Annotated in this window: 46 protein-coding genes, 1 tRNA gene and 2 pseudogenes (1 of these 49 running past the window's edge); 31 read left to right on the plus strand and 18 right to left on the minus strand. The window is 68.6% G+C overall.

Going from position 1 to position 56,954, the window contains the following annotated elements:
• Nucleotides 1–245 precede the first annotated feature (245 nt).
• From VRZ77_RS14765 to VRZ77_RS14775, 3 genes and pseudogenes are all read right to left on the minus strand, one after another.
• Nucleotides 246–428 (minus strand): annotated as a pseudogene (locus VRZ77_RS14765) (IS3 family transposase); the annotation flags it as partial.
• Nucleotides 429–735: 307 nt separating this feature from the next.
• Nucleotides 736–810: transfer RNA gene (locus VRZ77_RS14770), tRNA-Gly, on the minus strand.
• 140 nt (nt 811–950) lie between these two features.
• A complete protein-coding gene (locus tag VRZ77_RS14775; RefSeq protein ID WP_414593402.1) occupies nt 951–1,991 on the minus strand; it encodes a threonine aldolase family protein in 1,041 nt (346 codons plus the stop codon).
• A 564-nt stretch (nt 1,992–2,555) separates the two neighbouring features.
• On the opposite strand from VRZ77_RS14775, the gene VRZ77_RS14780 reads away from it, so the two are divergent.
• The 4 genes from VRZ77_RS14780 (at nt 2,556) to treY (ending at nt 9,203) form a co-directional block, all read left to right on the plus strand.
• Nucleotides 2,556–2,759 carry a hypothetical protein gene (locus tag VRZ77_RS14780; RefSeq protein WP_414593403.1) on the plus strand — a complete coding sequence of 68 codons (204 nt, stop codon included), beginning with the start codon at nt 2,556–2,558 and terminating at the stop codon, nt 2,757–2,759.
• Nucleotides 2,760–2,857: 98 nt separating this feature from the next.
• The gene (gene glgX, locus VRZ77_RS14785) at nt 2,858–4,921 is read left to right on the plus strand and encodes a glycogen debranching protein GlgX (RefSeq protein ID WP_414593404.1); all 2,064 of its coding nucleotides are present in this window, start codon (nt 2,858–2,860) and stop codon (nt 4,919–4,921) included.
• Nucleotides 4,918–6,714 carry a malto-oligosyltrehalose trehalohydrolase gene (gene treZ, locus VRZ77_RS14790; RefSeq protein WP_414593405.1) on the plus strand — a complete coding sequence of 599 codons (1,797 nt, stop codon included), beginning with the start codon at nt 4,918–4,920 and terminating at the stop codon, nt 6,712–6,714. Before glgX ends, treZ begins: the two co-directional genes overlap by 4 nt.
• Nucleotides 6,711–9,203, plus strand: coding sequence for a malto-oligosyltrehalose synthase (gene treY, locus VRZ77_RS14795; RefSeq protein WP_414593406.1), 2,493 nt, complete (start codon nt 6,711–6,713; stop codon nt 9,201–9,203). The genes treZ and treY overlap by 4 nt, the downstream gene beginning before the upstream one ends.
• 47 nt (nt 9,204–9,250) lie before the next feature.
• On the opposite strand, the gene VRZ77_RS14800 is transcribed toward treY, so the two are convergent.
• Genes VRZ77_RS14800 through VRZ77_RS14810 form a run of 3 tightly spaced genes read right to left on the minus strand, consistent with a single transcriptional unit; the run spans nt 9,251 to nt 14,845 of the window.
• Complete coding sequence (locus VRZ77_RS14800; protein ID WP_414593407.1) at nt 9,251–12,571, minus strand: error-prone DNA polymerase; 3,321 nt, start codon at nt 12,569–12,571, stop codon at nt 9,251–9,253.
• Nucleotides 12,568–14,034, minus strand: coding sequence for a Y-family DNA polymerase (locus tag VRZ77_RS14805; RefSeq protein WP_414593408.1), 1,467 nt, complete (start codon nt 14,032–14,034; stop codon nt 12,568–12,570). Before VRZ77_RS14805 ends, VRZ77_RS14800 begins: the two co-directional genes overlap by 4 nt.
• Complete coding sequence (locus VRZ77_RS14810; protein WP_414593409.1) at nt 14,006–14,845, minus strand: ImuA family protein; 840 nt, start codon at nt 14,843–14,845, stop codon at nt 14,006–14,008. Before VRZ77_RS14810 ends, VRZ77_RS14805 begins: the two co-directional genes overlap by 29 nt.
• 283 nt (nt 14,846–15,128) lie before the next feature.
• On the opposite strand from VRZ77_RS14810, the gene ssuD reads away from it, so the two are divergent.
• The 3 genes from ssuD to VRZ77_RS14825 all read left to right on the plus strand — a co-directional run bounded on the left by ssuD (nt 15,129) and on the right by VRZ77_RS14825 (nt 19,869).
• A complete protein-coding gene (ssuD, locus tag VRZ77_RS14815; RefSeq protein WP_414593410.1) occupies nt 15,129–16,316 on the plus strand; it encodes an FMNH2-dependent alkanesulfonate monooxygenase in 1,188 nt (395 codons plus the stop codon).
• 758 nt (nt 16,317–17,074) lie between these two features.
• Nucleotides 17,075–19,261, plus strand: a complete 2,187-nt coding sequence (locus VRZ77_RS14820) for a TonB-dependent hemoglobin/transferrin/lactoferrin family receptor (RefSeq protein ID WP_414593411.1) — start codon at nt 17,075–17,077, stop codon at nt 19,259–19,261.
• A gap of 23 nt (nt 19,262–19,284) precedes the next feature.
• Nucleotides 19,285–19,869, plus strand: a complete 585-nt coding sequence (locus tag VRZ77_RS14825) for a biliverdin-producing heme oxygenase (protein WP_414593412.1) — start codon at nt 19,285–19,287, stop codon at nt 19,867–19,869.
• Nucleotides 19,870–19,955: 86 nt separating this feature from the next.
• On the opposite strand, the gene VRZ77_RS14830 is transcribed toward VRZ77_RS14825, so the two are convergent.
• The 4 genes from VRZ77_RS14830 to VRZ77_RS14845 form a co-directional block, all read right to left on the minus strand.
• Entirely contained in the window at nt 19,956–20,717 is a 762-nt protein-coding gene (locus VRZ77_RS14830) for a heme ABC transporter ATP-binding protein (protein ID WP_414593413.1), read from the minus strand.
• A 5-nt stretch (nt 20,718–20,722) separates the two neighbouring features.
• A complete protein-coding gene (locus VRZ77_RS14835; RefSeq protein ID WP_414593414.1) occupies nt 20,723–21,820 on the minus strand; it encodes a FecCD family ABC transporter permease in 1,098 nt (365 codons plus the stop codon).
• Between the two features lie 4 nt (nt 21,821–21,824).
• Nucleotides 21,825–22,781 carry a heme/hemin ABC transporter substrate-binding protein gene (locus tag VRZ77_RS14840; RefSeq protein WP_414593415.1) on the minus strand — a complete coding sequence of 319 codons (957 nt, stop codon included), beginning with the start codon at nt 22,779–22,781 and terminating at the stop codon, nt 21,825–21,827.
• 210 nt (nt 22,782–22,991) lie between these two features.
• Complete coding sequence (locus VRZ77_RS14845; protein ID WP_414593416.1) at nt 22,992–23,888, minus strand: LysR family transcriptional regulator; 897 nt, start codon at nt 23,886–23,888, stop codon at nt 22,992–22,994.
• A 132-nt stretch (nt 23,889–24,020) separates the two neighbouring features.
• On the opposite strand from VRZ77_RS14845, the gene VRZ77_RS14850 reads away from it, so the two are divergent.
• Nucleotides 24,021–25,034 carry an MBL fold metallo-hydrolase gene (locus VRZ77_RS14850; RefSeq protein WP_414593417.1) on the plus strand — a complete coding sequence of 338 codons (1,014 nt, stop codon included), beginning with the start codon at nt 24,021–24,023 and terminating at the stop codon, nt 25,032–25,034.
• A 331-nt stretch (nt 25,035–25,365) separates the two neighbouring features.
• Here VRZ77_RS14850 and VRZ77_RS14855 read toward each other — a convergent pair whose 3' ends face one another.
• Nucleotides 25,366–27,012 carry a rhodanese-like domain-containing protein gene (locus VRZ77_RS14855; RefSeq protein ID WP_414593418.1) on the minus strand — a complete coding sequence of 549 codons (1,647 nt, stop codon included), beginning with the start codon at nt 27,010–27,012 and terminating at the stop codon, nt 25,366–25,368.
• Nucleotides 27,013–27,212: 200 nt separating this feature from the next.
• Here VRZ77_RS14855 and VRZ77_RS14860 point away from each other — a divergent pair, with 200 nt between their 5' ends.
• From VRZ77_RS14860 to VRZ77_RS14920, 13 genes are all read left to right on the plus strand, one after another.
• A complete protein-coding gene (locus VRZ77_RS14860; RefSeq protein WP_414593419.1) occupies nt 27,213–28,040 on the plus strand; it encodes a transporter substrate-binding domain-containing protein in 828 nt (275 codons plus the stop codon).
• Nucleotides 28,031–28,585, plus strand: a complete 555-nt coding sequence (locus VRZ77_RS14865) for an SCO family protein (protein WP_414593420.1) — start codon at nt 28,031–28,033, stop codon at nt 28,583–28,585. Before VRZ77_RS14860 ends, VRZ77_RS14865 begins: the two co-directional genes overlap by 10 nt.
• Before the next feature lie 122 nt (nt 28,586–28,707).
• Complete coding sequence (locus tag VRZ77_RS14870) at nt 28,708–29,733, plus strand: cytochrome-c peroxidase (RefSeq protein ID WP_414593421.1); 1,026 nt, start codon at nt 28,708–28,710, stop codon at nt 29,731–29,733.
• 99 nt (nt 29,734–29,832) lie between these two features.
• Nucleotides 29,833–31,176, plus strand: a complete 1,344-nt coding sequence (locus VRZ77_RS14875; protein WP_414593422.1) for an LLM class flavin-dependent oxidoreductase — start codon at nt 29,833–29,835, stop codon at nt 31,174–31,176.
• Nucleotides 31,176–32,561, plus strand: coding sequence for an FAD/NAD(P)-binding protein (locus tag VRZ77_RS14880; RefSeq protein ID WP_414593423.1), 1,386 nt, complete (start codon nt 31,176–31,178; stop codon nt 32,559–32,561). Before VRZ77_RS14875 ends, VRZ77_RS14880 begins: the two co-directional genes overlap by 1 nt.
• Entirely contained in the window at nt 32,558–33,415 is an 858-nt protein-coding gene (locus VRZ77_RS14885) for an NADPH-dependent oxidoreductase (protein WP_414593424.1), read from the plus strand. Before VRZ77_RS14880 ends, VRZ77_RS14885 begins: the two co-directional genes overlap by 4 nt.
• 62 nt (nt 33,416–33,477) lie before the next feature.
• Nucleotides 33,478–33,927 (plus strand): Lrp/AsnC family transcriptional regulator, encoded by a 450-nt coding sequence (locus VRZ77_RS14890; RefSeq protein ID WP_414593425.1) that lies wholly within the window; start codon nt 33,478–33,480, stop codon nt 33,925–33,927.
• 182 nt (nt 33,928–34,109) lie between these two features.
• Entirely contained in the window at nt 34,110–35,201 is a 1,092-nt protein-coding gene (locus tag VRZ77_RS14895; protein WP_414593426.1) for an ABC transporter substrate-binding protein, read from the plus strand.
• A gap of 79 nt (nt 35,202–35,280) precedes the next feature.
• Nucleotides 35,281–36,129 (plus strand): ABC transporter permease, encoded by an 849-nt coding sequence (locus VRZ77_RS14900; protein ID WP_414593427.1) that lies wholly within the window; start codon nt 35,281–35,283, stop codon nt 36,127–36,129.
• Nucleotides 36,130–36,162: 33 nt separating this feature from the next.
• Nucleotides 36,163–37,248 (plus strand): ABC transporter substrate-binding protein, encoded by a 1,086-nt coding sequence (locus tag VRZ77_RS14905; RefSeq protein WP_414593428.1) that lies wholly within the window; start codon nt 36,163–36,165, stop codon nt 37,246–37,248.
• 14 nt (nt 37,249–37,262) lie between these two features.
• Nucleotides 37,263–38,339: an ABC transporter substrate-binding protein gene (locus VRZ77_RS14910; RefSeq protein ID WP_414593429.1), complete on the plus strand. Its 1,077-nt coding sequence runs from the start codon at nt 37,263–37,265 to the stop codon at nt 38,337–38,339.
• Nucleotides 38,340–38,390: 51 nt separating this feature from the next.
• Nucleotides 38,391–39,167: an ABC transporter ATP-binding protein gene (locus tag VRZ77_RS14915; RefSeq protein WP_414593430.1), complete on the plus strand. Its 777-nt coding sequence runs from the start codon at nt 38,391–38,393 to the stop codon at nt 39,165–39,167.
• Nucleotides 39,164–39,634, plus strand: coding sequence for a tetratricopeptide repeat protein (locus VRZ77_RS14920; protein ID WP_414593431.1), 471 nt, complete (start codon nt 39,164–39,166; stop codon nt 39,632–39,634). Before VRZ77_RS14915 ends, VRZ77_RS14920 begins: the two co-directional genes overlap by 4 nt.
• A gap of 132 nt (nt 39,635–39,766) precedes the next feature.
• On the opposite strand, the gene VRZ77_RS14925 is transcribed toward VRZ77_RS14920, so the two are convergent.
• From VRZ77_RS14925 to VRZ77_RS14935, 3 genes are all read right to left on the minus strand, one after another.
• Nucleotides 39,767–40,531 (minus strand): SDR family NAD(P)-dependent oxidoreductase, encoded by a 765-nt coding sequence (locus tag VRZ77_RS14925; protein WP_414593432.1) that lies wholly within the window; start codon nt 40,529–40,531, stop codon nt 39,767–39,769.
• A 165-nt stretch (nt 40,532–40,696) separates the two neighbouring features.
• Nucleotides 40,697–42,289, minus strand: a complete 1,593-nt coding sequence (locus VRZ77_RS14930) for a rhodanese-like domain-containing protein (protein WP_414593433.1) — start codon at nt 42,287–42,289, stop codon at nt 40,697–40,699.
• A 65-nt stretch (nt 42,290–42,354) separates the two neighbouring features.
• A complete protein-coding gene (locus VRZ77_RS14935) occupies nt 42,355–43,335 on the minus strand; it encodes a Bug family tripartite tricarboxylate transporter substrate binding protein (protein ID WP_414593434.1) in 981 nt (326 codons plus the stop codon).
• 98 nt (nt 43,336–43,433) lie between these two features.
• Here VRZ77_RS14935 and VRZ77_RS14940 point away from each other — a divergent pair, with 98 nt between their 5' ends.
• Both VRZ77_RS14940 and VRZ77_RS14945 read left to right on the plus strand, forming a co-directional pair.
• A complete protein-coding gene (locus VRZ77_RS14940; RefSeq protein ID WP_414593435.1) occupies nt 43,434–43,898 on the plus strand; it encodes a tripartite tricarboxylate transporter TctB family protein in 465 nt (154 codons plus the stop codon).
• Nucleotides 43,898–45,397 carry a tripartite tricarboxylate transporter permease gene (locus tag VRZ77_RS14945; protein ID WP_414593436.1) on the plus strand — a complete coding sequence of 500 codons (1,500 nt, stop codon included), beginning with the start codon at nt 43,898–43,900 and terminating at the stop codon, nt 45,395–45,397. The genes VRZ77_RS14940 and VRZ77_RS14945 overlap by 1 nt, the downstream gene beginning before the upstream one ends.
• Nucleotides 45,398–45,406: 9 nt before the next feature.
• On the opposite strand, the gene VRZ77_RS14950 is transcribed toward VRZ77_RS14945, so the two are convergent.
• Entirely contained in the window at nt 45,407–45,970 is a 564-nt protein-coding gene (locus VRZ77_RS14950) for a TetR/AcrR family transcriptional regulator (protein ID WP_414593437.1), read from the minus strand.
• A 145-nt stretch (nt 45,971–46,115) separates the two neighbouring features.
• Between VRZ77_RS14950 and VRZ77_RS14955 the strand changes: the two are divergent.
• Nucleotides 46,116–46,395 (plus strand): annotated as a pseudogene (locus VRZ77_RS14955) (hypothetical protein); the annotation flags it as partial.
• Between the two features lie 71 nt (nt 46,396–46,466).
• Here the strand turns inward: VRZ77_RS14955 and VRZ77_RS14960 are convergent.
• Nucleotides 46,467–47,741 carry an MFS transporter gene (locus VRZ77_RS14960; protein WP_414593438.1) on the minus strand — a complete coding sequence of 425 codons (1,275 nt, stop codon included), beginning with the start codon at nt 47,739–47,741 and terminating at the stop codon, nt 46,467–46,469.
• A gap of 660 nt (nt 47,742–48,401) precedes the next feature.
• On the opposite strand from VRZ77_RS14960, the gene VRZ77_RS14965 reads away from it, so the two are divergent.
• The 4 genes from VRZ77_RS14965 to VRZ77_RS14980 are packed head-to-tail and all read left to right on the plus strand — an operon-like array spanning nt 48,402 to nt 53,135.
• On the plus strand, nt 48,402–49,271 hold the full coding sequence (locus VRZ77_RS14965) for a sugar ABC transporter substrate-binding protein (protein WP_414593439.1): 870 nt from the start codon (nt 48,402–48,404) through the stop codon (nt 49,269–49,271).
• Nucleotides 49,272–49,274: 3 nt separating this feature from the next.
• Complete coding sequence (locus VRZ77_RS14970) at nt 49,275–50,900, plus strand: sugar ABC transporter ATP-binding protein (RefSeq protein ID WP_414593440.1); 1,626 nt, start codon at nt 49,275–49,277, stop codon at nt 50,898–50,900.
• Complete coding sequence (locus VRZ77_RS14975; protein WP_414593441.1) at nt 50,897–51,880, plus strand: ABC transporter permease; 984 nt, start codon at nt 50,897–50,899, stop codon at nt 51,878–51,880. Before VRZ77_RS14970 ends, VRZ77_RS14975 begins: the two co-directional genes overlap by 4 nt.
• A 34-nt stretch (nt 51,881–51,914) precedes the next feature.
• Nucleotides 51,915–53,135: an acyl-CoA dehydrogenase family protein gene (locus VRZ77_RS14980; protein WP_414593442.1), complete on the plus strand. Its 1,221-nt coding sequence runs from the start codon at nt 51,915–51,917 to the stop codon at nt 53,133–53,135.
• A gap of 42 nt (nt 53,136–53,177) precedes the next feature.
• Here the strand turns inward: VRZ77_RS14980 and VRZ77_RS14985 are convergent, their stop codons facing one another.
• Both VRZ77_RS14985 and VRZ77_RS14990 read right to left on the minus strand, forming a co-directional pair.
• On the minus strand, nt 53,178–54,383 hold the full coding sequence (locus VRZ77_RS14985; protein WP_414593443.1) for a hypothetical protein: 1,206 nt from the start codon (nt 54,381–54,383) through the stop codon (nt 53,178–53,180).
• Nucleotides 54,384–54,451: 68 nt separating this feature from the next.
• Nucleotides 54,452–55,093, minus strand: a complete 642-nt coding sequence (locus VRZ77_RS14990; RefSeq protein WP_414593444.1) for a TetR family transcriptional regulator — start codon at nt 55,091–55,093, stop codon at nt 54,452–54,454.
• Between the two features lie 162 nt (nt 55,094–55,255).
• On the opposite strand from VRZ77_RS14990, the gene VRZ77_RS14995 reads away from it, so the two are divergent.
• The 3 genes from VRZ77_RS14995 to VRZ77_RS15005 all read left to right on the plus strand — a co-directional run.
• Nucleotides 55,256–55,816, plus strand: a complete 561-nt coding sequence (locus tag VRZ77_RS14995; RefSeq protein ID WP_414593445.1) for a flavin reductase family protein — start codon at nt 55,256–55,258, stop codon at nt 55,814–55,816.
• 6 nt (nt 55,817–55,822) lie between these two features.
• The gene (locus tag VRZ77_RS15000) at nt 55,823–56,593 is read left to right on the plus strand and encodes a sulfite exporter TauE/SafE family protein (RefSeq protein ID WP_414593446.1); all 771 of its coding nucleotides are present in this window, start codon (nt 55,823–55,825) and stop codon (nt 56,591–56,593) included.
• A 346-nt stretch (nt 56,594–56,939) separates the two neighbouring features.
• A protein-coding gene (locus VRZ77_RS15005) for an MBL fold metallo-hydrolase (RefSeq protein ID WP_414593447.1) crosses the window boundary here: on the plus strand, nt 56,940–56,954 show its start. It continues 1,320 nt past the right edge of the window; 15 of the gene's 1,335 nt are visible here — the first part of the coding sequence; its start codon is at nt 56,940–56,942; its stop codon lies beyond the right edge, outside the window.

A 56,954-nucleotide genomic window follows, 5' to 3' on the forward strand; every position in this document is an offset into this window, starting at 1 on the left:
GCAGGCTCATCATCATGTCGGTCATCGGTGGTTCCTCGGTCGGGTTGGTTCTCGCAACTCCGACCATACCGGCGTTCCGTCGATGGCCACCTTCTCCTCAGCTACACCACCCTACGGGACACGATCCAAAGCAGGGTAACACAATTTCTGAACGCGCCCGGCACGGCCTCATGGGCGCCAGTTGAGGGATACATCCTTGAGAGCAATGAACCGCCCCGGCTTCACCGGAGGCGATTTGGCTTAAGTCATGCCGCCATTGCTGTCTCATCGAGCATGGCGCTGTAGCGTGCCTCGGCTTCGGCCGGCGGGATGTTGCCGATAGGCTCCAGCAGCCAGAGATGGTTGAACCAGTCGACCCAGGTCAGCTTGGCAATCTCGACGGCCTCGAAGGATCGCCAAGGACCTCGGCGATGGATGACCTCAGCCTTGACTCCATGACGGGCGCCGGAAGCCCTCCTCCGGCCCTCAACCCGTCGCGGGATTCCGGTCCTACCTCTCACTCTCAGTGGGCGAAAGGACATCCCGTACGCGGGAGAGGTGGTCTGCCGAACAGCCGCACCGCTTGTCCGCGCTTTCGCTGACCGGTCGCGGACAGGGCGGTCGCCTCCGCTGGAGCGCGCCACGGCTTTCCCTGCCGCGCTTACCGCCTGCTTACCGAAATGGCAATGCTGTTGCCGGTAAGCAGAAAACGCCCCGAAGGGCGTTTGCTAACTGTCTCATTTTATTGGGAAAATTTGGAGCGGGCGATGGGATTCGAACCCACGACCCCAACCTTGGCAAGGTTGTGCTCTACCCCTGAGCTACACCCGCACCGCTCCGTGTCCGGTCAGTGGCGGCCAGCGCCGCGCCCCGAACGAGGCGCTCTATGCCTCAGCCCGACGCGGATTGCAACGCCCTTTCGCATTCTTTCCCATCAGGCTGGGGACAAGTCGGTGCGCAGCGCACCATCGTCACGCCAGCTTCGCCATCGCCGCCAGCAGCCGGTCGACATCGGCCTCGGTGGTGGCAAACGAGGTCACCAGCCGCGCGATGCCTTGGCCCCAGCGGTCGGTGTAGAAGCGGAATCCTTCAGCCAGCAGGCCGGCGACCATCGGCGCCGGGAGCTGCACGAACAGGATGTTGGCGTCGACCGGGCCCTGCACCGTCGCGCCGGCCACGCCATCGAGGCCCCGCGCCAGGCGCTGCGCCATCGCGTTGGCGCGGCGCGCATTGGCGAGCCAGAGGTCGCCGTCCAGATAGGCCTCCATCTGGGCAGAGAGGTAGCGCATCTTGGAGGTGAGATGCCCGCCGCGCTTGCGGCGGAAGGCGAGTTCCGCCGCGCGGGCGGGGTCGAACAGCACCACGGCCTCGACCCCCAGCGCGCCGTTCTTGGTGGCGCCGAAGGACAATATGTCGACGCCGGCCTTCCAGGTCAGCTCCGCCGGGCTGGCGCCAAGCGCCGCGACGGCATTGGCGAAGCGCGAGCCATCCATGTGCAGCGCCAGCCCTGCCTCGCGGCAGGCGTCGCCGATGGCGCGGGTTTCCTCCAGCGAATAGAGCGCGCCGGATTCGGTCGCCTGGGTCATGCTCACGCAGGCCGGCTGCACGCTGTGCACATCGCCCTTGCCCAGCGTCGCGGCGCGGCGGAGCTGGGCCACGTCGAGCTTGCCGCCCGCACCCGCGACATGCACCAGCTTGGCGCCGCCGGTGTAGAATTCCGGCGCGCCGCATTCGTCATTCTCGATATGGCTGTCGGGGTGGCACAGCACCGCGCCCCAGGGCGGAGTGAGCACGGAAAGCGCCAGCACATTCGCCGCCGTGCCGGTCGAGACCAGGAACACCGAGACCTCGCGCTCGAACACTTCGCCGAGGCGCCGCGTCACCCGCGCGGAAATTTCGTCGCCGCCATAGGAGGGCAGAGCGCCGTCATTGCAGGCGACGAGCGCGGCGAGGATCTCGGGCGAGGCGCCGGCGGCGTTGTCGCTGGCGAAGCTGGGAAGGTGGTCGGTCAAGGCGGGCTCCTCGGTCGGGGCGTGGCGCGTGGCGTTGCTTAGACCATTTCCGCGACAGGTGGCCGATCTTTCGCGCGCGGCGAACGGGCCGTCGTTCGTGAAGAGCCTGCTCTAGCTGCCCAACATGCGGCATGGGCGTCGGGGCATGGAAAACCCGGCTCAATCGTCGAGCGGGCAGCGTGCGTCTCGTCCAGCAGGATCGTACCGACCGGCTTGCCGCGGATCACGCCAGCAAGGTCCATGCGCCGCATCAACCGTTCGACCATCCAACGAGCCACGTCGAAGCCCTCACGCCCCATATCTCGCAAGAAAGTGCGGATGGGCGAGGAGAAGTCGTGGTGTGGCGGGCCGTGACCGGGGGCCTGCCCTACTCACGCTGCCGGCGATCTCAGAGTGGCCTTCACGCCCCGCCCCTGCCCTTCCTGACCCCGGCAGGCGGACGGCGGGCCGAAGAATCTTACATGACGATTTTGCACGGGAACGAACCCTCCATCCCGCGCGTTGCGGTCTCAGATCAACAGGCGCGCCGAAAGCCGCCCGTGAGTGGTTCGGGAGTGTGTTGCCATGCATTCGATATCTAATCTGCTTCTGGATCTGGACATGGAACTGGAGAATTACACCTCGGCGATTTTCAAGGCCCGTAATCCTACTCTTCCCGAAGCCGACCGTGTGAGACTGATCGAGGCCGGAGAGAAGTCATGGAAGCGGCTGGAAGCCGCCCACCGGCTTCTCGCCATGAAGGCGCTCGATACGAGGGTGCCGACCTAACGCCGTCGGCCCCGCCTTTATTTCCCAGTGACGTTTATCGGCGCGCTCGTTCAGAGCCGACGGCGCGTTTTTGTTTTTGCCACAGGATGAATGAGTTCATGCGCCAGGTGCTTCCCGGTTCCGCATTTCCTCTGGGTGTGACGGTGGACGGGAAGGGGACGAATTTCGCCCTGTTCTCCGATAACGCGACCGGCGTCACGCTCTGCCTCTTCGACCGCTACGGCCAAACCGAACTTGAGCGCATTCCGCTTCACGAATGCACAAATGGCGTCTGGCACGGCTATCTGCCCGGCGTGGGCCGGGGGCAGGTCTATGGCTGGCGGGTTTCGGGCCCATGGGACCCCGAGGCCGGCCATCGATTCAATCATAACAAGCTGCTGCTCGATCCCTATGCCCGCATGCTGGTGGGCGATCTGGTGTGGGACGACGCGCTTTATGGCTACACCATCACCGGCGGCGCCGACGCCGACCTGACGATGGACGAGCGCGACAGCGCACCCTTCCTTCCCAAGGCGCGCGTGGTTGCCGGCATGCCCTATGCCTCGACCGCGCACCCCCGCGTCTCCTGGGCCAAGACCGTGATCTATGAAGGGCATGTGCGCGGCCTGACCATGCGGCACCCGCTGATTGCCGACAGCATTCGCGGCACCTTCACCGCGCTCGGCCAGCCGGAATTCATCGACCACCTGCTGCGCCTCGGCGTGACCGCGCTGGAACTGCTGCCGGTGCATGCCTTCGCGCAGGACCGGCATCTGGTGGATCGCGGGCTCTCCAATTACTGGGGCTACAACACGCTGTCCTTCTTCGCGCCGGAACCGCGCTATCTCGGCGAGGACGGGCTCGATGCCATCGGCGAGGCGGTCGACCGCCTGCATCAGGCGGGCATCGAGCTCATCCTCGATGTCGTCTACAACCATACCTGCGAGGGCAACCATCTCGGCCCGACCTTGTCCTTCCGGGGAATCGACAACGCCTCCTACTACCGGCTGCTGCCCGGCGCGCCGCGCTATTATGACGACATGACCGGGTGTGGAAACGCGGTGAATACCGACCATCCCCGCGTGCTGCAGATGGTCATGGACTCACTGCGCATGTGGGCCTCGGTCTACGGCATTGACGGCTTCCGCTTCGATCTCGCCACCACGCTGGGGCGCCGTCCCACCGGCTTCGATCCGGGCCACGCCTTTTTCAACGCCATTCTTCAGGATCCGACGCTCGGCGGGCTGAAGCTGATCGCCGAACCCTGGGATGTCGGGCCGGGCGGCTACCAGCTCGGCGCGTTTCCGCCGGGCTTCTCCGAATGGAACGGCGACTATCGCGACAAGGTGCGTGAGTTCTGGTGCGGCTCGGAAGGGCTGCTGCCGAGCTTTGCCACGCGCTTTGCCGCCTCGCAGGACATCTTCTCGGAAGGGCGCCGGCGGCCATGGTCGAGCGTGAACTTCATCACCGCCCATGACGGCTTCACCCTGCACGATCTCGTCACCTACAACGACAAGCACAACGAGGCCAATGGCGAGGACAATCGCGACGGCCACGACGACAATAAGAGCTGGAATTGCGGTGCCGAGGGCGAGACCGAGGATGAGGGAATCCGTTCCCTGCGGCGGCGCCAGAAGCGCAACCTGATCGCCACGCTGTTCCTCAGCCAGGGCGTGCCGATGCTGCTCGCGGGTGACGAGCGCTCCAACTCGCAAGGCGGCAACAACAACGCCTATTGCCAGGACAACGAGATCGGCTGGGTCGACTGGTCCGATGACGATTCCGAATTGCTGGACTTCGTCGCCCGCCTCGCGGAATTGCGCAAGAAGCACTCGTCGCTGTCGCGCCCGGAATTCCTGACCGGCGTGCGCAACGAGATGGGCCAGCCGGACGTCGCGTGGTTCTCCAATGGCGGGGAACGGATGAGCGAGGAGGACTGGAACAACCCCCACAGCAAATGCATCACCGTGCGCCTCGCCCCGGTGCTGCCCGAGGAGCCCTCGCTGCTGGTCATGCTCAACGCCTCGCATGTCGACGTCGATTTTGTCGCGCCGCCGGTGCAGAGCGGCGGCTGGGAGGCCATCCTTGCCACGGGCGACGATCTTGAAGGCGCACGGATCGGCAGCGGCGACACCTTCATGCTGCCGGCGCGCACGCTGCTGGTGTGGGAATGGCGCGCATGAGCCCTTCATGCCGCTTCGGGCCGCGCCTTGATGCTGCGGGTGCCGAGTTCCGCCTGTTCGCGCCGGATGCGCCGGCTGTCGAACTGATCGTCGAGGGCCGCGAGCCTCTCGCAATGGCGCGCGGTGAGGATGGCTTCTTCTGTGTAGGCGTGCCCGGAGTCGAGCCGGGTACGCATTATCGCTTTCGGGTCGGCGGCGTCGACGTTCCCGATCCCGCCTCCCGCCAGCAGGCGGAAGATGCCGATGGCTGGAGCGTGCTGGTTGCCGATCACGTCATGGCCCCGCCGCTTCCGGCTCCGCCGCGCCCCTGGCACGAGGCGGTGATCGCCGAGATCCATGTCGGCACCGCCACGCCGGAAGGCACCTTCCGGGCGCTGGTCGAGCGGCTGGACCATTATTGCGACGCCGGATTCACCGTGATCGAACTGATGCCGGTCGCTGATTTTCCCGGCCGCCGCAACTGGGGCTATGACGGCGTACTGCTCTACGCGCCGGACTGTGCCTATGGCACGCCGGACGATCTGCGCGCGCTGGTCGATGCCGCCCATGAGCGCGGCCTCGGGGTGATGCTCGATGTCGTCTACAATCATTTCGGCCCGAGCGGGAACTACCTGCCGCTCTACGCCAAGTCGTTCTTCCGCGAGGATATCGCCACGCCATGGGGCCCGGCGATCGATCTGGAAAGCGAGACGGTCCGCGCTTTCTTCACCGAAAACGCCGCCTACTGGCTCGCCGCATTCGGTTTTGACGGGCTGCGCTTCGATGCCGTGCATGCGCTGGCCACTGCTGGCGCCGAAACCTTCCTGCGCGAGATCGCGGCCGCCTGTCGCGCGGTGCGCCCCGATGCCTTCCTCGTGCTGGAGAACCACGACAACGTGGCCGGCTGGATGACCCGAGAGGACGGCCTCTACACCGCGCAGTGGAATGACGACTGGCATCATGTCTTCCATGTGCTGGGAACCGGCGAGCGCGCCGGCTATTACGCGCCCTATGCCGACGACGCGGTGGGCGGCGCGGCGCGGGCGCTGACCGAGGGCTTCGTCTTTCAGGGCGACCCCTATCCTGACGCACAAGGCGCGCCGCGCGGCACGCCCTGCACCGATCTGCCGCCCGATGCCTTCGTGAGCTTCGTCCAGAACCACGACCATATCGGCAACCGGCCGCTCGGTGATCGGCTGGCGGCGTCCCTTCCGCCCCAGCGGCTCGCCTTCCTGCGCTTCGTGCTGATGCTCTCGCCGCAGGTGCCGCTGCTGTTCATGGGCGAGGAGGCGCTGCTTGACACGCCCTTCCCGTTCTTCTGCGATTTCGAGGGGGAGCTTGCGGAGGCGGTCCGCACGGGCCGGCGCGCGGAATTCGGCGCGTTTTTCGACGCGCATGGCGAGGCCGCCTTCCCCGATCCGCAGGACGAGGCCACCTTCATCGCCGCCGGGCTCAAGCCGGAGGATGTCGCGACCCCGCAGGCCCGCGCGGCACTCGATGCCTTCCGCCGCCTCGCGGAGCAACGGCGCCGGCTGGTCTGGCCCTTGACGGCGGGTGCTTTCGAAAAGGCGTCGTTCGTGCGCGAGGGGACGGCGCTCGCCGTGACCTGGCGCTTTGCCGCCGGCCGGCTGGTCATGGCGCTGAATCCGGGCGAGGACATGGTGGCCATCCATCCCCCCATCGGTCTTCCCAACCTGCCCGCCGATGCCAGCACGGGGGACGTGACCCATGAGCCGGGCGGAAAGCTCGCGCTCGGTCCCTTCGCCGCTGCCGTTTGGAGCCTCGGCGCGCAGGGAGGCTCCGTCACGGAATGAACGCGACCCTTTCCTCCCCCAGCCTTGTTGCGACCTACCGGCTGCAGTTCCATCGCGGCTTCACCTTTGCGGATGCCGAGGCGCTGGTGCCCTATCTCGCCGGGCTCGGCGTCAGCCATCTCTATGCCTCGCCGATCACCCTTGCCGTGCCGGGCTCGACCCACGGCTATGACGTGGCCGACCCGACGCGCATCAATCCCGAACTCGGCGGCGAGGAGGGTTTCGAACGACTGGCGCGCGCACTTGCCGGCGCGGGCATGGGCGTGGTGCTGGACATCGTGCCCAACCATATGGCCGCCTCCTGTCACAATCCGTTCTGGATGGCCATGCTGGAACACGGACCGGCCTCGCCGGCGGCGCGGGTCTTCGATGTGTCGCCGGACGCCGGCAAGCTGCTGGTGCCGGTGCTCGGCGAGCCGCTTCGCGCGACACTGGAGGCCGGTGGCCTGTCGCTGCGCACCGATAGCGAGAGCGGCCGCATTCTGGTGGTCTATGCCGACCACATTTTCCCGCTGCGCCGCGAAAGCGTCGCCGGCTTGCTGGATGCCGCGGGCCTCTCCGGCGATTTGCGCTCGCTCGATGCCGCAGGCCGCGCGGCGCTCGACCGCACGCTGGCCGCGGCCGATCTCGGCGCCATTCTTGAGGACCAGCACTGGCGGCTCGCCTGGTGGCGCACGGCGGCGCACGATCTGAACTACCGCCGCTTCTTCAACATCACCGATCTCATCGGCGTGCGCGTCGAGGACCCGGAGGTGTTCGAGCTGGTGCATCGCCTGCCGCTCGATCTGCTGCGGCGGGGTCTCGTTCATGGACTGCGCGTCGATCATATCGACGGTCTCGTCGATCCGGCCGGCTATTGCGATCGCCTGCGGACGGCGGCGGGGCCGGAAGCGCTGATCGTGGTCGAGAAGATATTGGAGCCGGGCGAGACGCTCCGCGACTGGCCGATCGACGGCACCACCGGCTATGAGCGCCTCAACGACATCAACGGGCTGTTCGTCGACGAGGCCGGCTATCAGTCGCTTGAGCAGGACCTGCGCGAACGTCATCTCCTCACCGGAACGCTGGAGAGCCGGCTCGCCGCCGCGAAGCGCCAGGTGCTGGAAGGCAGTCTCGCCGCCGAGGTCGATGTGCTGGCCGCTCTCGCCCGCGACGGCCTCGATGATGAAATTCGCGCGGGCGACCTTACAGAGACGGCGATCCGTCAGGCCGTGATCGCGCTGCTGGTCCACTGCCCGGTCTATCGCTCCTATGCGACATGGGAGGCCCATGACGCCCTGGACGAGGCGGTGTGGGACAGCATCGCCGACGCCATCGCGGCAGCCGAAGACCCGCTCACCCAGGCGGCGGCGGCCGTGCTGCTCGACAGGCTGCGTCGCCCGCTGCTCGACAGCGACCGCGCCTTCCGCCTGCGGTTCCAGCAGCTCGGCGGCCCCGCCATGGCGAAGGGCTTCGAGGACACCGAGCTGTATCGTTATCCGGTACTGCTCGCCGTGAACGAGGTCGGCGGCAGTCTCGCCCATCCCGCCCGCACGGTGGAGGAAATGCACGCATTGAACGCCGCGCGCGCGGCGGCGGGGGCCCGCGACCTCACCCCGCTGGCGACCCACGACACCAAGCGCGGAGCGGACACGCGCGCGCGGCTTGCCGCGCTGAGCTTTCAGCCCCAGCTGTGGCTGGACTTTCTGCGCAACAGCGCCGAACCCTGCGCCACGCTGGCCGGTGCTACGGCCGGCGCGCCTCGGCCCGATGCCCTCGATCAGGTTCTGATCCTGCAGACGCTGCTCTCGGTCTGGCCGGTGTCCGAGGAGCGGATCTGCACCTATCTGACCAAGGCGTTGCGCGAGGCCAAGCGACACACCAGCTGGGAGACGCCGGACGAGGCCTATGAAGCCGCGAGCGTCAATTTCGCGCGGGCGCTGGTCACGTCTCCCGACGCCGACACTGTCCGCGAGGAGATCGAAACCCTGCTCTCGGCGCTGCTGCCCGCCGCCGCCATGGTCGGTCTGGCGCAGACCGTGCTCCAGCTCACCTTGCCGGGCACACCCGATCTTTATCAGGGGACCGAGTTTCAGGACCTGTCGCTGGTCGATCCCGATAATCGCCGGCCGGTCGTCTGGGCGGCGCGGCGCGCGGCGCTGTCGGGCGGGGGCGACATCGCCGCTGAGGATCGGGAAAAATTCGACGTCACCTATCGCCTGCTGCAACTGCGCCGGCGCAATCCCGCCCTGATTGAGGGCGACTACACCCCGCTCCACCTGCCGGCCACGTCCGCGCGCTGGTTCGGCTTCGAGCGGCGGTCCGGGGGGGCCGTGGTGCGGGTGGCGGTGCCGACGCGCCTCGCGCCATCCGTGGATGCGACCCCGCCGCTGCACGAGATCATGGGATCGTGGGAATGGACGGATCTCGACGGCCAGAGGGTGAGCGCCGGCTCGGCGGAGATGACGAGCGCTCGCCCCTATGTCGTCGTCAGCCGCCTCGACGAGTGAACGGCAGCGCGCGCGTGCCGGCGCTGGCGCCGCGGAACTGCGTGCGCTCAATGGAAATCGCGTGATTTCGGCAGGACGCGGACCTGGCGCGGATGGCCCTGCGTGGAGTTGCGGCCGGCCAGCATGTGGCCGCGCGGATCGGTGCGGACGCGCTCGTCGACGCCGGGATCGGCCTGCGGGCGGGGGATCGGCGGACCGGCATTGGCGCGGGCATCGTCGAACAGGCGGGAGAGTTCGCCGGTGCGGTCCAGCACGCGCTCGGCCATCACATGGATGACACCTTCCTTGCTCTTCTGCACCCTCCCCTCCACCACGACGAGGCGCGCGCCCATCACCTGCGCGCGGAAACGCTCGAACAGCCGCGCCCAGATCAGCACATTGACGATGCCGGTCTCGTCTTCCAGCGTCATGAAAATGGCGTTGCCCTTGCCCGGCCGCTGGCGCACCAGCACGATGCCGGCGGTACGGATGAAGCTGCCGTCCCGCCGTGCCGCGGTTTCAGTGCTGCTGGCAATGCCCTCAGCGCGGAAGATGCCGCGCAGCATGCCCATCGGGTGGCCCTTCAGCGAGAGCCTCGTGGTCTGGTAATCCACCGCGATCTGCTCGGGCAGCGGCATGAGCGGGAGCTGCGCGTCCGGCTCCGCCCCCAGTTCGCGCGCCTGCGCCGCCGCGAACAGCGGCAGCGGCGCGTCATCGGGCAGGCGCCGGATGAGCCACGCCGCCGTGCGCCGGTCCAGCCCGAGCGAACCGAACGCGTCGGCATCCGCCAGCTTGCGCAGCGCGCCGGTGGGCAGGCGCGCCCGCATCGCCATCGTCTCGATGTCGGCGTAACCGGCGCCCCGCGCCGCCGCGAGCTTTTCCGCCCAGGCCGCGCTGAACCCGTCGATCTGCCGCAGGCCGATGCGCAGGGCGAGCGCGCCGTCGGCACGGCGCTCCAGCGTGTTGTCCCAGAAGCTGTGATTGATGTCGGCGGGGCGTATCTCCACGCCGTGCTCGCGCGCGTCGCGCACGATCTGCGCCGGGGCGTAGAAGCCCATGGGCTGCGAATTCAGCAGCGCCGCCGCGAACACGGCGGGAGAGCGGCATTTGATGAAGGCGGAGATGTAGACCAGCTTGGCGAAGGAGGCGGCATGGCTTTCCGGGAAGCCATATTCGCCGAACCCCTTGATCTGCTCGAAGCAGCGCGCGGCGAAGGCCGGGTCGTAGCCGCGCGCGCTCATGCGCTCGATCAGCAGGGTCTGGAACTCCCCGATCGTGCCCATGTTGCGAAAGGTCGCCATGGCCCGGCGCAGCTTGTTGGCCTCGATCTCGGTGAATTCGGCGGCCACCATGGCGAGCTTCATCGCCTGTTCCTGGAACAGCGGCACGCCCTTTGTGCGCTCCAGCACCCCGATCAGTTCGTCGGGATGGTGCGGGGGCTTCGGCGAGGGGTAGGTGACCTTCTCGCTGCCCTCCCGGCGGCGCAGATAGGGATGCACCATATTGCCCTGGATCGGCCCCGGCCGGACGATGGCGACCTGGATGACGAGATCGTACAGGCAGCGCGGCTTCATGCGCGGCAGCATGTTGATCTGTGCCCGGCTTTCCACCTGGAACACCCCGATGGAATCGCCCCGGCACAGCATGTCGTAGACGTCGCCCTGCTCTTGCGGCACGTCGGCCAGCGCGTAATCGACGCCTTCATGTTCGCGCATCAGGTCGAACGCCTTGCGGATGCAGGTGAGCATGCCCAGCGCCAGCACATCGACCTTCATCAGGGCGAGCGTGTCGATGTCGTCCTTGTTCCACTCGATGAAGGTGCGGTCCTCCATCGCGGCCTTGCCGATCGGCACCATCTCGTCGAGCCGGCCCTCCGTCAGCACGAAGCCGCCGACATGCTGGGAGAGATGGCGCGGGAAGCCGAGCAGCCGGCCGGCGAACTCCACCGCGCGGCGTATCGACGGATTGGCGGGATCCAGCCCCGCCTGCCCGATCTGGCCCTTTTCCAGCATGTCGCCCCAGCTGCCCCAGACCATGCCCGAGAGCCGCGCGGTGACATCCTCGGTGAGGCCGAGCGCCTTGCCGACATCGCGGATGGCGCTGCGCGGGCGATAGGAGATCACGGTGGCGGCGATGCCGGCGCGCAGGCGGCCATAGCGCTTATAGATGTACTGGATGACCTCCTCGCGCCGCTCATGCTCGAAATCGACGTCGATGTCGGGCGGCTCCCGGCGCTCGCGGGAGATGAAGCGGGCGAACAGCAGGTCGCTGTTCGCCGGGTCGACGGCGGTGATGCCGAGCACATAGCACACCGCGGAATTGGCCGCCGAGCCGCGCCCCTGGCACAGGATGCCCTTCTCCTCCGCGAAGCTCACAATGTCGCGGATGGTGAGGAAATAGGGCGCGTATTTCAGTTCGGCGATCAGCGCCAGCTCTTCCCGGAGCTGCCTTTCCACCTTGGGCGGCACGCCGTCGGGATAGCGGATGGCGGCCCGCTGCCACGTCATATGCTCCAGCCAGGCTTCCGCCGTGTAGCCGGGGGGAACGGGCTCCCTGGGATATTCGTATTTCAGTTCACTGAGCGAGAAATCGAGCCGGGCGAGAAAGTGGCGGGTCTCCTCCACCGCCTCCGGCGCGTCGCGAAACAGGCGGGCCATCTCGACGGCAGGCTTGAGATGGCGCTCGGCATTGGCCTCCAGCCGCCGCCCGGCCGCCTCGATCGTGGTGCCCTCGCGGATGCAGGTGAGTACATCCTGCAGATCGCGCTGCGAGGGGTGATGATAGAGCACATCGTTCATCGCCAGCAGCGGCACCCGGGCCTCCATCGCCAGCGCCCTCAGCCCCGCCAGCCGGCGGCGGTCGTCGCCGCGCCGCGGCATGTCGGCGCCGAGCCAGAGGGAGCCCGGCGCGGCTTCCGCCAGCCGGCCGAGATACCGCGCCAACCCCTCCAGCCCGCGAGGGGGCATGAGGATGAGCGAGAGGCCGCCCGCGTCCGTCAGCACATCGTCGAGGGTGAGGAGGCAGCTTCCTTTCCCGGCGCGCATGTTGCCGGCGGTGAGCAGCCGGCACAGCCGGCCCCAGCCGGCACGGTCCTGCGCATAGGCGATCACATCGGGCGCGCCATCAGCGAAGACAAGCCGCGCGCCCACCGCGAGCTGGAAGGGCAGGATCGCATTCGGCGCGCCGATCTCCTCGCGCCACGCCTCTTCCGCGTCCTTCAGCGCGGCATGCGCCCTCACCACGCCCGCCACGCTGTTGCGGTCGGCGATGCCGATGCCGGCATGGCCGAGATGCAGGGCCTGCGCCACCAGATCGCTGGCGTGCGAGGCGCCGCGCAGGAAGGAGAAATTCGTCGTGACCGCCAGCTCGGCATAGAAAACCGCGCTCATGGGAAAAGCCCATGGACGAACCAGCGCGGGGCGCCCGGCTCGCGCTCATAAAGGCCGAGGCGGAACAGCCAGAAGCGCCGCCCCTTGTCGTTCTCCACCCGGTAATAGTCCCGCGTCGGCGCACCCCGCCGCCACCATTCGGCGGCGATGCGCTCCGGCCCCTCGGCATGAACCACCTCATGCAGCACGCGCCGCCAGCGGAAGCGCAGGGGCGGGCCATCCGGCACTTCCGCCAGCGCCTCGATCGGCTGGGGCGGGTCGAACATCATCAGCGGGCGGACCGGCCGCTCTTCCGGCAGCGGAAGGGCGGGCGGCACGGGCTCGACCGCCGGCACGAGGCTGGCGGCATGATCGGGATCATGGGTGTCGCGCATCATGAAGCGCAACACCCGGTCCCGGCCGAGCCGCGCCGCCAACCGGTCGACCAGCGCGCTGACCTCTTCCTCCTCGATGGCCCGCCCGTCGAGGCTCACCTGAGCCGGCGCCAGGGTTTCCGCACGCAGTACGGCGAGGCGGATCAGATCGAAGCCGAAGCCGGGATCGAGCGGATCGGCCAGCGCGTCGAGCTTTTCATGGAACAGCCGGCCAAGCGATGCGGTGTCGCGCGAGGGCCGCGCGGTCTCCACCGCGATACGCCGCACCGCGCCGTCGGCGCGGAAGAAGGCAGCCTCGAAGGCCCGCCCGCCCTCGCCTCGCGCCTCCAGCATCAGCGCGATATCGTCAATGAGCAGCCCAAGCGCACCCTCGACATCTTCCGCTCGGCCGATCGGTTCGGCAAAGCGCCGCTCGGCGATGCAGGCCGGCAGCGCGCGGCGCGGCGTGATGCGCACATCCTCATGGCCCAGCGTGCGCCGCAGCCGGGTCAGCAGCCCCTCGCCGAAGCGCGCGGCGAGCGGCGTGCCGGGACGCGCGGCGAGTTCGCCGATGGTCTTGAGCCCGGCGCGGGACAGGCCGGTCACGGTCTCCGCCGGCAGGTCCAGCGCGGCGATGGACAGCGGCGCCACGCACTCCGCCTCGCGCCCCTCCGGCACTACCCCACCCTTGCCGCAGCGGGCCAGCGCACGCGCCGCCTCCGGCGTGCCGGCCACCACGGCATGGAGCGTCAGCCCGTGGCGCTGGAGATGCTCGATGACGCGCCGGCGCATCGTCGCCTCGCCACCGAACAGATGCGCACAGCCGGTGATGTCGAGCACCAGCCCATCCACGCCGTCCAGCGCCACCAGCGGGGTCCAGCGGTCGCAATCATCGGCGATCCGTTCGAGAAAGGCGGCGTCGGCGACGGGATCGTGGTCGGCGACCGCGAGCGCCGGAATCCGCGCGCGGGCATCCGCCAGCGTCAGGCCGGGCGCGAGCCCCACGGCCCGCGCCTGCGACGAGATGGCGGAGAGGCGCAGCGCGCCCCCCACCCGCTCGACGAACACCAGCGGCAGCGCCTCATCCGGCACGCCGGAAGGGCCGGACATCCCCGGCGGCTTCTTGCGCCCCCGCATCCTGTCGAGCCGGTTTGCCGGCAGGAACGGAAACCACAGGGCGAGATAGCGGGGCGATGTCGCGGAAGGAACAGCTCTCATGGTCCCACTCCAGATTCCAGTCATGACCTTGCAGCCCGCCACGATGGCGCAGCAGCGCGACGGCGAAGGCGGGGGCGCCCGGCGCGTCGGCCGGCAGCGGGTTTGAAAGGATCGGGCGCACCAGCCAGCGGGTGACGGCGACACTGGCCGAAGGCTTCGCCGCCATGCGCAGCAGGAAAAGGGTGACGCCGGAAGCGCCGGCCCGCAGCGCCAGCCGCCGTGTGGCGGTGAGGTCCAGCGCCTTCGGCTCACCCCACGGCTCCAGCAGCACCGCCCCAAGCGCCGCGCAGCGCACCGCGTCCCCCGCCGCGCGCAGCGCCTGTTCCGGGTCGCGCGCCCGCACCAGGATAAGCCGCGACGGGTCGAGGCCGAGGTCTCTCAGCCCATGGGCGTCGAGCCGCCCCGCCTCTGAATCGAGGAAATCCTGCCGCACCCAGACGATCGGACGCGGATAGGGAGGTGCTTCGCCCTCTGCCTGCGCGCTCCGCAGCGCCAGGGCGAGCGCGAAGCCGGAGGCGGCCGGCATGTCGGCGCCTTCCGCGGCATAGATTTCATGCAGGGCGCCCCGCGCCAGCGTGTCCGCCAGCACGCTGTCGGGCCCCGTGGCGCCCAGGCTGAAGGCCGATGAAGCGCCGGGCAGACGCTCCGCCTCCAGCCCGGCGAGCATCTGCCTCAGCGCGGAAACGTCGTGTGCCGCGCGCATGGAATGTTCCTGTTTTGTTCGATTAAAACGACTCAAACCGGGACCAGAGTCAAGCGCGCGATCCGTCCGAACGCCGGAATCGCATGTGAGGAGAGGCGCATCTCCCGGCCCATTATTACATAAATTTCATGTTGTTTTATCGTATTTCCGCGTATTCGCGTGAAATCGAATTGCCGAGCCGTCGCGCATTAGTCTATAGCTTATACAGACAAAGATACTGCGGCACTCTTCCACCACGCTGCGGGGCCATCGCCGCCGCCCGATCGAACCAACAGGACGCACCATGTCTCACCCCAGCTCCGCACAGCCCGCCGGCGACGGCCTCAACGTGCTCTGGTTCCTGCCGACCCATGGCGACGGGCGCTATCTCGGCACCTCCCTCGGCGCCCGCGAGACGGATATCGACTATCTCCGCCAGGTGGCCCAGGCCGCCGACCGGCTGGGCTATTACGGCGTGCTGATCCCCACGGGTAAGAGCTGCGAGGACAGCTGGCTCGTCGCCTCGGCGCTGGCCCCGGCGACCAAGCGGCTGCGCTATCTCGTGGCGGTGCGGCCGGGCCTCGCCTCGCCCACCCTCTATGCCCGGATGACGGCAACGCTCGACCGCATCTCCGACGGGCGGCTGCTCATCAACATCGTCACCGGCGGCGACCCGGTGGAGAATGCCGGCGACGGCATCTTCCTCAATCACGACGAGCGCTATGAGGTGACGGACGAGTTCCTGCAGGTCTATCGCCGCCTGCTGGCCGGCGAGCGCGTGAGCTATTTCGGCAAGCACATCAAGGTGGAAGACGCGCATCTGCTGTTCCCGCCGCAGCAGGCGAACGGCCCGGCGCTGTATTTCGGCGGCTCGTCGGCGGCGGCGAACAAGGTCGCGGCCGAGCATGTCGACAAGTACCTCACCTGGGGCGAGCCGCCGGCGGCGGTGGAGGCCAAGATCAAGGAGGTGCGCAAGCTCGCCGAGGCCGAGGGCCGGAAGGTGAGCTTCGGCATCCGCCTGCACGTCATCGCCCGCGAGACCGACGCCAAGGCGTGGGAAGCGGCGGAGGACCTGATCCGTTATCTCGATGACGACACCATCGCGGCGGCGCAGAAAGTGTTCTCCCGCCTCGATTCGGTCGGCCAGTCGCGCATGTCGGCGCTGCATGGCGGGCGGCGTGACAAGCTTGAGGTGAGCCCGAACCTGTGGGCCGGTGTCGGGCTGGTGCGCGGCGGGGCCGGCACCGCGCTGGTCGGCTCGGGCGAAACGGTGGCGGCCCGCATCCGCGAATACGCCGATCTCGGCATCGACAGCTTCATCTTCTCCGGCTACCCGCACCTTGAAGAGGCGTACCGCGTGGCGGAGCTGGTGCTGCCGCGCCTGAAGCTCAACCACGCCCTCGCCCACGGCCCCGGCAGCGTCAACACCGGACCGTTCGGCGAGACCATCGCCAACGACTACCGCCCCGCCACCCGCGCCTCGGCTTCGTGAGCGCGGCGTAGAGCATTTCCGAGCGGGATCCCGGTTCGCGCGCGACACCCCCATCGGGCAAGAGCCAGAACCTTCGCCGAGCGCGCATCGGTGGAGGTCGACGCTGGTTCGTCGATGAAGCGCACATCCTGACATCTGCCGGCGTTCCCTTGGTAATGGACCGCGGCCGGCATCTGCTCGGCGGCGCACGCAGCCTCGCAGAGGCCACCGTCCATTGCCGCTTTCCCGATGGCCATGCCCGGCGCAAGGCGTTCCGCAAGCAACTGGCCTCATCCCGACGCCATGGCTGGCTCGGCAGATCTTGAGCTGCAGAAACCGCATTGCCCTGCATGTGCGGCTGATGCTCGCCATTAGCCGGCAGCGGGCTTCAATGCGCCATCGCGGCACTCGCCATGACAGCGCCGTGGCCCACAGCTTCCCCAACGGGCTCACACACGAACGTGCACAGCGACCAGGGATAACGACGGCTTTCATTCAGCCTGGCAAACATAACCGAATCCATCCGGAATCATTCGGGTCAATAAAGAGAGATTTTTCAGAGTTTTAAAACCTGTATAAACAAGTTCTCTCTTTTTAATGATTAAAATGTAAGTCTATACTGACAGATTTACCACACATGACTCACTTGTTCCGGAGCAATCCGAATTAGACTCCCGCGATAATTGACTCATACTTTCCATCAACCTAATCCCCTTGTGCCTGCATGAGAGCGAGCCGTGACGGCGCCGCGCGACGCAACCGAGTTTGGGGATTTTCCGATGGCGACTTTTTCTCGACGTCCCACCACACGCGTTCTTGGCTGGGGCGTGTCCCTGCTGGCGCTGATGACCGCGGCGCCCGCCATCGCGCAGCAGGCCTCCACCGCCGCCGTCGTCGAGACCGGCGAATTCGTCGAGCTGGACCCGGTTACGGTGATCGCGAGCCGTGGCACCACGGAAAGCTGGATCGACACGCTGGCCCCGGTCAGCGTGGTGCGCCCAGCCGATCTTGAGCGGATGATGCCGACCCGCGCCGAGGACCTGTTCCGCGGCATGCCGGGCGTCACCGCCATCCAGAACGGCAACTCCGCCCAGACCTCCATCAATATTCGCGGCCTTCAGGATTTCGGCCGCGTCGCGGTGTTCGTCGACGGTGCGCGCCAGAACTTCACCCAGCTCGGCCACGCCAATGCCGCCGGCTCGTTCTTCCTCGAACCCGGCCTGATCGCGGATGTCGACGTGGTGCGCGGCCCGGTCTCGAACATCTATGGCTCCGGCGCCATCGGCGGCGTGGTCGGGCTGCGGACCAAGGATCTCAATGACATCCTGATCGGCGACAACATCTGGGGCGTCGAGGCCGATGCCGAGGGCGCCACCAACGGCCCCATGGGCTACGGCTCGCTGCTCGCGGGCTCCAAGGTCGGCGAGAATGTCGATGTCTTCCTCGGCGGCACCTACCGCAACCAGGACGACTATAAGGACGGCAATGGCGACACGGTCGACGGCACCGGCTACGAGACCTGGACCGGCCTCGCCAAGCTCACCGTCCGCCCCGCCGATTTCCACGAGGTGAAGCTGTCCGCCCTCAACTATGAGAGCCGCTACACCACCAGCAGCGAAACCCCGACCCCGTCCACGACCCAGTATGGCACCACCGTCGCCAACCGCATGGTGACGGCCCAGTGGAACTACTCGAACCCGGACGACAGCCTGTTCGACTGGCGCAGCGAGGTGTACTGGAACCAGGTCGATCAGGACCAGACCAAGGTGGCCGGCAGCAACACCAGCACCGTCACCGGCCCGCTCGGCGCGACCCGCAACTTCACCATCGACACCACGGGCTTCGACGCCAACAACACGTCGCGCTTCGACTGGGGCGCGGTCGAAAACGCCGTCACCTATGGTGGCGACTATTTCTACGACGAGGTGAACAACACCGACGCCTATGGCTTCGGCGAGGGCTACAACCCTTCCGGCAATCGCGGCGCCGGCGGTGCCTTCGTGCAGTGGAAGGCCAATTACTCGACCTGGCTCGAAGTCATCGGCGCGCTGCGCTACGATGCCTATTCGCTAAATGGCGGCGGCGTGTCGTCGAGCGGCGACCACCTCTCGCCCAAGATCACGGTCGGCATCACGCCGGTCGACTGGCTGACCGTCTACGGCACCTTCGCGGAAGGCTACCGCGCGCCGTCCGTGACCGAGACCCTGGTCGCCGACGCGCATCCCGCGTTCTTCGCGGGCGGGCTGGCGCCGTTCACCTTCCTGCCGAATCCGAACCTCAAGCCGGAAATCGGCGAGAACAAGGAAGTCGGCGTGAACATCCAGAAGGATGGCCTGTTCGTCGCCAATGACCGCCTGCGCATCAAGGCGAACTACTACCAGAACGACGTGGAGAACTATATCGAGCTGCAGACCTTCGGCGCGCCGGCCTGCATCATGCGCGTCGGGCCGCGTTGCGTCGCCTTCAACCCCTATTCCTACGCCCAGTATCAGAACGTCGAGGAAGCCCGCCTGCGCGGCTTCGAGTTCGAAGGCCAGTACGATGCCGGCCGCTGGTTCCTGAACGTGTCGGGCCAGACCACGGAAGGCGAGGTCACGGCCGGGCCGGACGCCGGCGATCCGCTGTCCTCGGTGATGCCCGATCAGGTGAGCACCACCCTCGGTTTCCGGTTCCTCGACAACAAGCTGACGGTCGCCGCGCGCTGGACCGCCGTCGCCTCGGTCTCGGCCGAAGAAGCCGGCGGGGTCTACGAGCCGACCGACAGCTTCAACCTCGTCAGCCTCTATGCCGGCTACCAGCCCAACGAGAGCACGCTGTGGCGTGTTTCGGTGGAAAACCTGCTCGACGAACAATATACCCAGTACCAGAACTTCCTGCCGAGCGCCGGACTGACGGTCAAGGCGGGGCTTACCGTGCGCTTCGGAGGCGGTGCGCAGGTGGCGGCGGCGCCGCTGATCACCAAGTAAGCGGGTGCACGAGGAGCTTACGCATGAACGTCGCGACCAATGTCGAACAGCCGAGCCTCGCCAAGCGGCTGAAAGCCGCCTCGGCGGCGGTCCATGACGAGGTGGATCACGCCGTGATGGCGGCCCGGCCGTTCGCCAGCCGCGAAGCCTATGAGCGCTTCCTGCGCTTCCAGTATCGCCTGCACCGCCGGGTCGAGCCGCTCTATGCCGACCCCGCGCTGCAGCCGGTGTTGCCGGATCTCGCGGAGCGCTCGCGCCTTGAGGCTCTGGAGCAGGACTTCGCCGATCTCGGCCTGACGCCCCCGTCCGATGCCGCGTTCGGCCCTGCCCTGCCGCGCGAGCAGGCGCTGGGGTGGCTCTATGTGGTCGAGGGCTCCAACATGGGCGCCGCCTTCCTCGCGAAGGAAGCGGTGAAGATCGGCCTTTCCAACGATTTCGGCGCGCGCCATCTCGCGGGCCATGCCGAGGGGCGCGGCCTGCACTGGCGCAAATTCACCGCCGCGCTGGACGCGGTGGAACTGTCGCCGGAGCAGGACGCGGCCGCTCAGGCGGCGGCCGCCGACGCTTTTGCCCATGTGCTGGTTCTGGTCCGGCAAGAGCTGAACTGATCGACGGAGACCATCGGCCCCTGTCCTTGACCGGTGCCGAGCTCGAAAAGGCGCCGGGAGTTTCTTCCGGCGCCTTTTTCATGCCCTCAGGCTTCCACCGCCTGCGGAAGCAGAAACGGCCCGTCCGGCACTAAGCCTTGGCGCACCCGCACATCGTAGAGCCGGCCGATGCCATCCGCCGTCATCACCTCATGCGGCGTACCGGTACCGACGACCTTGCCGGCTTTCAGGGCGACGATGTCGTCCGCCGACATGGCCGCGAGATTGAGGTCGTGCAGCACCGCCAGCGCCCCCACACCCGAGGCAGCGACCTCGCGCATCAGCCGTACCACGAGAAGCTGGTGCGCCAGATCGAGATTGGAGGTCGGCTCGTCGAGCAGCAGATAGCCCGGCCGCTCGGCTCCCTCCAGCTGCATCAGCGCCCGCGCGAACTGCACGCGCTGCATCTCGCCGCCGGAGAGCCGGTCATAGGGTCGCCGGCCATAGCCCGGCAGGTCGACCTTTGCCAGCGCGCGCTCGATCCTCTCCTCCCCGCCCCGCATGTCGGCGGCGCCGATGGCGATCACCTGACCCACGGTGAACGGAAAGGCGACATGGATGCTCTGGGCGAGCACCGCGCGCAGCCGCGCGAGCCGTGCCGGCTTCAGTGTGTCGAGCGCCTGCCCCTCAATGACCACCCGGCCGGCCGCCGGCTTCAGTTCCCCGGCCAGCACCTTGAGCAGGGTCGACTTGCCCGCGCCATTCGGGCCGATCAGCACCGTGACCCGGCCGGGAGTGAGCGTGACACCGGCACTGTCGAGCAGGGTGCGCCCGCCGGCGCGGAAGGTGATCTCGCGTGCGCTATACATCCCGGTCATCCGAACAGGGCGGCGCGGCGGCGCACCAGCAGGCCGATGAAGAACGGCGCGCCGATCGCGGCCGTCACCACGCCGAGCGGCAGTTCCGCCGGGCTCACCACCGTGCGCGCCACCACATCCGCGCCGAGCAGCAGCGCCCCGCCGAGCAGCGCCGAGGCCGGGATCAGCACGCGGTGGCCCGGCCCGAGCGTCATCCGCACCAGATGCGGCACCACCAGCCCGATGAAGCCGATGACGCCGGCCACCGCCACCGCCGCGCCGGCCCCCGCCGCCACGCCGGCGATGGCGAGGCGCTTCGTGGTCTCGACATCGATCCCGACATGAAACGCCGCCGCCTCCCCGAGCGCCAGCGCGTCCAGCGCCCGGCCGAGCGGGCCGCAGATCGCGCCCATCAGCGCGAGGAAAGGCAGCATCGCCCACACCTTGGTCCAGGTGGCGCCTCCGAGGCTGCCGAAGGTCCAGAAGGTGAAGTCGCGCAATTGCTGGTCGGAGGCGAGGAACACCATCACGCCGGTTCCGGCCGAGGCCAGCGCACCGATCGCGATGCCCGCGAACAGCAGGGTCGCGACCGAGGTACGGCCGTCCTGCGTCGCGATGAGATGGAGCGCCATGGCGGCCGCCAGCGCGCCGACGAACGCCATCACCGGCAGGCCGAGAGCGGCGACGGCGGCCGGCAGCGCGGCGGCCAGCCCGGCGGCCAGCCCGGCGCCGAGTACGATCCAGATCACCGCGGCAAGGCCGGCCCCGGCGGAGATGCCGATCAATGCCGGGTCGGCCAGCGGATTGCGGAAAATGCCCTGCATCACCGCGCCCGCCATGGCGATCGCCCCGCCGACCATGAGGCCGAGCACGGTGCGCGGCAGCCTTATGTCGAGCACGATCACGCTCTCGCGCAGCGAGACGCCGGTCGCCACCTGCCCTGTCACGGTTCCGGCAAGAATGCGCGCAACATGATCGACGGGAATGACCACCGGACCGATGGCGAGCGAGGCGAACACCGCGGCGAGCACCAGCCCGGCGCAGGCCGCCAGGCCGATGATGCCGGCGCTCACCCGTCGGGGCGCCGCCGGCACGGCAAGCGTCGTCTGTCCCACGCGGCTATTCCGGCTTGGCGGCCGAGCCGGCCGTCCAGCTATGGGAGGGCAGCAGGGGCAGGTTGAGTTCGGGATAGACGGCGGCGGCAAGGTCGCGTGCCGCCTGCGGGGTGCGCGGCCCGAAGCCGAGCAGATAGCCGCCGTCGAGGCGCAGGAAACGCTTGTTCACCGCCGCCGGGGTGCCGGCGAAGGCGGGCATGGCGGCAAGCGCCTCGTCGGTCACGCCATGATTGCGGTCCTGCATCAGCACCAGAGCGTCGGGCTCGGCGGCGAGCATCGCCTCGTCCACCGCCGGCTTGTAGCCCTGCACCGCGGCCATCGCGTTGGTCACGCCGGCGAGGCGGAACATGTCGTCGGCCGTGGTGCCGGCGCCGCCGACCACCGGCGCCGCGCCCGAGGTCGACAGCACGAAGGTCGCCTTGCGCGGCGCGGCGATCTTGTCCCGCACGGCTTCCAGCGCCGTGAAATCGGCCGCGACGGCGTTCGCGAGTTCCTCGCCCTTCTCCGGCACGCCCATGATGTCGGCGATGAACCGGATGGCCGCGATGATGCCCTCGGGATCGTGGGCGCCGGGCACCGTGACGAAGGGGATCGACGCGCTCCTGAGCACCTTCACCGCGTCGGGCGGCCCGGCATTGTCCATGGCGATGATCAGCGTCGGGTCGACCGCCAGCACGCCCTCCGGCGACAGGGCGCGGATGTAGCCGACATTCGGCTTGGTCGCGAGCGCCTCGGGCGGGTAGGTGCTGCTCACATCCACGGCCACCACGCGGTCGCCAAGTCCCAGCGCGTAGACGATCTCGGTCGCCGCGCCGCCCACCGTGACCACCCGGCTTGTATCGCCGACGACATGCTGCACACCGGCCTTGTCGGTGACCGTGCGGGGCTGGGCCGGCGCGGCACCGGACAGCAGCAGCAGGGCCGCACAGGCAATGAGCAGTCTGTTCGCGCGTGGCTTCATGGTCGTCATTCCTTGAGATCGCCCCGGTTCGCGCATGGCTGGAACAGGAACAGGCTCAAGGTCAACACAATATTCCAGGAAGACCTATTAAATTAATTCGATCAATTCCAATGTATATCCTTGTTTATAATAAGTTTAGACTGATACACGCCGCCCGAAAAACTGGAGCATTCCGCCGGACGCCCCTCAATGACGACCGAACGCCACACCCTAATGCGCCAGGCGCTCGCGCAGGCGGGGGATGGTCCAGTCGAGGAAGCTCCGCACTTTTCGGGCCGGAGGATCGGCCGGCGCATGGAGCAGGTTCACCGGCAGCGGCGCCGGCGCGTGCTCCGCGAGCAGTTCCCGCAAGTCGCCCGCCTGCAATTGGTCCGCGACCTGGTAGGAAAGCACGCGGATGATGCCGATCCCGGCGAGCGCCGCCTGAATGGCGGCGTTCGTGGTGTTGACCGCGAATGTCGGGCGCGGCTCCACGGCGAAGGCGGCGCTGTCGCCCCGGTAGCGCCATTCCGGCGCCGTCGCGAATCCCTGGAAGCTGATGCCGTCATGTCGGGCGAGATCGTCCGGCTGGTGCGGCACGCCCCGACGGGCGAGATAGGCCGGGCTGGCGCAGATCACCCGGCGCACCGCACCGATGCGGGTCGCGATGAGCGCGCTGTCCGCGAGATGACCGATCCGCAGCGCCACGTCGACATGCTCGTCGGCGAGGCTGACCTGCCGGTCGGCAAGCGTCAGGCGCAGATTGATCTCCGGGTGCTCCTTGAGGAAATCGAGCGCGATCGGCAGCAGATGGCGCTCGCCGAAGGCGATCGGCGCCGTGACGTGCAGCCCGCCGCGCAGCGCGCCGTAATCCCCGGCGGCCTGCCGTTCCGCTGCCTCCAGATCCTCCAATATGCGGCGCGACGCGGCGGCAAAGGCGCGCCCTTCCTCGGTGAGGGCGAGGCCACGGCTGGTGCGCAGCACGAGGGGCACGCCGAGATGCTTTTCGAGATCGCTGACCTTGCGGCTGACCGTGGCCAGCGGGGCGCGCAGCCGCCGGGCCCCGGCCGACAGGCTGCCGGCCTCGACCACCGCGAGCAGCACCGACATCGCGTCGAGACGGTCCATGACACCCTTCCGAAATCTGAGAGGCTATCTATCAAAATACCATGATATCTACTTATTTTCGGATGGACTAGCCTCCCTGATGTCGGCGGCGTTGCAGCGCTCCGTCTGTCCATCGACCGAAGGGAGGGTGCCATGCCTCAACTGTCCCGCCGTGCCTTCGCCAGCGCCCTTCCCCTCGGCCTCGTTGGGAGCGGACTTTTCGGCGGCAGCCTTTTCGGGGGCGGCCTGATCGCCGGCTCCTCCGCGCCGGCCTCAGCTGCGGCTCCGCAAGTCGGTGGCGCGACGACGCCGGTCAGCGTGACGCCTTCTGCACAGATCCGCATCGGCCGCTTCACGGTCACCGCCCTGACCGACGGCTATGCCGACATGCCCTACACCTATTTTCCCGGACGCAGCGCGGCCGAGGTCGAGCAGGCGGCGCGCGCGCAGTTCACCGCCCGGCCGAGCGGCGTGCGGTTCCTGTTCAACCAGTATCTGATCGAGGATGGCGAGCACCGCCTGCTCATCGATGCCGGTCCGGCCGGCTCGATCGGCAAGACCGGCGCGCTGCCGGAAGCGCTGGACGCGCTCGGCGTGAAGCGCGACCAGATCGACGCGGTGATCGTCACGCATATGCATCAGGACCACATGGGCGGGCTGATCGCGGGCGGGAAGAACAACTATCCGAACGCCGAACTCTATATCGACCGGCGCGATGTCACCCACTGGACCGACCCGGCCAAGCGCAACGGGGCGCCCGACTATCTGCAGACCAGCTTCCGCATGGCGGACGAGGTCGTGCGGCTCTATCCGAAGCTGCAGGCGATCGACGGCGAGCGGGAGATCGCGCGCGGCATCTCCATCGTCGACCTCACCGGCCACACCCCGGGCCATATCGGCGTGCGGATCGAGGATGGCGGCCAGAGCCTCATCATGGTCTCCGACATGATCTTTCCGGTCGTGCATCCCGGAGCGACCGACGTGTTCTTCCTGTTCGAGCAGGACCGCGCGGCGGCCAAGGCGATGCGCGACCGCTTCCTCCCCCGTGCCGCGTCGGAAGGCGCGCTCATCGCCGCGACCCATATGCCGTTTCCCGGCCTCGGCCGCATCGTCAATGATCGCGGGGAGATGCGCTGGCAGGTGGCGGACTGGGCCTTGCAGGACTGAAGCCTCGGCGTGCGCCCCCCGCCGGGCAACTCGCGCGCAAGGAGCCGGGCGAGCTTCTGCCGCCCGGCATCAAAAGCGCACCCGCATCGAAGGCGCCGGCCATCGCATCACCGGCGACCGGCGCACGATGTTGTCGCTCAAGCCGCCGCTGGAGCCACCTGATCGGAAGCCACAGCGCGCCCTGCCCGCCCGTCATGCGGGGCGCTATCGTCCGCAGCCCCGGCCTCGTCTGAGCCGGCGACATGGCGCCGGTACGCGGTCAAGGCCGGCCTCGCAGCGGAGACCTCGCGCCAGCAAGGACCCATTACAGGACGCGCCACAGCCCCCCGCTTCAGTCGAACGCGCGGAAGCGCACCAGACCGTCGCGTTCGAGCTGGTCAGTGATGTGGTCGCCCCACCTCACATAGGCATCGAAATTGACGCGGCGCTCCTCCAGCGTCGGGGCGGGCGGCAGCGCCTCTCCGGCCACCAGCGCCGGCTGGTCGAGGCCGCTGGCGGTCGCGAGCCCGGCGTCGATCCAGCCCTGCGTGCCGCCCTCCAGCACATGGACCGGCCGGCCCGCCGGGGCGCGGAGATCGGCCGCGGCAAGAGCGGCAAGGCGCCCGTCCGCTGAGGTGAGGATCACCGGCCCGCTGCCCGGCACCGCGCCCAGCGCCTGCGGCAACGTCGAGCGGCGGGCGACAAAAGAGCCGGGCACGTAGCGGCGCTCGCGGAAATAGGGCAGCGCAGGTTCGAGGTCGATGAGCGTCGCGCCCTCCTCCTTGAGGAGACGCTGGGCCGCCTCGGGCGGGCTCGCTGCGATGTCGGGCACGCCACCGGCTAGCGCCGGCGCGGTCGGGCCGGTCGCGATCCGTTCGGCCGCCGGCGCGGCATAAACCAGCACATCCTCCAGCCCGAGCTGGATCAGCCAGGAGGCGGTGATGGTGGCGCGCACCGCGTCCTCGCCGTCGACCAGCACCACGATGCCGTCCCGCGTGCCGATGAAGCTGTCCGTGGTTTGCACCACCTGGCCGCCCGGCGCGGAAATCGTACCCGGCAGGTGCCCGCTCGCGAATTCCTCGGGCGTGCGCACGTCAAGCAGGTACAGCGAGCGGCTCCCCGCCGCCTCGCGCAGCCGGGCGAGTTCCGCGCCCTCGATCCTTCGCACGCCGAAGCGCTCGGCGATGCGGCCGGCCGCTTGCCGCGCCCGCTCCAGCCCCGTCGCGCTCGGCGGGCCGGCGTGTCCGGTGGCGCCGCGCCCCGGCTCCAGCCCGGCGATCAGCCAGGCCGATGTGCCGTTCTCCAGCGAGACGATGGGATTGGGCAGGCCGGCATTGCGCAGGGCCTGCGCGCCGAGGATAGCGCGGGTGCGTCCGGCACAGTTAACGACGATCGGCGTCTGCGGCGACGGCACGGCGTCGAAGATGCGGTAGAGCAGCTCGGCGCCCGGCGCGGCCACACCGCCCGGAATGCTGATATGGTAGAACTCGTCCAGCGGACGGGTGTCGAGGATCGCGAGATCGCCGCCCTCACGGATACGCCGGGCAAGCTCGTCCACGCCAATGCGCGGGGTGTGATAGCGCCGCTCGACGAACTCGCCGAGCGCCTTGCTCAAGGAATATTGGCCGGTGATCAGCTCGAAACCGGCGGCCGCCCAGCCGGCGACGCCGCCCTCCAGCACCGACACGTCGTTATAGCCGAGCGCGGCAAGGCGATGCGCGGCGCGCCGGGCAAAATCGCCGCCGTCCTCATCGCTCACCACGAGGCGGATCGACCGGCGCGGCAGCAGCCGCTCGACATGAAGCTCGATCTCGCTCAGCGGCAGCGGCACCGCGACCGAGACATGGCCGGTCTCGAAGCCGCCGCCCTCACGCACGTCGACCACGGCGATCTCGCCCGGCGCCCGCACCGCGGCGTGAAGCTCCGCCGGCGTCAGCGTCGCCACCGGCGGCTGTCCCGCAGCGGGGGTGAAGGATGCATTGGCGGTATGGAGCGTCATGGGGTCCCCCTCCGGGCCTGTCCCGGTCGCTGGAATAGTGGCGTGGACACCGAGCGTAGAAGGCCGCGCGGGAATTCTTTCCCGATTCTGCCGGCGCGCTTCAGGCGGATCGTCTCCATCGCGGGCCCGATCCGGTGAATATTTCCACGCCCGCCGGGGCACGATCCGGGATCGGAACTTCCTCAAGGAGATGTCGCCGCGTGCGCGCCCACCGTTCTCGTGTCCCGGTCGCGCGTCGGGCGGCTTCCCTTCGGGCGGCCGCGCTGGGGGCGCTGTGCGCGGCCTGGCTCGGCGCCTGCCCCGCGCTTGCGGAGCCCGCGCCGCTGCGCATCGGCGTCGCCCATGTGCCGGCGGCGGCGGACGTGCCGGCGGCAAGGCTCTATACGCCGGAGGGCGTCGATCTCGACCTCGCCAACGAGATCGGCCGCCGCCTCGGGCGCAAGGTCGTGCTGGTCGAGGTCAGGCCGGAGGGCACGGCGGAGGCCGTCACCTCGGGCCGGGTCGACGCGCTGGTGCTGCGGCTCGGCGAGGGACAGGAGTCGCCCGCCGCGCTCGAACTGGTTCCGAGCGGCTATGCCTCCGCCCTCACGGTCCTGATGCGCACCGACACCGACATCAGGCGCTGGGAGGACCTGCGCGGGCGCACTGTCTGCGCCGCCGCCGCCAATGGCGACGCCCGCCTCCTCGCCCACCGCCTCGGTGCCCGGCTGTCGGTGCAGCCCGTGCCCGCGCACTCGCTGATGCGGGTGCGGACCGGGGAATGCGACGCCGCGCTGCACGATGAAGCGACCTTGCGCGGCCTTTCTGGAGATCCTGAATGGAAGAAGTTTACCGCCACACTGCCCCCGCGCGACATGACGCGGCTGGTGGTCGCGCTGCCGAAAGCCGGCGGGGCACAGACCCAGACGCTGCGCGCGGCATTGTCGCCGCCACCGGAGCCGGGATTCTGGCGGCAGCGCCTGTCGGAATGGGCGCGGAACGTGGCGCTGGAAGTCTATCTCGACCAGGATGCGCCGGATTGCCACTAAGCCGGCGCGCGGCGCTGGCGACCCTTGCCCTCGCGACGCTGCTGCCGCGTCGCGCCACGGCGCAGGAGGCGCCGGAACAATTCGTGCTCACCACCCATGACGGACGGCGCCTCAGTGACCGCGACCTGAGGGGGGCGCCCTATGCGTTATTCTTCGGTTTCACCAACTGCCCGGAAATCTGCCCGACCGCGCTGTTCGAGCTGTCGCAGGTGCTCGGCGAGCTCGGCCCCGAGGCCGACCGGCTGCGTGTGTTCTTCGTAACCGTCGACCCCGAGCGCGACACGCCCGAGCAGCTCGCCACCTATATCAGCTCGTTCGATCCGCGCATCGTTGCCCTGCGCGGGACGCCGGAGGAAACCGCCAAGGCGGCCGCGGCCTTCAAGGCGACCTATCGCCGGGTGCCCGGCGAGAGCGGCTACACCATGGAGCACACCGCGCTGGTGTTCCTCGTCGACCGCGAGGGCCGCTATTTCGACCGGATCGACTATCGCGCGCCGCATGCCGAGCAACTGGCGCGGTTCCGCCGCCTGCTGGCCGCGCCTTGAGCACGAGGGCGCTTCGACCATCCGCGCGGCCGCGAGGCGTCGGCACTCCCGCCGCCCTCGCATGCCTTGCGCTCACATGCCTCGCCCTCACATGCCTCGCCCTCGTCTCCCTTGCCCTGCCGATGACGGGCGTGACCACCGGCGACGCGGAGGCGGGCACCTCCGTGCGCGCGCTCTACGCCCGCCCCGCCGCCGAATGGCCCTCGCCCGTGATCGCGCCCGGCATCGGCTTCGTCGAGCTCGGCGCGCTGGAACGCCAGCCGCCCGCGCCGGAAGCGCTGGCCCGGCTCGGCGAGCGGCTGTTCCACGAGCCGCGCCTCTCCGCCACCGGCGACGTGAGCTGTGCCTCCTGCCACCAGCCCGCCGCGGCCTGGGCGGATGGCCGCCCGCTTCCCGCCGGCGCGCCGCTCTCCGGCCGCAACGTCCCCTCGCTCTTCTCCAGCGCCTATCGACGCAGCCTCGGCTGGGATGGCGCGCGCACCTCGCTGCGCGAACAGTCGCTACGCCCGCTTCTGGCCCGGCACGAGATGGGCAATGCCGATCTCGCCGGGGTGGCGGCGCGGCTCCGGGCGATGCCGGACCTTGAAGCCCCGTTCGCTGCGGCATTCGGCGGGGCGCCGGTCGAGCCCGAACGGATCGCCGAGGCGCTCGCCGCCTTCCAGTCCGGGCTGGAACAGGAAACCCGCTTCGACCGCTTCATGCGCGGCGACCGCTCCGCGCTGGACGACCGGGAAATCCAGGGCCTGCACCTGTTCCGCACCCGCGCCGGCTGTGCGAACTGCCATTTCGGTCCACTGCTGACCGATGAGGGTTTCCACAATCTCGGCCTCTCGGCCGCCGGCGAGCCGCGCGAGGACTTCGGGCGCTACCGGGTGACCGGCCGCGTCGAGGATGTCGGCCGCTTCCGCACCCCCAGCCTGCGCCATGTCGCACGCACCGCCCCCTACATGCATGGCGGCCTGTTCCCCACGCTCGCTGGAGTGGTGAATTTCTACGACCGCGGCGGCGGCGAGCCGCCCACGCGCAGCGCAGCCGAGGCGCTGGCCCCGCTGCACCGGGCCGCCGTCCGAACCGACCCGCTGCTGCGCCCGCTCGCTTTGGACGCCACGGAGAAGGCGGCATTGGTCGCCTTTCTTGGGACGCTTTAGAATACTATTTATATAGATTATATTGACAATAACCGATGCCGGTGTTGACCTGTCGTTCTCCCGGCGGCGATGCCTGCCGCGCACACAGGGCGTACGATCATGAGCCAGCCGCGACAGCTTTCCCTGAACGTCTTCGTCTATCCCGGCGGCCATCACGAGGCGGCCTGGCGCTACAAGGGCACGGACGCCTCGCGTCTCCTCGACATCAGTTATTATCAGGAGCTGGCGCGGAAGGCCGAAACTGCCCGCTTCGACGCCCTGTTCTTCGCCGACGGGCCGGTGCTGGCGGACAATATCCGCTACGCATCGCGCTTCCGGGTGGAGCCCATCACCTGGCTGTCGGCCATCGCGGCGGCGACCTCGCATATCGGACTGATCGCCACCGCCTCCACCAGCTATTACGAGCCCTACAACCTCGCCCGGCTGTTCGCCTCCCTCGACCATATCAGCCAGGGCCGCGCGGGCTGGAACATCGTCACCACCTCGGTGGCGCAGGCCGCGCAGAACTTCAACCTCGCCGAACACCCGGTTCACGCCGAGCGCTACGACCGCAGCCGCGAATTCGTCGAGGTGGTCACCAAGCTGTGGGACAGCTGGGAGGACGACGCGGTGCGCGCCGATCAGGCCAGCGGCATCTATGCCGACGACACCAGGATCCACGCCATCGAGCATGTCGGCCGCCATTTCAAGGTGAAGGGCGCGCTGAACACGCCACGCACCCCGCAGGGCCGGCCGGTCTATGTGCAGGCCGGCTCGTCCGAGGAGGGCCGCTCCTTCGCCGCGCTCTACGCCGAGGCCATTTTCACCGCCCACCAGACGCTGCCCAGCGCCCAGGCCTTCTATGCCGACATCAAGCAGCGCGCCGGCGCGCTCGGCCGCCGGCCCGAGCACATCAAGGTGCTGCCGGGCCTCAGCCCGTTCATCGGCTCGACCCAGGCCGAGGCCGATGCGTTGGAGGAAGAGTTCAACGATCTGGTGCAGCCGGAATTCTCGCTGCACCAGCTCAGGCGGATGACCGGCGTCGACCTCTCCGGCTACGACCTGAACGCGCCGTTCCCGCGCCACCTGCTGGATCTGAACAGCCCCACCGCGACGGCAAGCCGGTTCCAGCTCGTGCTCGGCGTGATCGACCGCGAGCGGCCGACCATCCGCCAGCTCATCAACCGGCTGGCCGGGGCGCGCGGCCATTTCGTGATCGCCGGCCCGCCGGAGCGCATCGCCGACGAAATCCAGCTGTGGTTCGAGAACGGCGCGGCGGACGGCTTCAACATCATGCCGCCCTGGCTCACCGGCGGGCTCGACGCCTTCGCCGAGCATGTGGTTCCGATCCTGCGCCAGCGCGGGCTGTTTCGCAGCGAGTACAGCGGCACGACGCTGCGCGACCATTACGGCCTGCCGCGACCCGAGAGCCGCTTCGCCGACGGCGTCCGCGCGAGCGCCTGATGTCCGCGCGCACCGACATCCCCGCCGCCCGGCGCGTCGTCATCATCGGCGGCGGCTTCGCCGGGGCGGTCACGGCCCTGCATCTCATCGCCGAGGCAACCGAGCCGCTGGAGCTCACCATCGTCGAGCCGGCGGCCGCACTGGGTCGCGGCATCGCCTACGCCACGACCGAGCCCGAGCATGTCGTGAACGGCCTCGCCGGCAGCTTCGCGCTCGATCGGGAACGGCCGGAACGCTTCCTGCGCTGGCTGGAGGACAGGGTCGCGGCGGGGGAATGGACACCGCCCGCGGGCGTCGCGATCGCGGCCTCCTCGCCCCCGCGCGCCCTCTACGGCGCCTATGTCGCACAGGAGCTTGAGGGGACCGCGCGCCGGGCCGCCGACCGCATCGTGCTGGCTACGGGGCTGCACCGGCGGGAGACTGCTCTCGGTGCCGGGCTCGACGCGCATCCCGGCTATGTGCGCGACGTGTTCGCCCCCGCTGCCTTCGGCGATCTGTCCCGAGCCGCGCATGTGCTGATCCTCGGCACCGGCCTCACCATGCTGGACGCGCTGATCAGCGCGGAACGTGCCGGGTTTCGCGGGCACTACACCGTGGTGTCGCGCCGCGGCCTGCTGGTGGAACCGCGCCGGGACGTGCCGGCCTGGCCGGGCATTTCCGGCGACGACCGGCTGCCGGCGACGGCAGGCGAGGTGCTCGCCTGGGTCCGGCGCGAGCGCCGCGCAGTGCGTGAGGCCAGCGCGGACTGGCAAAGCCTGCCACCGCTGTTCCGCGCGCGCACCGCCGCGATCTGGGCCGGGCTCGACGACGGCGAGCGCGCGCGGCTGCTGAAGCGGCTGGTGCCGTTCTGGAATCTGGCGCAGCACCGGGCCGCGCCCTCCTCCTATCGCTGGCTGGAACGCGTCAGGGCGCAGGGGCGACTGACCGTCCTCGCCGGCACTCTCAGCCGCATCGAGGCCGACGACCGGAGCCTCGGGGATTCGCGCCTCAGGGCGCTCATCCGCCCGCGTGGCGCGCGCGAGCTGCGGACGGTCGAGGCCGACCGGGTGCTGAGCGCGCTCGCCTACGAGTTCGACTGGACCCGCCTCGACGATCCGCTGGTGCGCCGGCTTCTGGCGCGCGGCCTGGTGACGGCGCATCCCCTGAGGCTCGGAATCGCCGCCGATCCGTCGAGCCTCGGCGTCGTCGGAGCCGACGGCACCCCCTCGCGGCACCTTTTCGCCATCGGCCACCCGTTGCGCGGTGCGCTTTGGGAAGCCTCATCGATCCGCGAGCAGTTCGATCAGGCGCAGCGTTTTGCCCGACAGCAGTTCGCCGGCCGCGCGCATCCGAGCGCCACGCCGGCGCCGCGTGAAACGGCCCGCCTCATGGAGACGACACAATGAACGAAATCACCCCGAACGAACATTTCCACGGCCGTGCGGTCGACGCGCAGGCCGCACTGACGCGGCGCTACCGCGAGCCGGTCGCCGCCGCCAGCACGCCGTGGAACGGGACGCTGGCCAGCCAGCTCAACCACCGTTCGGTGCGCGCCTTCTCGGATAAGCCCCTTCCGGAAGGCACGCTCGACGTACTGGTCGCCGCCGCCCAGTCGGCGCCCAGCTCCTCGAACGTGCAGGCCTGGAGCGTCGTCGTGGTCGAGGACGCCCAGCAGCGCGCCCGCCTCGCCCGCATCGCCGGCGGCCAGAAGCACATCGTGCAGGCCGGGCTGTTCCTGGTCTTCGTCGCCGACCTGTCGCGCGTGCAGCGCCTCGCCGATCGGGCCGGCGTGACCTCGGAAGGGCTGGATTATACCGAGAGCTTCCTCATCGCCTCCATCGATGCCGCCTTCGCCGCGCAGAACGCGCTGGTCGCGGCGGAATCGCTCGGGCTCGGCACGGTCTATATCGGCGCGCTGCGCAACAATGCCGAAGAGACCGCCGAGGTGCTGCGCCTGCCGCCGCGCTCCTTCGCCGTGGTCGGCCTCGCCATCGGCTGGCCCGATCCGGCGGTCGCCACCGACGTGAAGCCGCGTATCCCGCAGGCGGCGCTGGTACACCGCGACGCCTACTCCATCGCGGGCGAGGAGGAAGCGCTGGCACGGGCCGACCGGCACAGCCTCGCCTTCCGCCGCGAGCAGAATCTCGACCCCAAGGGCTGGACCGCTCTGGCGATCGAGCGCCTGCATTCGGTTGCCTCGCTCAAGGGCCGCCATCTGCTGCGCCGCCAGCTTGAGCGGCTCGGCTTCCCGTTCAAGTGATATCCCGCCCTTCGGCGGCGCCGGCCGCGCTGCCGAAGGGTCATCGGGGGCGGAGCCATTGCATGGACAAGATCGATCTCAAGATTCTGCGCATCCTCCAGGCCGATGCATCCAAGCCGGTCGCGGAAATCGCACGGCTGGTGAACCTGTCGCAGACGCCCTGCTGGAACCGCATCCGCCGCATGGAGGCCGAGGGCGTGATCAAGGGACGCGTCGCGCTGGTGGATTCGCGCAAGGTCGGGCTCGGGCTCACCGCCTTCGTCGCCGTCGAGGCACAGAACCACAACCGCGAATGGGCGGCGAATTTCCGTCGTCTGGTTCAATCCATGCCGGAAGTGATGGAGTCCTATCGCATGGCCGGCGACGTCGACTATCTGCTGCGGGTCGTGGTGCCCGACATGGAAGCGTTCGACGCCTTCTATAATCGGCTCATCGATACGGTCGCGCCCAAGAACGTCACGTCCCGTTTCTCGATGGAAACCGTCTCCTCCCGCACCGTGCTGCCGCTCTAGGGCCGCGGGAAGCTGTCGAAGACATTAGCGCACACCTCAGGAACAATGAGTCCAAACCGGACATGAAATAGAGAATAAATATCCGATATCCGCGCACTCCGAAGAGGACATGACGTTCCCGTTCGTAAATCTCCCCACTACTCTCAATGCGATCAACCCTGTTGCATTCGATGGAGAGCGACGTGAAGAACTGGTCTGGTTCGGCGAGCGGTTTTGACTTTAGAGGCCTTGCCGCTCGTGCCCTTGCCGCGGCGGCCGTCGCGGCGACGATGACAGGAGCGGCGGCGGCGAAGGAGCCGCTGACCTTCATCAACCTCCAGCACAATCCCTGGACCGTGGTCGCCAAAGAGAAGGGCATTTTCGCCGAAGAGTTCGGCAAGATCGGCGTCAATGAGGTCAATCTGATCGCCACCGGCGCCGCCGAGCTGTCGGGCGCGGAATCGGCGGGCCTTAATCGCGGCTCCATCGCCATCGCCCAGCGCATGCTCTATCCCGCCACGGCGCACCGCGCCAACGGGCTGGACGCCGTGGTGGTGTGGGTCTCCGAGCCGTCGAACAAGTACCGCACGCCGTTGCTGGCCCGCGCGGACAACAGCGAGATCAACTCCATCGCTGACATGGAGGGCAAGACCTACGGCTCGAACCGCATCGGCTGCTCCTACACCTCGGTGTTCGAGGCGTTCGACGCCGCCGGGCTGCCGCTCGACACCCGCCTGCGCCAGGGCAAGATCCGCTACCAGGGCGTCGAGAACAACGGTGCGCGCAACGCCGCGCTGCTGAGCGGTGCCGTGGACGGTCTCGCCACCCATATCGGCAACAATTCCGGCGCCGCGCTCTATCTGTCGGGCAAGGTGAAGATCGTGGGCCGCACGGTCGAGAAGGGCAATTATGAGAACGGCGCCGGCCGTGTCTCGTTCTTCGCCATGCGCGACTTCGCCGAGGCCTATCCCGAGGCGGTGAAGGCCTTCCTCATCTCCTATCGCCGCGCCACGACCTGGATTCAGGCCAATGTCGACGAGGCGTCGGAGATCATCGCCAAGGGCACCCGCGTGCCGGTCGAGATCGCGAAGTTCCAAATCGTCGATCCCTCGGGCTACGAGTTCATCGCCGGCGACACCTCCGCCGACAATGTGCGCAAGGCCATCAGCGAGTTCCAGGACTGGTACATCGCTCATGGCGACGACGTGTTCGTCGACCGCAAGCTGAGCCAGGATCAGATCGCCCAGTTCGTCGACGCCAAGTTCTTCAAGGGCGGCGCGTACTCGATCTACTGACCCAGCAACGCGCCCGGCGCATCGCGGGCGGCAGATGCCGCTCCGCGATGACCGCGGCCGCATGACAAGGCGAGCCGGCATGACCGACGCAACCAACATAAACATCGGCGCCCCGCGCGCCTCCTTCGGCATCAAGCCGAAACAGGCGGCGAAGACGCGCGCGCGGCCCAGCCAGGGCATCCCCTATATCGGCATCGTCCTGCCGATCGGCCTGCTGCTCCTCTGGTCGCTCGCCGCCCAGCAACAATGGGTGCCGCCGGTGTTCCTGCCCTCGCCGCTGGCGACGGCGGAAGCCTTCGTGACGATGGTGCAGCGCCAGCAGCTTCACAGCGACTTCCTGCGCTCGATCAACATCGTCTCCCAGGCCTTCGTCTACGGCTCCGTCGCCGCCGTCGTGCTCGGCATCGCGGCGGGACTCTCCAATAATGTCGAGCGGTTCTTCGGCCCGACCTTCGACAGCATCCGTCACATTCCCGGCGTCGCGTGGCTGCCGCTCATCGTGCTGTGGCTCGGCCTCGGTGCCCCGGCGCAGATCCTCGTCATCGCCAAGTCGGTGTTCTTCCCGGTGTTCCTCAACACGCTGCAGGGCATCCGCAACGTCGAGAAGAGCCATGTCGAGCTCGCCAGCGTGCTGACCCTCACCCGCGCGCAGCTGGTGCGCCGGGTGGTCCTGCCGAGCGCCGTGCCGAGCATCATGGTGAGCCTGCGCTACGCCGCCGGCGTCGCCTGGGCGCTGGTGGTCACCGCCGAAGGGCTGAGCGGGCAGGAAGGGCTCGGCTACCTGATCTTCCGCGCGCAGAACCTCCTGCTCACCGACCAGCTCATCGTCTGCATGGTCATCATCGGCCTCGTCGGCTTCACGATCGATCGCCTCATGCTGCTGCTCCAGAAGTTCGTGCTGCGCTGGAAGCAGGGCTTCGAGGGCTGACGCCTCCCCCATTTTCTCACAAGGAACGCCGCCATGACGATTGCCGTCACCCCCTCGATCGAGACCTCGGCCCAGCCGCTGCTGCGCGAGCTGCTCTACACCATCTGCCCGGTGCTGGTGGCCTCCAATGTCGCGCTGGAGCTCGGCTGGATCCATGACGAGCTGGCCCGCGTCGGCGCCCGCCCGACCTATCTGCGCTCGGCGGCCTCCGACACCGACTGGCCCGCGCATTACAGCCACGCCTCCCACCGGCTGATCCGCGACGGCGGCAACAGCCCCGCCATCTGGTCGAACGCCGACATCCGCCCGACGGTGCTGGTCGGCCTCACCCAGGCCCAGCCGGCCGGCAAGATCGTGGTGCGCGCGGATTCCGGCGTTTACCGCGTGGCCGACCTCAAGGGGCGGCGCATCGCGATCTACAAGAGCCAGCGCAACGAGAAGATCGATCACCGGCGCGCCACCACCGAGCACGGCATTCTCGCCGCCCTCGCCCTGCACGGGCTGGAGCGCGGCGATGTCGAGTGGGTCGATATCGAGGACGCGGACGCCCACGCCGAGGCGGCCGCGGAGACGCCGGCCGGCATCTGGGCGCAGCGCCGCGCCACGCGGATCGACACCAGCACGCTGGAATCGCGCGCGCTCGATGCCGGAAAGGTCGATGCGCTCTACGACTATTCCATCGGGGTGACGAGCCAGCTGGAGGCGACCGGCCGCTTCAAGGTGATCGACGACCTCGACCTCTACCCGGACTGGACGCTGCGCATCGCCAATGCCCCGCGCACGCTCGCGGTCAGCCGCGAATTCGCGGAGCAGAATCGCGACGTCGTGGTGGCGTGGCTGCGGGCCGCGATCCGCGCCGGGCGCTGGATCAACGCCAATCCCGAGGCGGCGGCGGACATCTTCTTCCGCACCACGATCTATGCCGACCGCGACGCGATCGCCAAGGTGCTGCGCGGCTACGACCTGGTGCCGAACCTGTCGGCGCAGAACCTGTCCGGCCTCGCTATCGAGAAGACGTTCCTGCACGACCACCGCTACATCGCCAATGATTTCGACGTGAATGCGTGGGCCGACCCCTCTTATCTCGACGAGGCCCACGCCTCGCTGCGCGCCGGTTGAGGGGGGATCGCCACATGGCTGACATTCTGGATCGCCCCGCGCCCGCCGCCACGACGCCCGCCCCGACAACGGCCACGCGCCAGGCCTGGTACACGATCTGCCCCACTTTCGTCGCCTCGAACGTGGCGCAGGAATTCGGGTGGATCGAGGAGGAGTTGCGCAAGGTCGGGGCCAGCCTGTCCTATCTGCGCGGGCTGCCGGTGGAACAGGGCTACCTCCCCCATTTCAGCCACCGCTTCGAGCACCTGTTCCGCGACGGCGGCAACATTCCCTCGATCTGGGCCAAGGCTGACAATGTCGACACCACGCTGATCGGCCTCACCGAGGCGCGCCATGGCGGCACTATCGTGGTGCGCGCCGACGATCCGGCGCCGCGCGTCGCGGCACTCAAGGGCCGCCGCTTCGGCCTCTCGAAAAGCGACAACCCGGCCAAGGTCGACTGGTGGCGGGCGACCTCCGAGCAGGGCGTCCTTAACGCGCTGCGCCTCGCCGGCCTGACGCGCGAGGATGTCGCGATCGTCGATATCGCGCAGGAGGATCGCGGCTTCGGCGCCGCGGCCCGTCCCTCCGAGCTGTGGGCGCGGCGCCGGGCCGATCTGGTGTTCACGCCCGAGGCCCGCGCGCTTCAGGCCGGCGAGGTGGACGCCATCTTCGCCAGCCATGGCCGCGCCCTCGGCCTGGTGCGCACCGGCAGCTTCAAGATCGTGGAGGATTTCTCGCGCTACCCGGACTGGACCCTCCAGGTCTCCAACAGCCCCTACGCGCTGACCGTCAACACTGATTTCGCCCGGGCCAACCGCGACATCGTGGTCGCGTTCCTGCGCGCCTCGGTAAGGGCGGCGCGCTGGCTGGCGGCCAATCCCGAGGCCGGCGCGTCGATCCTGCATCGGGTGACCTATCACCCGAGCGTCGCCGACACGCGCGCCGCCATCCGCGACACCGATTTCCTGCCGACGCTCTCCGAGCGCAAGCTGGCGGGAATCGACCGGCAGAAGGCGTTTCTGGTCGAGCGCGGCTATGTCCGGCGCGATTTCGACAGCCGCGACTGGGCGGACGGCTCCTATCTCGACGAAGCGCTCGCCACTTCCTGATCCTCGAAGCGACGGCCCGCCGCTGCGGCGGGCCGTCAGAACGGACGCAACATGACCTCTCCCGGCCATCTCGAAATCCGCGACGTCGAGAAGTTCTACGATGTCGACGGCCGCCCACTGAAGATTCTCGAACGGATCAACGTGAACGTCGCCGCCGGCGAGTTCGTCTCCATCGTGGGGCCGAGCGGCTGCGGCAAGTCCACCATCCTGCGCCTCGTGGTCGGGCTCGACGGCGACTATTCCGGCGTCATCAGCCTGCATGGGGCGCCGATCCGAGGCACGAGCCTCAAGCGCGGCATCGTGTTCCAGGACCACCGCCTGCTGCCCTGGCTGACGCTGGAGCAGAATATCGGCCTCAGCCTGGAGAATTCCGGCTGGAGCCGCGAGGAGAAGCAGCGCACCATCCGCGAGCATATCCAGCTCGTCGGCCTGCGCGGCTTCGAGAAGGCCTATCCCTACCAGCTCTCCGGCGGCATGGCCCAACGCGCGGCCATCGCGCGCGGGCTGGTCAACCGCCCGGAAGTGCTGCTGCTCGACGAACCGCTGGGCGCGCTCGACGCGCTGACGCGCCTGCGCCTGCAGGAGGAGCTGCTGCGCATCTGGCGCATCGAGAAGACCACCATGATTCTCGTCACCCACGACGTGGACGAGGCGATCTATTTGAGCGACCGCATCCTGGTCATGCACGCCAATCCCGGCCGCATCGTCGACGAGGTGCGGGTCGACCTGCCGCTGCCGCGCGACCGTGGCAGCGCGAGCTTCGCCGCCATCAAGCGCCGCATCCTCGGCCAGATGAGCGACTATGCCGTGCATGTGGAGGCGGCATGATGGCCTCCCGGACCGCCCGCCGCCTGCGCGCCCTGCTGGCCGCCGCGCTGCTGCTCGGCGCAGGGGCGGCGGGTGCGGTCGACACCCCGCCTTCCGACGCGCTGCCCGACCTCGCGCCGATCCGCGCGCTGATTTATTCCGGCGAGTATGAGAAGGCGGCCGCCGAACTGGAGACGCTGTCGAAAACAGTGCGCCACGCCGATGTGTTCAACCTGCTGGGCTTCAGCCTGCGCCATATCGGGCGCTACGAAGAGGCCGACAAATGGTATCGCGAGGCGCTCTACTACAATCCCGAGCATCTTCAGGCGATCGAGTATCAGGGCGAGTTGTTCCTGCAGACCGGGCGCCTTGAAAAGGCGCGCGAGAACATCGTCACGCTGAAAATCTTCTGCCCGAAAGGCTGCGCGGAGCTGGAGAAGCTTGAGAAGGCCTATGCGAAAGCGCAGGCCGGCGCCGCGACGAACTAAAGCCTTTCCGGTGAGAACCGGTTCACCGCAAAGGCTTTGGATCCTTGCCTTTTACGCATGTCCTGAGGCGAACCGAAATCCGCGCCGCTTGAAAATGCTGAGACCGCGTAGCGCTTCCCGCTTCATAGCGGATCAGGGCAGATACATGCCGCCGTTCACATGAAGGGTCTGGCCGGTGATGAAATCGCCGGTGGGCAGGGCGAGCGTGCGCACGATCTCCGCGACATTGCGCGGCGCGCCCTCATGGCCGACCAGGATGTGGCCACCGCCCGGAAAGGCGCCGCCCTTGCCGGACGTCGCTGAACGCGTTCCCCCGATCCGTCCCGGAACCACCAGGTTCGTGGTGACGCCCTGCGCCCCGAATTCGACGGCGAGCGCCTTGGTGAAGCCGACCAGCGCCGCCTTGGCGGTCGCCACATGCACGCGATGCGACACACCCGAATGGGCGCTGATTCCGCCGATGGTAATGATCCGCCCGAAGCCGTTGCGCACCATCGCCGGCACCGCCGCGCGGGTGACGAGGAAAGCGCCCTCCACGCACACGGCATAGACCGAGCGGAAGGCGGCAAGGCTCAGTTCCTCGAACGGGACTTCGCCGCGTATCGCCGCATTATTGACCACGATGTCGAGACGGCCCTCCTGCGCGAGGATGTCACCCACCAACCCCTCGACCTCGGCCTCCACCGTGATGTCGGCGAGCTTAGCGGTCGCGCGTCCGCCCTCGGCGCGGATCTGCGCGGCCACCGCCTCGATCTCGTCGCGCGCGGATTTGGCATGGACCACGACATGCGCGCCCTCGCGGGCCAGCAGCAGGGCGGATTCGCGGCCGATGCGCCGCGACGCACCGGTGACGAGGGCGACGCGCCCGGCGAGCGGACGCGGATCGGGAGAGCTCATGATGTTCCTGTGGAAGCTGCGCCCGGCGGCTGGCGCCGGCACATGTGACGCCTGATTGGAAGGGGTCGTGCGCACCCGGCGCACAGCGCGCGACGCGTGTGGACCGGCCGCGCACGGAAAAGGACCTTGCGCGCATCCGGCGCGCAAGGCGGGAGAGGAAGGGTCCTAGCGCGCCGGCGTCAGGCGATAGCCCGCGCTGCCGTCCTGTTCGATCTGGCCGGGAAGCTGAAGCTCCCAGTAGAGATAGGCCCGCGAATGCGCCGCGTTGCCGTTGTGCCGGTTCTCGTTCCAGAACAGGAAATCGATGCGCTCGGCATCGGCCGGGATGTCCGGCGAGGCGGCGACCGGCAGGCCGGCCTGCGTCCAGGCAGCAAGACCGCCCGCGAGCACCGCGACCTCGGCATCGGTGATCTCTGCCAGTTCGGCCGCCGCCAGCGCGGCAACGCCATCCTCCTCGCCGACCACGAGGAGCCGTGCGGGCGCTCCCAGCGTCGCCGCCGTCGCCGGCAGGCGCGGCCGGATCGACCAGACCGCGCCGGCCGGTTGCGCCGCGCGATAGGTCGCGCTGGAGGTCACGGAAACGATCGCACCCGAACCGAGCCAGGCGAGCGCCTGATCCACCGGAACCGCGTTCACCTGCGGCACTGCCGGCGCGGCGGCCGGCTCCTGCCGGGACGTGCGCGGCGCGGCGGGATCGAGGATCGCCACCTCCCAGCCGAGCTGCTTCAGCCAATAGGCGGTGATGGTGGCGCGCACACCGTCATCGTCCGCCAGCACGAGGCGCGCGCCGCGGACCGCCACCTGCGTGTCCAGCTTCTGGAGCAGCTGCCCACCGGGCGCCGAGCGCGCGCCCTCGGCATGGCCCTCGGCATATTCGGACGGCGCGCGCACGTCGAACACATAGGTCGTGCGGCTCTCATCGGCCTGCCACGCCGCCAGCTCGCTCTGCGAGAGGATCGGCAGGCCATGCTCGGCGACGAGGCGCGCCGCGCGCGCCTGCCCCGCCTGCCGCGCCGCGTCGGAGGGGGCGCCGCTGGCGCGCGCCCCGCGCTCCAGCTCGAAGCCGGCGAGGCGCCAGCCCTGCGTGCCGCCTTCCAGCGCGGCGACCCGGTTGGGAATGCCCGCGGAAATCAGGCTCTGCGCGCCCATGATGCCGCGCGTGCGCCCGGCGCAGGACACCACGACGAAGGTGTCGTCGGACGGGATGAGGTCGGAGATGCGGTGGACCAGATCGACGCCGGGCGCGTTGACGGCGCCGGGCACATGGAAGCGCTCGAATTCCTCGACGGTGCGGTTGTCGATCACCACCAGCCTGTCGCCGCTCTCGACGCGGGCCTTGAGCTCGGCGGCGCTGATATGGGGGGTGCCGAAGCTGTGCTCGACCACCTCGGCGAACGCCTTGCTGGGCACGTTCTCGCCCTCGAACAGCGGCCGCCCGGTCTCGCGCCATGCCGCGGCGCCGCCGTCCAGCACCCGCACATCGCTGTAGCCGAGCGCGTCCAGCCGCTGCTGCGCCCGCGCGCCGACGCCATCGCCGTCATCGACCAGCACCACCGGCACCCGCTTGCGCGGCACCAGGCGGCCAATGTCGAGCTCCAGCCGGCTATAGGGCAGGTTCACCACCAGCAGCGGGTGCAGGAGGCCGTACTGCCCTTCCTCGCGGACATCGATGAAGGCGATTTCGCCGCCGCTGTCGATCTGCGCGGCGACCTCGCGGGCCGACACAATGCGGGCCGGCGGCGGAACATGCGTGTTCATGCCAATTCCTTGGAAAGCGAAAGGGAGGGAGCGGGCCGCACGGCGCGGCCCACCGGAGCCGGGGCTCATTCGACCTTGATGTTCGCAGACTTGACGACCTCGCCATATTTGGCGAAGTCGTCGCGCACCAGCTTGTCGCCCTCTTCCGGCGTGCCGGCGACGACCACATAGCCCTGCCCTTCGAGGAAGGACTTCACCTCGGGATCGGTCAGCGCGGTGCGGAAATCGGCGCTGATCTTCTCCACGAGGTCGCGCGGCGTGTTGGAGCGCACGAAGAAGCCCTGCCAGCTCGCCAGCGCATAGCCCTTCACGCCCTGTTCCTGGATGGTCGGCACGTTCGGCAGCGCGGTCGAGCGTTCGGCGGTGGTGACACCGAGGCCGACGAGACGGCCGGCGCGCACATGTTCGGTCACGGCGGCGAGCGTGATCATCACGGCGTCGACATGGCCGCCGAGCAGGTCGGTGGTGGCCGGAGCGCCGCCCTTGTAGGGCACATAGGTGTATTTGGTGCCGGTGGCCTGGGCGAGCACCTCATGGGCGAGGTGACCGGCGCCGCCATTGCCCGGCGTGCCGACCACCAGCTTGCCGTCCTTCTCCCGGGCGAGCTTGAGATAGTCGTCGAGCGTCTTCACGTTCAGCTCGGGACGGACGACCAGGATCTGCGGATTGGCGACCGCTTCGGTGACGACCGAAAAGTCCTTGATCGGGTCATAGCTGAGCTCGGCGCCGAAGAAGATGGCGCTGAGCGGCACCTTGTCGCCGGCGACCACGATGGTCAGCCCGTCCGCCGGGGCGCGGCTCGCCTTCTCCAGGCCCAGCGAGCCGCCCGCGCCGCCGATGTTCTCGACGATGGGCTCGACGCCCCAGATCGCGCCGAGCTTGCGGGCGACGGTGCGCGTCAGCGTGTCGGAACTCGCGCCGGCGGAGGCGGTCACGATGACGGTCGGCGTCTTCGAGGGGTATTTGGGCGCCTCCTGCGCCACGGCCGCCAAGGGGAGCCCGGCCAGCGCCGCGACGGCGGCGAGAACCCTGAGGGAATGCTGCATTGATCCGCTTCCTGATTGAGATGGCGGGGATAATAAGTTTGACAAACCTAATGTCTAGTATTTTTATAGCCTATATCGTTTATCACTCAGGTGCCTTAATGTTTCCGTCCGTCCAGCGCGATCTCCTCACCGCGTCCATTGCTGCCGTCTTCGCTTCCGTCATGCTCTACGCCGGCTGGGCGCTGCCGCTCGGCACCGCGTTGCGCATGGGCCCGGGTTATATTCCGCGCCTCGTCGGCCTCAGCCTCATCGGCGTCGCGCTGCTGCTTCTCGGGCGGGCCGTGCTGAACTGGCGGCTGGACCGGCGCGGGGAAGCCCACCCGATGGCGGTGAACTGGAAGGGCCTCATCACCATCGGCGCCGGCGCGCTCAGCTTCGCCGTGCTCATCCAGCATTACGGCCTGCTCGCCAGTGCCGTGGCGGCGGTGGTGATCACCTCGCTGGCGCAGACCGCCCACAGCTTCATCGAGCGCTTCGTGGTGGCGGGCGTTCTGGCCGGCTTCTCCAGCCTTGTGTTCGTGGTCGCCCTCGAACTTCCGCTGCCGATCCTGCCGTCCTTCTGATGGAACTGCTGGCCAATCTGGGTTTCGGGTTCGGCGTCGCCGCAACCTGGGACAACATCCTCTATTGCTTCATCGGCGTCGTGCTCGGCACGCTGGTCGGGGTGCTGCCGGGCATCGGCCCGGCCACGACCATCGCCATCCTCCTGCCCGTGACCTTCGACCTGTCGCCGGTCGGCTCGCTGATCATGCTGGCCGGCATCTATTACGGCGCGCAGTATGGCGGCTCGACCACGGCGATCCTGGTCAACATGCCGGGCGAAAGCTCGGGCGTGATCACCGCGCTCGACGGCCACCAGATGGCCCGCCAGGGCCGGGCCGGCGTCGCGCTGGCGATCGCGGCGATCGGCTCGCTGTTCGCCGGCACGGTCTCCACCCTGTTCATCGCCGCCTCGGCCAGCTCGCTGACCGAACTCGGCCTGATGTTCGGCCCGGTGGAGAACGTCGCGCTGATGGTGCTGGCCATCGTCGCGGTGGTGGTCATGGGGCGCGGCTCGGTGCTCAACGCGTTGCTCATGGTGCTCATCGGCTTCGCGCTGGGCATGATCGGCACCGACGTGAACACCGGGCGCGCGCGCTTCACCTTCGGCATACCGGAGCTGCGCGACGGCATCGACTTCATCCCGCTGGCCATGGGCCTGTTCGGCATTGCCGAAATCCTGCGCACCCTGGAAGCGCCGATGCAGCGCGATGTGCTGATGCGCAAGATCAGCGGGCTGTGGCCGAAATGGGAGGACCTGAAGGCGTCCTTCATGCCGATCGTGCGCGGCACGGCGGTGGGCACCATCATCGGTATCCTGCCGGGCGCGGGCACGCTGCTCGCCTCCTTCTCGTCCTACATGCTGGAGAAGAAGATCTCGAAGACGCCCGAGCGCTTCGGCAAGGGTGCCATCGAGGGCGTCGCCGCGCCGGAGAGCGCCAACAACGCCGCCGCGCAGACCAGCTTCATCCCGATGCTGACGCTCGGCCTGCCGTCCGGCTCGGTCACCGCGCTGATGATCGGCGCCATGACCATTCACGGCATCTCGCCCGGCCCGATGGTGATGACGCAGCGCCCGGAGCTGTTCTGGGGCCTGATCGCCAGCATGTGGATCGGCAACGCGCTATTGGTGCTGATCAACCTGCCGCTCGTCGGCATCTGGGTTGCGGTGCTGCGCATCCCCTATCGACATCTTGTGCCGGCGATCATCCTGTTCTGCTGCATCGGCGCCTATGCGGTGAACAACAGCCCGGTGGATGTCGTGATTCTGGTCGCGGCCGGGGCGTTCGGCTACTTGCTGTCGCGCCTTGACTGCGATCCGACGCCGCTGCTGCTCAGCTTCATCCTCGGCCCGATGCTGGAGGAGAATTTCCGGCGCTCCATGATCATCAGCCATGGCGACCCGTCGATCTTCTTCGGCCATCCGCTCAGCGCCTCGCTGCTCGCCGTCGCGGTACTGATCCTGATTGCCAGCGCCCTCCCCGCGATCCGCCGCAAGCGCGACGAGGTGTTCGTGGAATAGCGCGGCGCGTCAGCCCGCCTTCAGCCGCTTGCGGCAGATATCGAGGATGCGGTCGGAGAGTTCCGGGTCGTCGCCGCAGGCGCGCGCCAGCACGATCGCGCCGACAAGGCTGGAATAGAGCGCGAGCGCCTCGTCCTGCGCCTCCTCGCGCAGGCCCAGCGCCGCGCCCAGCCGCTGCGCGGCGCGGCGTATGCCGCGGGCCATCGCGCCGCGCACCACCGGCGCCGCCCGCGCCGCCTCCGAACCGAGCGCCGCGACAGCGCAGCCGCGCTCGGGATGATCGCGATGCGCGGCGGCGATATAGGCGTCGACAAGGGCATCGACCGGCGCATCGGACGCCCGCGCCGTCTCTGCCAGATAGTCGGAGGTCGCGCCCAGCGCCCGCTCGATGATCTCCGCGACGAGTTCGTCCTTCGAGCCGAAATGCGCATAGAAGCCGCCATGGGTGAGGCCGGCTTCCTTCATCAGCGCCGGCACGCTCACCCCGTCAATGCCGTCCCGGCGGAACAGCGCGCCGGCCTTCTCCAGAATCCGCTCGCGCGTCTCCGCCTTGTGTTCCTTGCTGAGAGGCATGTCGCTCTCCTACTTTCGGCGGCTGCTCCGCGCCCGCCATCTTCCATTATGACCATAATATCAAATGATCAGCATCTTGCCATCGCGAAGTGGCGACCGACGCCCCTCACCCACCGGGGCCGCCGCCGCGGCGTCCGATCCGCGAAAGGCGAACGATGCGCTGGCCCCGATCTTCCCGATCATGATCCGGCTCACTTTGCTGATGGTGTCCCTCACCGCGCCGCTCGGGCTGGCGGCGTGGTGCCGATGCTGCTGTTCTTCCAGGTGCCGTTCGGCTTCAACGGCATCCTCGGGCTCATCGGCCGGTCCGGCATCCTGATGCGCAACACGCTGATCCTGATCGACCAGATCCACGTCAACGAGCAGGCGGGCCTTGGCCCTATGAGGCGGTGGTGGAGGCGACAGTGCAGCGGGCGCTGCCGGTTCCGGCCGGGCGATGCCCGGACCTACCCTGCGGCGTCCATCCCCGCGGGCTGAACCGGAACCGGCCCTGCCCTCACAGGCCCCCGCGCTCGTCTCCCGCGCGCGGGGGCGGCGCGGCCGGGGCCGTCCGTTCCGGCGTGAACACCCCGCGGCGGGTGAACGCGACGGCGGACAGGCACAGCGCGCAGGCCACGGCCGACGCCCCGATCAGCGGCGCCAGCCCGAACCATTCCGCCAGCCCGCCGATCAACGCGGCGGCCGCCGCCGGGCCGGCGCGGAAGATAAGCCCGTACAGCGCCATGGTCCGGCCGCGAAACTCGCGCGCGGCGAAGAGCTGCGCCAGCGACTGCATGCCGATATTGCACATGACATGACCGAGCCCGGCCAGCGCGATCAGCGCGATGGCGATCTGCCCGTGGCCGACGATGCAGAACCCCAGCAGCGCCAGCGCCATGCTGATGCCCGCGCCATAGGTGACGCGCGCCAGCGCCGGGATCGAGCGCCGGCGCAGCATCCACGCCCCGCCGGCCAGCGCGCCGATGCCCTGCGCGCTCATCAGCAGCGACAGCATCGCCGGCCCGCCGCCGAGCATCTGGCCGGCAATCGCCGGAAACAGCTCGGTGAACGGGCGGCCGAGCAGCGAGAAGGCCAGCACCATCAGGAAGATGGTCGCCACCGGCGGCGTGCGGGCAATGTAGCGGTAGCCGGCGACGACATCGTTGAGGAACGCGCCGCGGCTGGCGGCGCCCGGCCGGTTCAGCGCCGGGCGAAGGACGAGCAGCACCAGCGCCATGGTGCCGAACGCCCCGATATTCACCAAAAACACCATGGGCGTGGCGAAATAAATGATGATCGAGCCCGCCACCGCCGGCCCGACGGACCGCGCCACATTGAACCCGATCGAGTTCACCGCGATCGCCTGCGCCATGTGCTTCGGCCCGGCGAGCAGGCTCACCGCCACCATGCGCGCCGGCTGGGCGAGGCCCTGCCAGGTCGCATCCGCCAGCGCGAGCGCCCAGAGCAGCCAGATCGTCATCATGCCGGTTTCGGTAAAGGCGTAGAGCAGCAGCGCGACCAGCATGGCGCAGCCCTGCAGCAGCAGGTTGAGGCGGAACAGGTTGCTGCGGTCGACCAGCACGCCCGAGGACGGCGCGACCCAGAGCGCGGCGACCAGTTCGGTCAGCGCCATCGCCCCGACCCAGCCGACCGAATGGGTGAGGTCCCAGGCCAGCCAGCCGATGGCGAGACGCTGCATCCAGGTGCCGGTCGAGGCCACCGACTGCCCGATGGCGTAGATGACGAAGCCCCGGCGGCTGGTCTCGGCGTTCTCCGGCTGGGGCGCGGGCATGGACGACATCCTGAAGGCAACGCGCCCGGCGCGGCGCCGGGCCAGAGGAAACGGCCGGACGCACAGCCGGCAGGCACGGCAGACGGATCATGGCGCCTGCGGGCGGGCACGCACTGCGGCGCGGCGCGCGGCGTATGAGGCCCTTCGCCGCGCCGGAAAGCCATGCGCCCTCTCCCGCGACGGGGAAAGGCGAAACCGCGGCCGTCGTCCGTCCATCCACAACCGTGCGGGCGGGCGCGGGCACGCTGCCGTCGCTCATGGCGATGATCGCCTCGCGCCGCGAGCACGGCCAGAACAATGTGGTCCCGCGCGCATCGCCCGTTCCGTCCCGCGGCGCGGATCCTCGCGCGGCGCCCGCGCCGGGCAGCGTGAACGGCGTTGCGGGGCCAGGAGCCGGCGGCCGTCGAGCCGCGCGCCCGCGCTCGGAAAATAGCCACGCTGCAAACGAAGCGGGCAGCGCAGACCGGCGCGGCACGATTATAAAACAATTGTTCCGTAAAAATCGGCTGGCACGACGCTTGCTTGAGAGTGGCACATCCTGAGGCGAAAGGTGGAAAGACTGCAATTCCGATCAAAAGACACACTAAAGTTGTGCTAGCCGTGGCGCTCTCCTGGGGTTTCGCTCTCCCTACTCCAGTACTCGCAGCCGACAAGATAAGCATGGGTCTTGTTGTCGAAACGCTGGGAAATCCGTACTTCGCCTGTGTTACAGGCGCGGCGAAGGACGAGGCGGCCAAGCTCGGCACGGTTGATCTTACCGTTGTCGGCGCCTCCCTCGGAACCGATCTGGTCGGCATGACCCGCATGATCGATGACATGATCCAGAAAAAGGTCGATGTCCTCGCCTTCAACGCGCTCGATCCCAACGCGATGATGAGCACGGTCAAGAAGGCCAAGGATGCCGGCCTCAAGGTGCTCACCTTCTCGGACGACACCGCCGAGCCGGTGGCCGACCATTTCATCGGCGGCTTTCCGCAGGAAGGCGCGAAGCAGGCCGCCAAATACGTCGCCCGCAAGATCGGCGGCACGGGCAAGGTGGCGATCCTCGAAGGCGTGCCGGGCAACATGTCCTCCATCCTGCGCCGGCGCGGCGTCGAGGAGGGGCTGAAGGAATATCCCGACATCCAGGTCGTCGGCGTCTGGGCGGCCAACTGGGACCGCGCGCAGGGTTTCCAGAAGGCGCAGGACATCCTCACCTCCAATCCCGACCTCAAGGCCATCGTCGCGGTCAATGACGAGATGGCGCTCGGCGCGCTGCAGGCGGTGCGCTCGGCCGGCAAGGAAGGCAAGGTCGTCATCTCCGGCTTCAACGGCGTCGAGCAGGCGGTCAAGGCGGTCTATGCCGGCGAACTGGCAGCGACCGTCATGGTGTTCTGCCAGGAAGAGGGCAAGGAGCTGGTCCACACCGCGCTCTCGGTCATGAAGGGCGGCGACAAGGCGGCCTATCACGTCGACACCGGCACGGTGATGCTCGACACCACCAGCCTGCGGGCGGTCGGCTCCATGCTCGGCGCTCCCGCGGCGAAGTGAACGATGGAGCATTACCCGCCCCATTCGCTGGAGCCGGCGGCGGCCGAGCCCCCGGCACAGGATCGGTCCCGCGCGGGGCCGATCCTGAAGCTGCAGGCCATCCGCAAGACCTATTCCGGCGTCGTCGCGGTCGATGGCGTGGATTTCGACGTGCTGCCGGGCGAGACCCACGTCCTGCTCGGCGAGAACGGCGCGGGCAAGTCCACGCTCATCAAGCTGATCGCCGGCGCCATCGACAAGGACAGCGGCACCGCGCTGTTCGACGGCCGCCACCTCGACGGGCGCCTGCCGCAGCAACGCCGCGAGGACGGGCTGGCCGTGATCTATCAGGAGCTGAGCCTGGTTCCGGGCCTCTCCGTCGCCTCCAACATCTTCCTCGGCCGACCGATGAAGCAGGCGAGCCTCCTTGCCGCGCTCGGCATCGAGCCGCGCGGGCGGATGCTGGCCGCCTGCCGCGCGCTGTTCGCGAGCCTCGGCATCGAGATCGATCCGCGCGAGAAGGTGGAGAACCTGTCCATCGCCCAGCGCCAGCTCGTCGAGGTGGCGCGCGCCATGGCGTTCGAGTCGAAGCTGGTGCTGATGGACGAGCCGACCACCGCGCTCGGTCCGAAGGAGAAGGAGGCATTGTTCCGCATCATCGCGACGTTGAAGAGCCGCAAGGTCGCGATCGTGTTCATCTCGCACATTCTCGAAGACTGCCTCGCCATCGGCGACCGCATCACCGTGCTGCGCGACGGTCGGCTGATCAAGGTGTTCGGCAAGGGCGAGGCGGACGAGGCGGCGCTGATCGCCGCCATGACCGGGCGCGCCCGCGCGCTGCCCGCCGCGTCCGGCCCGAGGGCGCCGCGCGCGCCGGCCAAGGTCATCGAGGTGCGCAACCTCTCGGTGCCGAAGCGCTTCTCGAATGTCAGTTTCGACCTGCATGAGGGGGAAATCCTGGGTTTCGCCGGGCTGGTCGGGGCCGGGCGGACCGAAGTGATGGAAGCGCTGTTCGGGGCCGGGCCACGTCCGAGCGCGGGCGAGATCGTGCTGTTCGGCACGCCGGTTTCCCGCATGACGCCCGGCCGAGCGCTCGCCGCCGGCATCTCGCTCTTGACCGAGGACCGCAAGAAGCTCGGCATCATCCCGCGGCTCGCCATTTCGCAGAACATGGCGGTGTCCGGGCTCAACCTGCGCGGCTCCAGCCTGCGCAACCGGCTGCGCAGCCTCGGCGTGCTGGTCTCCGGCGCGAAGCTGCGCGCCTTCGCCCGCGAGATGATCGCCCGCCACGGCGTGCGCGCCTCCTCCGGCGAGCAGCTCATCTCCCATCTGAGCGGCGGCAACCAGCAGAAGGTGCTGCTGGCGCGCGCCATGGCGGCGCAGTCGCGGATCATCATCCTCGACGAGCCGACCAAGGGCATCGATGTCGGCGCGCGCGAGGAAATCTACGCGACTCTGCGCGCGCTCGCGGCGAATGGCGCCTCGCTCATCGTCGTCTCCTCCGAAATCCCCGAGGTGCTCGCCCTCGCCGACCGCATCGTGGTGATGGCCCATGGCCGCATCGCCGGCGTGGTCGAGCGCGCGGACGCGACGCCGGAAGGGATCCTCAACCTTGCCTTCGACCGTGAACCCGCGCGGAGCCCCTCATGACCGACCAAGCCGCCGCCCTTTCGCTGCCCACGCCGCTGCGCAGGCTCGCCGACATCATCAGCCGCAACGGATTGTGGGTGACGCTGGCGGTCATCGTCGCCGCATTCTCCTTTCTCGCGCCGAACTTCATGACGCTCTCGAACATCATGAACGTGCTGCTGCAATCCTCGAATATCGGGATCATGGCGGCCGGGCTGACGCTGGTGGTGATCTGCGGCGAGATCGACCTCTCCGTCGCCTCGCTGCAATCGCTCGGCGCCTGCATCGTCGCCATTCTCGTCATCAACATGGGCGTGCCGATCCCGATCGCGATGGTCGCGGCGATCCTCGCCGGCGGGCTGGCGGGGCTGGTGAGCGGCACCATCGTCGGCACCTTCGCGGTGCCGGCCTTCATCATCACGCTGGCGATGGACAGTTTCGGGCGCGGCATCGCGCTGATCATCACCAACCAGAACTCGGTGTTCGGCTTCCCCCAGTCGTTCAGCGTGTTCGGGCAGGGCTATCTGGGGCCGGTGCCGGTCGCCGCGCTGATCGCCGGCTTCGTGTTCTTCGTCCTGCACATCGTGTTGTCGCGCACGGTGCTTGGCACCAACATCTACGCGGTCGGCGGCAATCGCGAGGCGGCGCGGCTGGCGGGGATCAACATCTTCGCGGTCAAGGTCGCGGTGCTCACCATCAGCGGCCTGTGCGGCACCACGGCCGGCGTGCTCATGGCCTCGCGGCTGATGGCGGCGCAGCCGATCATGGGCATGTTCGACCTGATGGACGTGATCGCGGCCGTGGTGATCGGCGGCGCCTCGCTGCTCGGCGGCGAGGGCCGGATGCTCGGCACCATCCTCGGCACGCTGATCATCACCTTCATCCGCAACGGCCTGAACCTGATGGGCATTCCCGCCGACTGGCAGCTCATCGCCATCGGAATCATCATCGTCATCGCGGTGCTGACCGATTTCTCCAGCCGGCGCGCCAACGCCGGCTGACCGACATCCAGCAAACGTCAGGAAGGACAAAGCCATGCTTGGTCAAAGCATTGCAAAGGAGACGCTCGCCCCGGAGCCGCTGCGCAGCGCCGATCTGGCGGCAGCGGCCGAGGCCATGATCCCGCTGCTGCGGGAGACCTCGCCGCGCACCAATGCCGACCGGCGGCCTCCGCCGGAACTGTGCGCGCAGCTGAAGGCGGCCGGCTTCCCGCGCATGTTCCAGCCCGCCCGCTATGGCGGCGCGCAGGGCGCGCTCACCGACGGCGTCGACACGCTGCGCGCCATCGGGCGCGGCTGCGGCTCCACGGCATGGATCGTGGTGCAGAACATGATGCACAATCTGATGATCGCGCACTGGCCCAAGGAGGCGCAGGACGCGGCCTGGGGCGCGAGCCCGGACATGATGGCAAGCGGCATCCTCATCCCCGGCGTCGGCCGCGCCCGCAAGGTCGAGGGCGGCTATACCCTCTCGGGCCGCTGGCCGTTCGTCAGCGGCGTCGACGTGTCGGACTGGGTGATCTTCACCGGCGACGTGCACCTGCCGGACGGCACGGTGGAAGACCGCCATTTCCTGGTGCCGCGCGCGCAGGTCGAGATCATCGACACCTGGTACACGATCGGCCTCAAGGGCTCGGCGAGCAACGACGTGGCGCTGAACGAACTGTTCATCCCGGCGCACATGTCGATCACCATGGAGCAGCTCAAGGGCCATGGCCGCAGCCCCGGCTCGAAGGTGAACACCGCCCCGCTCTATCAGATTCCGCCCTATGCGATCTTCGGCTGCTACATCGGCAGCGCGCAGCTCGGCATCGCGGAAGCGGCGGTGGAGCACTACGTCACCCATGCCCGCAAGCGCGCCGCCACCATGTCGAGCACCGCCATGGCGAGCTACGTCACGCAACAGGTGAAGGTCGCGGAAGCACAGACCGCGGTGCGCGCCGCGCGCGAACTGATCTACAGCGTGGTCCGCGAGGTCGAGGCCCTGTTCGCGGCCGGCGGGCAGACCACGCTGGAGGACCGCACCCGCTACCGCGCCATGGCGACCTATGCCGGCAAGCTGGCGGCCTCCGCCGTGAACATCGTGGTCGAGGCCGGCGGCGGCACGGTGATCTATGACCGCAACCCGGTCTCGCTCTGCGTCTCCGACATGACGGTCGCCAACCGCCACACCACGCAGAACTGGGACGTCAACGCCTCGACCTATGGCCGGGTGCTGCTCGGCCTGCCGAGCGGCGTGCCGGCCTTCGAGGACTGAGCGTAACAGGAGCAACGGCCGGCCCGGCGCCGGCCGTTTGCCTCATAGCGATTGCGAGGACAGGGGCAGGCGCAGCCTCGTGCGGCCGTGCTCGGTGGAATTCACCTGCCAGTTCATCGTGGTGTGGCGGCTGGCGACGATGACGTCCTGGTAGAGCCGGGCGATCGGGTTGTCCTGATAGGTGCCGCGCGCGCCGGTAAGGTCCCACACCGCCTCGGCGGCCGAGCGGGCGAGCCGGCCAGCGAAAGCGGCGTTGCAGCGGTAGTTGGAACGCTCGATCGCCGAGAGCGTGTGGCCGCTCTGGGCGAAGTCCATCATCTCCTCGGCATCGGCGCGCAGCAGCGCCTCGGCGGCCTGCAGCGAGGCGGAAATGTCGCCCACCGCCATGTGGTGGGTGGCATAGGCCGTGGTCTCGGAATCCGACATCAGCGCCCGGCGCCGCCGCGACTGCGAGAGGAAGGTCTCGAACATGCTCTCGGCGATGCCGATCACGGCGGAGGCCAGCAGCAGGCCGAAGCTCATATGCGTCGGCAGCCGGTACATGGCGGAAGGGTTGATCTGCGCGCCAGGACTGTCGCCGCCCTTCATATGAGCGATGGCGAGCGACATGTGCTCGGGGATGAAATGGTTCTCCAGCGTGATGTCCTGGCTGCCCGAGCCCTTGAGGCCGATCGAATGCCAGGTGTCGAGGATGGTCAGTTCCCTGGTGGGCAGCAGGAAATAGCGCTCCTCGTCCGGCGCGTTGGCGCGCTCCACCATGGCGGTGACCATGCACCAGTCGGAGGCCTCGACGCCGCTCACCAGCGGCCAGGTGCCGGAGACCAGATAGCCGTCGCGGCTCGGCACCGCGCGCCCGAGGCGCGGAATGATGATGCCGCTGACCAGCGCGTCGGGCTCCTGCCAGATGCGCTCCTGCGCGGCGGCGGGCCAGCGCGCGAGCATGTAATTGTGCATGATGTACTGGGCGAGGCACCAGGCGGTCGACGGGCAGCCGCCCGCGATCGGGATCAGCACGTCGATAATGGCGCTGATCGGCGCCTCCGCCCCACCGAAGCGCACGGGCTGCAGCAGCCGGGCGATGCCGGAACTCTTGAGGTCGTCGCGGGTCTCGTCGGTCAGGGAACGCTTGGCGTCGGTCGCGTCGGTGCGGGCGCGCAGCGTCGGGATGAGATCCTCGGCGCGCCGGATGAGCTGGCCTCCCGTGGCGGCCGGATGCTCCGATGCCTTCCACCGATAGATTCCCGTCACATGCCTGCTCCTTGTGCGATGCCGGGCGTTCGCCGCGCCCGCGCCCGTACATGCAAGCCGCGCGCCTTTCAGGAGGCCGCGCCGCGAATATCGGCCAGCGGCGCCCGGGAAAACGACGTGCGCAGCTGCGCCTCCAGCAGGTCCAGCAGCATGTCGCGGCGCTGGGCGGTATCGGCGTCGGACGGTGCGGCGGAAGCGACCATGAAGCCGCCGAGCGCCATGGTGACGAAGCTGGCGGCGATGCGCCCGGCCGGAATGTCGGTGGAGAAATCGCCGGCATGCAGGCCCTGCGACACGATGCTTTCCACGCTCTCGGTCAGCCAGCGCTGGAGCCGCTGGAGTTCGGCCTGGATGATCTGGTCGAACGGCAGGCGGCCATAGAGCGCGATCCAGAAACTCGCGCCCGGCAGCTCGAACGCCTCGGGCCGGGTCATGAGTTCGACGAGGGCCTGGAGCCGCTGCTTGCTGGTGGAGTTGCGCCGCTCGATCTTGTTGATGGTGCGCGCGAACTTGCTGCTGGTGTCGCTGATGGCGTCGATGATGATGGCGCGCTTGTTGGCGAAGTAATGCGTGATCACCCCCGCGGAGACGCCGGCGACGTCGCTGAGCTCGCGGATGGTCAGGTCGCGCCAGCCCTGATTGGCGAGGATGCTGACGACAGCATCGATCACTTGGCGGCGGCGGATGACCTCCATACCCAGTTTCGGCATGCCCTTTGCGGTCTCCCTCGCGCGCAGGCCGGTGCGGCGGCCGAGCCGGCGGCCAATGCGGCGTACGCGGTAATAATGAGCGTTTCAACGGGCGAACGCCATTGTGTTTGATAGATCAGATGTTATAAAACGTTTGTTCCATTTAAGCGTCGGTTGCCGCCTATGAACGACCCCGCCTCTCCCGACCGCCCGATGCTCGCCGCCGCGCCCGAACGGCCCGGCCCAGCGGCGGAGAGCGACCGCGAGCGGTTCATCGCGGCCATGCGCCGGGTCGCCTCCAGCGTCAGCGTCATCACCACCATGACCGAGCGCGGCCGCATGGCGCTCACCGTCAGTTCCTTCCTCTCCATCTCCGCCGACCCGCCGCTGGTCGCGGTGTGCATCCACCGCAAGAGCCCGATGGCGGCGGCGGTGGATCGCTCCGGCATTCTCGCCGTGCATGTGCTCGCCGAGCATCAGGGCGATGTCGCCGACACCTTCGCCGGCCGCCCGCGGCAGGGCGCGCCCTATGACCTCTCCTGCACCGAATGGCTGGAGAGCGCGGAGGGCGGCGAGCCGGCGCTTGCCGGCGCGGCGATCTCGCTCGAAGGCCGGATCATCGGCGGCCACGATGCCGGCTCGCACCGGCTGTTCATCGCGCAGGTGCGCCAGGTCCGGCTCGGCGAGCATCCGCCGCTGCTGTACTGGGACCGCGCCTATTCCGCGCCCGCGAAGATCGCCTGACCGGCGATGCTCTCCGATCTCCTGAATCTCGATGCGCTGAATCTCGACGCGTGGACGCTGTTCCTCGCCGTGGTGGCGGCCGCGACCATCGGCCTGTCCAAGGGGGGGCTGCAGATCGCCAGCATGTTCGCGGTGCCGGTGCTCGCCATCGCCCTACCCCCGCTGGTTGCCGCCGCCACGCTGCTGCCGGTGCTGATCGCGGCGGATGTCGTCAGCGTCGTCGCCTATCGCAAATATGCCGACTGGCGCCTCCTGAAGGTGCTGCTGCCCGGCATGCTCGCGGGGGTCGGCGTCGGCTGGCTCACCGCCTCCTGGGTGCCGGTGCCGTGGATTATGTTCACCATCGGCGCCATCGGCCTGTTCTATTGCGTGCGCACCGTCCTCGCGCCGGCGCGCACCGCCTCCTCCACCCGCGCCGGCCTGTTCTGGAGCCTCGTCAGCGGCTTCACCAGCTTCATCTCGCATTCGGGTGGGGCGCCCTACCAGATCTTCATGGCCTCGCAGCCGATCCTGAAGCTGGCCTATGCCGGAACCACGGCGCTGGCCTTCGCGACGGTGAACCTCGTCAAGATTTATCCCTACTGGCGGCTCGGCGCCTTTGAGAGCGGGCTGTGGCAGCTCTCGCTGCTGCTGATCCCGGTCGGCGCGCTGTTCACCGCGATCGGCATCGGGCTGCTGAAGATCGTCTCCGAGGCGACGTTCCGCCGGGTGCTCGACGTCGCGCTGTTCGCCATCTCGGCCAAGCTTATGTTCGACGGCATCGCCGCCGCGCTGTGAGGTCGCTCGCCCGCTCGGGGAGACCCGCGCGATGAACGTCACCCGCCGCTTCGCAGCGCCGATCCTGCGCCGACGGCGCGCCGAAAGCGCCGAAAAATAATCTACTAATTGAATATATTTTTATTGACCCGCGTCGGCCAAGCTGGTGTGATGAGGATGTCCACGCTGCTGCTGCGCCTCCGGCCAGCCCGGCCGGCGTGATGAGCCCAACGGGCGACCATGAAGGGGGCGACCATGATCTGGACCTGTCGACGCCGCTAAGACGTCCTGACGACTTCACCTGAAATTTCAACGGCCTGTACGAAGGTGCCCTGCGCCTTCGCGGCCAGCCTGTGGACATTTTCCCATGACTGCACTTACC

The organism is Ancylobacter sp. G4_0304, assembly GCF_047501495.1.
Taxonomy (GTDB): domain Bacteria; phylum Pseudomonadota; class Alphaproteobacteria; order Rhizobiales; family Xanthobacteraceae; genus Ancylobacter.

What these genes read in the sequence shown, in the direction of transcription:
- VRZ77_RS14990 (WP_414593444.1), bottom strand. Translation starts at nt 55,093, where the DNA reads ATGCCGAAACTGGGTATGGAGGTCATCCGCCGCCGCCAAGTGATCGAT.
- VRZ77_RS14975 (WP_414593441.1), top strand. Translation starts at nt 50,897, where the DNA reads ATGACCGACCAAGCCGCCGCCCTTTCGCTGCCCACGCCGCTGCGCAGG.
- VRZ77_RS14930 (WP_414593433.1), bottom strand. Translation starts at nt 42,289, where the DNA reads ATGAACACGCATGTTCCGCCGCCGGCCCGCATTGTGTCGGCCCGCGAG.
- VRZ77_RS14845 (WP_414593416.1), bottom strand. Translation starts at nt 23,888, where the DNA reads ATGGACCGTCTCGACGCGATGTCGGTGCTGCTCGCGGTGGTCGAGGCC.
- VRZ77_RS14950 (WP_414593437.1), bottom strand. Translation starts at nt 45,970, where the DNA reads ATGCCTCTCAGCAAGGAACACAAGGCGGAGACGCGCGAGCGGATTCTG.
- VRZ77_RS14960 (WP_414593438.1), bottom strand. Translation starts at nt 47,741, where the DNA reads ATGCCCGCGCCCCAGCCGGAGAACGCCGAGACCAGCCGCCGGGGCTTC.
- VRZ77_RS15000 (WP_414593446.1), top strand. Translation starts at nt 55,823, where the DNA reads ATGCTCTCCGATCTCCTGAATCTCGATGCGCTGAATCTCGACGCGTGG.
- VRZ77_RS14980 (WP_414593442.1), top strand. Translation starts at nt 51,915, where the DNA reads ATGCTTGGTCAAAGCATTGCAAAGGAGACGCTCGCCCCGGAGCCGCTG.
- VRZ77_RS14840 (WP_414593415.1), bottom strand. Translation starts at nt 22,781, where the DNA reads ATGAAGCCACGCGCGAACAGACTGCTCATTGCCTGTGCGGCCCTGCTG.
- VRZ77_RS14830 (WP_414593413.1), bottom strand. Translation starts at nt 20,717, where the DNA reads ATGTATAGCGCACGCGAGATCACCTTCCGCGCCGGCGGGCGCACCCTG.
- VRZ77_RS14800 (WP_414593407.1), bottom strand. Translation starts at nt 12,571, where the DNA reads ATGAGCGCGGTTTTCTATGCCGAGCTGGCGGTCACGACGAATTTCTCC.
- VRZ77_RS14970 (WP_414593440.1), top strand. Translation starts at nt 49,275, where the DNA reads ATGGAGCATTACCCGCCCCATTCGCTGGAGCCGGCGGCGGCCGAGCCC.
- VRZ77_RS14820 (WP_414593411.1), top strand. Translation starts at nt 17,075, where the DNA reads ATGGCGACTTTTTCTCGACGTCCCACCACACGCGTTCTTGGCTGGGGC.
- VRZ77_RS14855 (WP_414593418.1), bottom strand. Translation starts at nt 27,012, where the DNA reads ATGACGCTCCATACCGCCAATGCATCCTTCACCCCCGCTGCGGGACAG.
- VRZ77_RS14805 (WP_414593408.1), bottom strand. Translation starts at nt 14,034, where the DNA reads ATGTCCGGCCCTTCCGGCGTGCCGGATGAGGCGCTGCCGCTGGTGTTC.
- VRZ77_RS14810 (WP_414593409.1), bottom strand. Translation starts at nt 14,845, where the DNA reads ATGCGCGCGGCACACGACGTTTCCGCGCTGAGGCAGATGCTCGCCGGG.
- ssuD (WP_414593410.1), top strand. Translation starts at nt 15,129, where the DNA reads ATGTCTCACCCCAGCTCCGCACAGCCCGCCGGCGACGGCCTCAACGTG.
- VRZ77_RS14880 (WP_414593423.1), top strand. Translation starts at nt 31,176, where the DNA reads ATGTCCGCGCGCACCGACATCCCCGCCGCCCGGCGCGTCGTCATCATC.
- VRZ77_RS14825 (WP_414593412.1), top strand. Translation starts at nt 19,285, where the DNA reads ATGAACGTCGCGACCAATGTCGAACAGCCGAGCCTCGCCAAGCGGCTG.
- VRZ77_RS14875 (WP_414593422.1), top strand. Translation starts at nt 29,833, where the DNA reads ATGAGCCAGCCGCGACAGCTTTCCCTGAACGTCTTCGTCTATCCCGGC.
- glgX (WP_414593404.1), top strand. Translation starts at nt 2,858, where the DNA reads ATGCGCCAGGTGCTTCCCGGTTCCGCATTTCCTCTGGGTGTGACGGTG.
- VRZ77_RS14940 (WP_414593435.1), top strand. Translation starts at nt 43,434, where the DNA reads ATGTTTCCGTCCGTCCAGCGCGATCTCCTCACCGCGTCCATTGCTGCC.
- treZ (WP_414593405.1), top strand. Translation starts at nt 4,918, where the DNA reads ATGAGCCCTTCATGCCGCTTCGGGCCGCGCCTTGATGCTGCGGGTGCC.
- treY (WP_414593406.1), top strand. Translation starts at nt 6,711, where the DNA reads ATGAACGCGACCCTTTCCTCCCCCAGCCTTGTTGCGACCTACCGGCTG.
- VRZ77_RS14965 (WP_414593439.1), top strand. Translation starts at nt 48,402, where the DNA reads ATGGGTCTTGTTGTCGAAACGCTGGGAAATCCGTACTTCGCCTGTGTT.
- VRZ77_RS14915 (WP_414593430.1), top strand. Translation starts at nt 38,391, where the DNA reads ATGACCTCTCCCGGCCATCTCGAAATCCGCGACGTCGAGAAGTTCTAC.
- VRZ77_RS14780 (WP_414593403.1), top strand. Translation starts at nt 2,556, where the DNA reads ATGCATTCGATATCTAATCTGCTTCTGGATCTGGACATGGAACTGGAG.
- VRZ77_RS14995 (WP_414593445.1), top strand. Translation starts at nt 55,256, where the DNA reads ATGAACGACCCCGCCTCTCCCGACCGCCCGATGCTCGCCGCCGCGCCC.
- VRZ77_RS14870 (WP_414593421.1), top strand. Translation starts at nt 28,708, where the DNA reads ATGACGGGCGTGACCACCGGCGACGCGGAGGCGGGCACCTCCGTGCGC.
- VRZ77_RS14910 (WP_414593429.1), top strand. Translation starts at nt 37,263, where the DNA reads ATGGCTGACATTCTGGATCGCCCCGCGCCCGCCGCCACGACGCCCGCC.
- VRZ77_RS14945 (WP_414593436.1), top strand. Translation starts at nt 43,898, where the DNA reads ATGGAACTGCTGGCCAATCTGGGTTTCGGGTTCGGCGTCGCCGCAACC.
- VRZ77_RS14935 (WP_414593434.1), bottom strand. Translation starts at nt 43,335, where the DNA reads ATGCAGCATTCCCTCAGGGTTCTCGCCGCCGTCGCGGCGCTGGCCGGG.
- VRZ77_RS14920 (WP_414593431.1), top strand. Translation starts at nt 39,164, where the DNA reads ATGATGGCCTCCCGGACCGCCCGCCGCCTGCGCGCCCTGCTGGCCGCC.
- VRZ77_RS14925 (WP_414593432.1), bottom strand. Translation starts at nt 40,531, where the DNA reads ATGAGCTCTCCCGATCCGCGTCCGCTCGCCGGGCGCGTCGCCCTCGTC.
- VRZ77_RS14890 (WP_414593425.1), top strand. Translation starts at nt 33,478, where the DNA reads ATGGACAAGATCGATCTCAAGATTCTGCGCATCCTCCAGGCCGATGCA.
- VRZ77_RS14900 (WP_414593427.1), top strand. Translation starts at nt 35,281, where the DNA reads ATGACCGACGCAACCAACATAAACATCGGCGCCCCGCGCGCCTCCTTC.
- VRZ77_RS14905 (WP_414593428.1), top strand. Translation starts at nt 36,163, where the DNA reads ATGACGATTGCCGTCACCCCCTCGATCGAGACCTCGGCCCAGCCGCTG.
- VRZ77_RS14885 (WP_414593424.1), top strand. Translation starts at nt 32,558, where the DNA reads ATGAACGAAATCACCCCGAACGAACATTTCCACGGCCGTGCGGTCGAC.
- VRZ77_RS14850 (WP_414593417.1), top strand. Translation starts at nt 24,021, where the DNA reads ATGCCTCAACTGTCCCGCCGTGCCTTCGCCAGCGCCCTTCCCCTCGGC.